General features: G+C 58.9%; 59 protein-coding genes and 2 tRNA genes (1 of these 61 cut by a window edge). 33 read left to right on the forward strand and 28 right to left on the reverse strand.

Translation table 11 applies throughout. The features are described from left to right. The 6 genes from ACTJK5_RS08490 to ACTJK5_RS08515 all read left to right on the forward strand — a co-directional run. Positions 1-238: the 3' portion of a hypothetical protein gene (locus ACTJK5_RS08490; protein WP_440612166.1), read on the forward strand. Its footprint begins 161 nt before the window's first position; only the last 238 of its 399 coding nucleotides appear in the window; its start codon lies off the left edge, out of view; it ends in the stop codon at positions 236-238. Further along, entirely contained in the window at positions 235-1,230 is a 996-nt protein-coding gene (locus ACTJK5_RS08495; RefSeq protein ID WP_440612167.1) for a dihydrodipicolinate synthase family protein, read from the forward strand. Before ACTJK5_RS08490 ends, ACTJK5_RS08495 begins: the two co-directional genes overlap by 4 nt. 7 nt (positions 1,231-1,237) lie before the next feature. Then, complete coding sequence (locus ACTJK5_RS08500) at positions 1,238-1,426, forward strand: hypothetical protein (RefSeq protein ID WP_162741801.1); 189 nt, start codon at positions 1,238-1,240, stop codon at positions 1,424-1,426. Positions 1,427-1,514: 88 nt separating this feature from the next. After that, positions 1,515-1,742, forward strand: a complete 228-nt coding sequence (locus ACTJK5_RS08505) for a hypothetical protein (protein WP_376781989.1) — start codon at positions 1,515-1,517, stop codon at positions 1,740-1,742. Next, entirely contained in the window at positions 1,739-1,894 is a 156-nt protein-coding gene (locus ACTJK5_RS08510; protein WP_162741800.1) for a hypothetical protein, read from the forward strand. Before ACTJK5_RS08505 ends, ACTJK5_RS08510 begins: the two co-directional genes overlap by 4 nt. A gap of 5 nt (positions 1,895-1,899) precedes the next feature. Next, positions 1,900-2,259 (forward strand): hypothetical protein, encoded by a 360-nt coding sequence (locus ACTJK5_RS08515; RefSeq protein WP_062425857.1) that lies wholly within the window; start codon positions 1,900-1,902, stop codon positions 2,257-2,259. A gap of 129 nt (positions 2,260-2,388) precedes the next feature. Here the strand turns inward: ACTJK5_RS08515 and ACTJK5_RS08520 are convergent. Then, positions 2,389-2,465: transfer RNA gene (locus ACTJK5_RS08520), tRNA-Pro, on the reverse strand. Positions 2,466-2,706: 241 nt separating this feature from the next. On the opposite strand from ACTJK5_RS08520, the gene ACTJK5_RS08525 reads away from it, so the two are divergent. Both ACTJK5_RS08525 and mqo read left to right on the forward strand, forming a co-directional pair. Continuing rightward, complete coding sequence (locus ACTJK5_RS08525; RefSeq protein WP_113260169.1) at positions 2,707-3,111, forward strand: hypothetical protein; 405 nt, start codon at positions 2,707-2,709, stop codon at positions 3,109-3,111. 451 nt (positions 3,112-3,562) lie between these two features. After that, on the forward strand, positions 3,563-5,209 hold the full coding sequence (gene mqo, locus ACTJK5_RS08530; protein ID WP_440612585.1) for a malate dehydrogenase (quinone): 1,647 nt from the start codon (positions 3,563-3,565) through the stop codon (positions 5,207-5,209). A gap of 195 nt (positions 5,210-5,404) precedes the next feature. On the opposite strand, the gene ACTJK5_RS08535 is transcribed toward mqo, so the two are convergent. After that, positions 5,405-5,479 (reverse strand) — tRNA-Gln (locus ACTJK5_RS08535). Positions 5,480-5,745: 266 nt separating this feature from the next. Here ACTJK5_RS08535 and ACTJK5_RS08540 point away from each other — a divergent pair. Then, positions 5,746-6,666, forward strand: coding sequence for an MBL fold metallo-hydrolase (locus ACTJK5_RS08540; protein ID WP_113260044.1), 921 nt, complete (start codon positions 5,746-5,748; stop codon positions 6,664-6,666). After that, positions 6,663-7,112: a thiol-disulfide oxidoreductase DCC family protein gene (locus ACTJK5_RS08545; protein ID WP_113260043.1), complete on the forward strand. Its 450-nt coding sequence runs from the start codon at positions 6,663-6,665 to the stop codon at positions 7,110-7,112. Before ACTJK5_RS08540 ends, ACTJK5_RS08545 begins: the two co-directional genes overlap by 4 nt. Positions 7,113-7,125: 13 nt before the next feature. Here ACTJK5_RS08545 and ACTJK5_RS08550 read toward each other — a convergent pair whose 3' ends face one another. Continuing rightward, a complete protein-coding gene (locus ACTJK5_RS08550; RefSeq protein WP_113260042.1) occupies positions 7,126-8,046 on the reverse strand; it encodes a DUF1499 domain-containing protein in 921 nt (306 codons plus the stop codon). A 240-nt stretch (positions 8,047-8,286) separates the two neighbouring features. Between ACTJK5_RS08550 and ACTJK5_RS08555 the strand changes: the two genes are divergently transcribed. Next, positions 8,287-8,556: a hypothetical protein gene (locus ACTJK5_RS08555; protein ID WP_062425861.1), complete on the forward strand. Its 270-nt coding sequence runs from the start codon at positions 8,287-8,289 to the stop codon at positions 8,554-8,556. An 8-nt stretch (positions 8,557-8,564) separates the two neighbouring features. On the opposite strand, the gene ppdK is transcribed toward ACTJK5_RS08555, so the two are convergent. From ppdK to ACTJK5_RS08575, 4 genes are all read right to left on the reverse strand, one after another. After that, entirely contained in the window at positions 8,565-11,270 is a 2,706-nt protein-coding gene (gene ppdK / locus ACTJK5_RS08560; RefSeq protein WP_113260041.1) for a pyruvate, phosphate dikinase, read from the reverse strand. Between the two features lie 176 nt (positions 11,271-11,446). Continuing rightward, positions 11,447-14,911: a chromosome segregation protein SMC gene (gene smc / locus ACTJK5_RS08565; RefSeq protein ID WP_335322783.1), complete on the reverse strand. Its 3,465-nt coding sequence runs from the start codon at positions 14,909-14,911 to the stop codon at positions 11,447-11,449. An 84-nt stretch (positions 14,912-14,995) separates the two neighbouring features. Continuing rightward, entirely contained in the window at positions 14,996-15,670 is a 675-nt protein-coding gene (locus ACTJK5_RS08570; RefSeq protein WP_062425864.1) for a DsbA family protein, read from the reverse strand. 136 nt (positions 15,671-15,806) lie between these two features. Further along, on the reverse strand, positions 15,807-16,316 hold the full coding sequence (locus ACTJK5_RS08575) for a DUF721 domain-containing protein (protein ID WP_062425865.1): 510 nt from the start codon (positions 16,314-16,316) through the stop codon (positions 15,807-15,809). A 112-nt stretch (positions 16,317-16,428) separates the two neighbouring features. Between ACTJK5_RS08575 and mutY the strand changes: the two genes are divergently transcribed. Further along, complete coding sequence (mutY, locus tag ACTJK5_RS08580) at positions 16,429-17,556, forward strand: A/G-specific adenine glycosylase (protein WP_113260039.1); 1,128 nt, start codon at positions 16,429-16,431, stop codon at positions 17,554-17,556. Beyond that, the gene (locus ACTJK5_RS08585) at positions 17,553-18,164 is read left to right on the forward strand and encodes an HAD family hydrolase (protein ID WP_440612168.1); all 612 of its coding nucleotides are present in this window, start codon (positions 17,553-17,555) and stop codon (positions 18,162-18,164) included. Before mutY ends, ACTJK5_RS08585 begins: the two co-directional genes overlap by 4 nt. Positions 18,165-18,516: 352 nt before the next feature. Here the strand turns inward: ACTJK5_RS08585 and ACTJK5_RS08590 are convergent, their stop codons facing one another. Together ACTJK5_RS08590 and ACTJK5_RS08595 are read right to left on the reverse strand one after the other, a co-directional pair. Continuing rightward, positions 18,517-19,662 carry a site-specific DNA-methyltransferase gene (locus tag ACTJK5_RS08590; RefSeq protein WP_440612169.1) on the reverse strand — a complete coding sequence of 382 codons (1,146 nt, stop codon included), beginning with the start codon at positions 19,660-19,662 and terminating at the stop codon, positions 18,517-18,519. Positions 19,663-19,829: 167 nt separating this feature from the next. Continuing rightward, positions 19,830-20,309: a DUF5680 domain-containing protein gene (locus tag ACTJK5_RS08595; RefSeq protein WP_440612586.1), complete on the reverse strand. Its 480-nt coding sequence runs from the start codon at positions 20,307-20,309 to the stop codon at positions 19,830-19,832. Between the two features lie 159 nt (positions 20,310-20,468). Here ACTJK5_RS08595 and ACTJK5_RS08600 point away from each other — a divergent pair, with 159 nt between their 5' ends. Further along, the gene (locus tag ACTJK5_RS08600; RefSeq protein WP_440612170.1) at positions 20,469-21,551 is read left to right on the forward strand and encodes a hypothetical protein; all 1,083 of its coding nucleotides are present in this window, start codon (positions 20,469-20,471) and stop codon (positions 21,549-21,551) included. 20 nt (positions 21,552-21,571) lie between these two features. On the opposite strand, the gene ACTJK5_RS08605 is transcribed toward ACTJK5_RS08600, so the two are convergent. After that, complete coding sequence (locus ACTJK5_RS08605; protein ID WP_062438366.1) at positions 21,572-22,252, reverse strand: GntR family transcriptional regulator; 681 nt, start codon at positions 22,250-22,252, stop codon at positions 21,572-21,574. A gap of 148 nt (positions 22,253-22,400) precedes the next feature. Here ACTJK5_RS08605 and ACTJK5_RS08610 point away from each other — a divergent pair, with 148 nt between their 5' ends. Next, the gene (locus tag ACTJK5_RS08610) at positions 22,401-23,084 is read left to right on the forward strand and encodes an HAD family hydrolase (protein ID WP_062438368.1); all 684 of its coding nucleotides are present in this window, start codon (positions 22,401-22,403) and stop codon (positions 23,082-23,084) included. A gap of 72 nt (positions 23,085-23,156) precedes the next feature. On the opposite strand, the gene ACTJK5_RS08615 is transcribed toward ACTJK5_RS08610, so the two are convergent. Continuing rightward, a complete protein-coding gene (locus ACTJK5_RS08615) occupies positions 23,157-23,687 on the reverse strand; it encodes a PilZ domain-containing protein (protein WP_440612587.1) in 531 nt (176 codons plus the stop codon). Between the two features lie 255 nt (positions 23,688-23,942). On the opposite strand from ACTJK5_RS08615, the gene thrC reads away from it, so the two are divergent. From thrC to ACTJK5_RS08635, 4 genes are read left to right on the forward strand one after another with little or no spacing between them, the layout of a single operon-like run. Continuing rightward, positions 23,943-25,340, forward strand: coding sequence for a threonine synthase (gene thrC / locus ACTJK5_RS08620; protein WP_112359408.1), 1,398 nt, complete (start codon positions 23,943-23,945; stop codon positions 25,338-25,340). A gap of 21 nt (positions 25,341-25,361) precedes the next feature. Further along, positions 25,362-26,660, forward strand: a complete 1,299-nt coding sequence (locus ACTJK5_RS08625; RefSeq protein ID WP_111847579.1) for a M16 family metallopeptidase — start codon at positions 25,362-25,364, stop codon at positions 26,658-26,660. A gap of 39 nt (positions 26,661-26,699) precedes the next feature. Further along, positions 26,700-27,296 carry a GNAT family N-acetyltransferase gene (locus ACTJK5_RS08630; protein WP_440612171.1) on the forward strand — a complete coding sequence of 199 codons (597 nt, stop codon included), beginning with the start codon at positions 26,700-26,702 and terminating at the stop codon, positions 27,294-27,296. Continuing rightward, positions 27,296-30,208: a sensor domain-containing phosphodiesterase gene (locus tag ACTJK5_RS08635; RefSeq protein WP_062599464.1), complete on the forward strand. Its 2,913-nt coding sequence runs from the start codon at positions 27,296-27,298 to the stop codon at positions 30,206-30,208. Before ACTJK5_RS08630 ends, ACTJK5_RS08635 begins: the two co-directional genes overlap by 1 nt. Here ACTJK5_RS08635 and ACTJK5_RS08640 read toward each other — a convergent pair whose 3' ends face one another. From ACTJK5_RS08640 to ACTJK5_RS08650, 3 genes are all read right to left on the reverse strand, one after another. Beyond that, complete coding sequence (locus ACTJK5_RS08640; protein ID WP_111847578.1) at positions 30,209-31,342, reverse strand: zinc-binding metallopeptidase family protein; 1,134 nt, start codon at positions 31,340-31,342, stop codon at positions 30,209-30,211. It abuts the gene before it with no gap. 142 nt (positions 31,343-31,484) lie between these two features. After that, on the reverse strand, positions 31,485-31,676 hold the full coding sequence (locus ACTJK5_RS08645; protein ID WP_440612172.1) for a CsbD family protein: 192 nt from the start codon (positions 31,674-31,676) through the stop codon (positions 31,485-31,487). A gap of 103 nt (positions 31,677-31,779) precedes the next feature. Continuing rightward, positions 31,780-32,385, reverse strand: coding sequence for a YqgE/AlgH family protein (locus ACTJK5_RS08650; protein ID WP_112952189.1), 606 nt, complete (start codon positions 32,383-32,385; stop codon positions 31,780-31,782). 152 nt (positions 32,386-32,537) lie between these two features. On the opposite strand from ACTJK5_RS08650, the gene ACTJK5_RS08655 reads away from it, so the two are divergent. The 5 genes from ACTJK5_RS08655 to ACTJK5_RS08675 all read left to right on the forward strand — a co-directional run bounded on the left by ACTJK5_RS08655 (position 32,538) and on the right by ACTJK5_RS08675 (position 36,760). After that, entirely contained in the window at positions 32,538-33,383 is an 846-nt protein-coding gene (locus tag ACTJK5_RS08655; protein WP_440612173.1) for a protein-disulfide reductase DsbD domain-containing protein, read from the forward strand. An 86-nt stretch (positions 33,384-33,469) separates the two neighbouring features. After that, entirely contained in the window at positions 33,470-33,955 is a 486-nt protein-coding gene (locus ACTJK5_RS08660) for a peroxiredoxin (protein WP_062425879.1), read from the forward strand. 279 nt (positions 33,956-34,234) lie between these two features. Then, positions 34,235-34,978: a metal ABC transporter ATP-binding protein gene (locus tag ACTJK5_RS08665; protein ID WP_440612174.1), complete on the forward strand. Its 744-nt coding sequence runs from the start codon at positions 34,235-34,237 to the stop codon at positions 34,976-34,978. Then, on the forward strand, positions 34,975-35,847 hold the full coding sequence (locus tag ACTJK5_RS08670) for a metal ABC transporter permease (RefSeq protein WP_062425881.1): 873 nt from the start codon (positions 34,975-34,977) through the stop codon (positions 35,845-35,847). Before ACTJK5_RS08665 ends, ACTJK5_RS08670 begins: the two co-directional genes overlap by 4 nt. 16 nt (positions 35,848-35,863) lie before the next feature. Beyond that, complete coding sequence (locus ACTJK5_RS08675) at positions 35,864-36,760, forward strand: metal ABC transporter substrate-binding protein (protein ID WP_440612175.1); 897 nt, start codon at positions 35,864-35,866, stop codon at positions 36,758-36,760. An 83-nt stretch (positions 36,761-36,843) separates the two neighbouring features. Here the strand turns inward: ACTJK5_RS08675 and ACTJK5_RS08680 are convergent, their stop codons facing one another. From ACTJK5_RS08680 to coxB, 12 genes are all read right to left on the reverse strand, one after another. Beyond that, positions 36,844-37,149, reverse strand: a complete 306-nt coding sequence (locus ACTJK5_RS08680) for a Dabb family protein (RefSeq protein ID WP_440612588.1) — start codon at positions 37,147-37,149, stop codon at positions 36,844-36,846. Positions 37,150-37,205: 56 nt separating this feature from the next. Continuing rightward, positions 37,206-37,649 (reverse strand): ribonuclease HI, encoded by a 444-nt coding sequence (rnhA, locus tag ACTJK5_RS08685; RefSeq protein ID WP_062425884.1) that lies wholly within the window; start codon positions 37,647-37,649, stop codon positions 37,206-37,208. Then, complete coding sequence (locus ACTJK5_RS08690) at positions 37,646-38,614, reverse strand: homoserine kinase (RefSeq protein ID WP_440612176.1); 969 nt, start codon at positions 38,612-38,614, stop codon at positions 37,646-37,648. The genes rnhA and ACTJK5_RS08690 overlap by 4 nt, the downstream gene beginning before the upstream one ends. A gap of 31 nt (positions 38,615-38,645) precedes the next feature. After that, positions 38,646-39,692 (reverse strand): 4-hydroxy-3-methylbut-2-enyl diphosphate reductase, encoded by a 1,047-nt coding sequence (gene ispH / locus ACTJK5_RS08695; protein ID WP_440612177.1) that lies wholly within the window; start codon positions 39,690-39,692, stop codon positions 38,646-38,648. 93 nt (positions 39,693-39,785) lie between these two features. Beyond that, positions 39,786-40,562, reverse strand: a complete 777-nt coding sequence (locus ACTJK5_RS08700; protein WP_440612178.1) for an SURF1 family protein — start codon at positions 40,560-40,562, stop codon at positions 39,786-39,788. Beyond that, entirely contained in the window at positions 40,531-40,911 is a 381-nt protein-coding gene (locus ACTJK5_RS08705) for a DUF983 domain-containing protein (protein ID WP_062599454.1), read from the reverse strand. Before ACTJK5_RS08705 ends, ACTJK5_RS08700 begins: the two co-directional genes overlap by 32 nt. A 132-nt stretch (positions 40,912-41,043) precedes the next feature. Then, positions 41,044-41,928 carry a cytochrome c oxidase subunit 3 gene (locus ACTJK5_RS08710; protein ID WP_062425889.1) on the reverse strand — a complete coding sequence of 295 codons (885 nt, stop codon included), beginning with the start codon at positions 41,926-41,928 and terminating at the stop codon, positions 41,044-41,046. Positions 41,929-42,037: 109 nt separating this feature from the next. Beyond that, positions 42,038-42,646, reverse strand: coding sequence for a cytochrome c oxidase assembly protein (locus ACTJK5_RS08715; RefSeq protein ID WP_112359397.1), 609 nt, complete (start codon positions 42,644-42,646; stop codon positions 42,038-42,040). A gap of 28 nt (positions 42,647-42,674) precedes the next feature. After that, on the reverse strand, positions 42,675-42,809 hold the full coding sequence (locus ACTJK5_RS08720) for a hypothetical protein (protein ID WP_153311095.1): 135 nt from the start codon (positions 42,807-42,809) through the stop codon (positions 42,675-42,677). Further along, positions 42,806-43,759, reverse strand: coding sequence for a heme o synthase (locus ACTJK5_RS08725; protein ID WP_440612179.1), 954 nt, complete (start codon positions 43,757-43,759; stop codon positions 42,806-42,808). The genes ACTJK5_RS08720 and ACTJK5_RS08725 overlap by 4 nt, the downstream gene beginning before the upstream one ends. 116 nt (positions 43,760-43,875) lie before the next feature. After that, positions 43,876-45,579 (reverse strand): cytochrome c oxidase subunit I, encoded by a 1,704-nt coding sequence (gene ctaD / locus ACTJK5_RS08730; protein ID WP_113260024.1) that lies wholly within the window; start codon positions 45,577-45,579, stop codon positions 43,876-43,878. 17 nt (positions 45,580-45,596) lie between these two features. Then, on the reverse strand, positions 45,597-46,457 hold the full coding sequence (gene coxB / locus ACTJK5_RS08735; protein WP_440612589.1) for a cytochrome c oxidase subunit II: 861 nt from the start codon (positions 46,455-46,457) through the stop codon (positions 45,597-45,599). A gap of 367 nt (positions 46,458-46,824) precedes the next feature. Between coxB and ACTJK5_RS08740 the strand changes: the two genes are divergently transcribed. From ACTJK5_RS08740 to ACTJK5_RS08760, 5 genes are all read left to right on the forward strand, one after another. Continuing rightward, on the forward strand, positions 46,825-47,343 hold the full coding sequence (locus ACTJK5_RS08740) for an invasion associated locus B family protein (RefSeq protein ID WP_062425894.1): 519 nt from the start codon (positions 46,825-46,827) through the stop codon (positions 47,341-47,343). A 139-nt stretch (positions 47,344-47,482) separates the two neighbouring features. Continuing rightward, a complete protein-coding gene (gene tldD / locus ACTJK5_RS08745; RefSeq protein ID WP_440612180.1) occupies positions 47,483-48,898 on the forward strand; it encodes a metalloprotease TldD in 1,416 nt (471 codons plus the stop codon). A gap of 9 nt (positions 48,899-48,907) precedes the next feature. Continuing rightward, positions 48,908-49,528, forward strand: a complete 621-nt coding sequence (locus ACTJK5_RS08750; RefSeq protein ID WP_440612181.1) for a GrpB family protein — start codon at positions 48,908-48,910, stop codon at positions 49,526-49,528. After that, positions 49,452-49,889: a bleomycin resistance protein gene (locus ACTJK5_RS08755; RefSeq protein ID WP_312809130.1), complete on the forward strand. Its 438-nt coding sequence runs from the start codon at positions 49,452-49,454 to the stop codon at positions 49,887-49,889. Before ACTJK5_RS08750 ends, ACTJK5_RS08755 begins: the two co-directional genes overlap by 77 nt. Positions 49,890-49,913: 24 nt before the next feature. Beyond that, the gene (locus tag ACTJK5_RS08760) at positions 49,914-50,573 is read left to right on the forward strand and encodes an HAD family hydrolase (RefSeq protein ID WP_440612182.1); all 660 of its coding nucleotides are present in this window, start codon (positions 49,914-49,916) and stop codon (positions 50,571-50,573) included. Here ACTJK5_RS08760 and ACTJK5_RS08765 read toward each other — a convergent pair. Beyond that, positions 50,570-50,881: a pyrophosphatase gene (locus ACTJK5_RS08765; protein ID WP_440612183.1), complete on the reverse strand. Its 312-nt coding sequence runs from the start codon at positions 50,879-50,881 to the stop codon at positions 50,570-50,572. The genes ACTJK5_RS08760 and ACTJK5_RS08765 overlap by 4 nt on opposite strands. A gap of 169 nt (positions 50,882-51,050) precedes the next feature. Then, positions 51,051-51,671 carry a pyridoxamine 5'-phosphate oxidase gene (pdxH, locus tag ACTJK5_RS08770; protein ID WP_440612184.1) on the reverse strand — a complete coding sequence of 207 codons (621 nt, stop codon included), beginning with the start codon at positions 51,669-51,671 and terminating at the stop codon, positions 51,051-51,053. A gap of 57 nt (positions 51,672-51,728) precedes the next feature. On the opposite strand from pdxH, the gene ACTJK5_RS08775 reads away from it, so the two are divergent. The 4 genes from ACTJK5_RS08775 (at position 51,729) to ACTJK5_RS08790 (ending at position 55,162) form a co-directional block, all read left to right on the forward strand. Then, positions 51,729-52,178, forward strand: coding sequence for an RT0821/Lpp0805 family surface protein (locus ACTJK5_RS08775; protein ID WP_082479170.1), 450 nt, complete (start codon positions 51,729-51,731; stop codon positions 52,176-52,178). Between the two features lie 212 nt (positions 52,179-52,390). Next, the gene (locus ACTJK5_RS08780; RefSeq protein WP_062439030.1) at positions 52,391-53,509 is read left to right on the forward strand and encodes a DnaJ C-terminal domain-containing protein; all 1,119 of its coding nucleotides are present in this window, start codon (positions 52,391-52,393) and stop codon (positions 53,507-53,509) included. A gap of 131 nt (positions 53,510-53,640) precedes the next feature. Next, positions 53,641-54,459, forward strand: a complete 819-nt coding sequence (fabI, locus tag ACTJK5_RS08785) for an enoyl-ACP reductase FabI (RefSeq protein ID WP_062425901.1) — start codon at positions 53,641-53,643, stop codon at positions 54,457-54,459. A gap of 94 nt (positions 54,460-54,553) precedes the next feature. After that, on the forward strand, positions 54,554-55,162 hold the full coding sequence (locus ACTJK5_RS08790; protein ID WP_313555122.1) for a histidine phosphatase family protein: 609 nt from the start codon (positions 54,554-54,556) through the stop codon (positions 55,160-55,162). The last annotated feature ends 191 nt before the right edge of the window (positions 55,163-55,353 follow it).

A 55,353-nucleotide genomic window follows, 5' to 3' on the forward strand; every position in this document is an offset into this window, starting at 1 on the left:
CGGCGCAATCCTCGAAGCCCTCCTTTTTCTGGCGCAGGACCTGACCTCGCCAGCCGAGCTATGCTCGTTTCAACGGGTCCGCCATGGCTGGATTTGCGCTGCGGCGGCAAAGCCGCCGTCGAAGCCGGTCAAGGCACTGCATCAGACGCTTGAGGGAGCGATCTTTCTCACCTTGTTGAAGCTCTCCAGCGCAACCTCCCGCCCCGGCATTCCTTCCAAACAAGGCGCAATATCGTGAGCACACCACTTCTGAACGGCGTCATGACGCCTCTCATCACTCCGTTTCGGGGAGGCGAGATCGATTATCTCGCCTTCGACCACCTCCTCAAATGGCAGGTGGAACAAGGCATAGCGGGCCTTCTTCTGCATAGCCTGACGGGGGAAGGCCCGACGCTATCGGCCAGCGAACGGCGCGCTCTGATAAGCCGCGCTGTGCAGCTCAATAGAGGCCGCGCGGTCATCATCGCGCAGACCGGCACCTATTCGACGGAAACGACAATACGCCAGACTGAAGAAGCGCATGAACTGGGTGCAGATTTCGCACTCGTCGTACAGCCCTATTACAACCGGCCAACGCAGAAGGGCATCATTCACCACTTCGAGCAGATCGCCCGCGCGACCCGTATCCCACTCATTCTCGACAACGACCCGCAGCATGCAGGCGTCGCGATGAAGGTTGAGACGATCGAAACGCTCCTGCAGATCACGAACATCGTCGGCATTCTCAAGGATACGTCGGATGCGCGCACGGCGCCGTGTCCGTACCAAGCAATATTTGGACGGCCCCTCCATATGACCGGGGGAGAAACAAGTTCCCCCCTCATGCACCGACAGCGCGCCTGCTGCATCTCACCCGTGGCGAATGTCATACCCGATCTTATCGTACGTATGCAGCAGCTGGGTCAGGAAGGCGACGTCACTGGTTTCGGCGTCCAGTTGAAACGGATCATCGAACTCGCCGCCGCTTTGGAAAATGGCGGCGATGTGGCCTCGCTGAAATATGCCGTTTCCTGTCTTCGCGGGATCGATAACGCGGTGCGGTTGCCATTGACGCCGGTCGATCCCGAGGCCGCCAGATCGATTGAACGCTCCCTGCACAGTCTTCGTGTTCTGCGGCGTCAGCGTTTTGCCAGCTCACTGGTTCAGGAAGCGCGCGTTGCAAGAGCCGTCTTGCAGCCTGCCATCTCGGCCGAAGCCCTGATCTCGAAATCATACTCATCGATGCCGTGAGGACAGCATGACCCTACCGCTTGGAATGTACTACCGGCTTCGTGAAGAACGGCAGAAGAAGGATAACGAGGCGCTGCTGAAGCACAGTCGCCCTCGCCCGAGACGCGAATCCGAAGGCATCATGTTTCTTCGGCTCATCGCCGTGACAGGCGGACTGCTGCTTGCGGTCTCGCTCATCATGCAATCGGTTCAATGACAACCCAAACACCAAGACCACCTGGAGCATCAGAAAGAAGATGTCGCAAATGCTGCGCAACGCAACACTCACGCAAAGAGCTCGACCATTGCCGTGTCGTTTCCTTGTCGGCCCAAGTCGCAACGGTCGCTGGATCGTCGCGGACCGTATGGGCCTTGTCGGTGGCCTCTTTACCAATCGCGAAGCCGCCCTGCACTTCGTCAAAGTCGAAAGTGCCGACGTTGCGCCAATCGACATTTCCGTCGCGGAAGTCTCGCGACTGGAATTAGCCGACCTCTTCTCCGCCGCCGAAGAGCTGAGAGGAACACGACAGTGACCATGATTTCCGGCGGAAAAATGCAGCCCGGTCACAAGAGCATTCTCGCGCTGACCCTCCATGCCTTAGCGGAAATCTTCGCGATTGCGGTGATCGCCTCGCTCGCCATCGGCCTCGTCGTCGCGCCGACGATCTATCTGGCGATACGGTAATCCGAATGAGACAAGACCTGATTGGTTATTGCCTTGAGAGTGGTTTCGTCGACTGGACGCTGCTGACAAGCTGCAGCGCCTACCGCAAGATGCTCTCCGAGAGCTTCTGCCGCGCTGAAGAGCGGCAGGAACGTGCCCACCGCCTGACAGCCATCCACGATTTCGAAAGCCTATACTGGGATGCGATCGACATGGCACGGAGCATGGGCTCCGACGGACACTTCCTGAAAGAACCTCATATCGGCGTCCTGCCATCATCGGGCCAACAGAGATACTATCTCATCTGGTCGGATGACGATCACGGCAGCATCTTCGTCATTTCACCGGTGGAGATGCCATGGCTGGGCAAACCGCAAAAGCGCTAGGCCGCAGACGCCTGGATATTGACGTGCGACGACAATGAATGCTTCGTCCAAGACACGATAAGTGTTTGAGGCATTCTGATAATAGTCTGCTTTGATTTGGAAGAGTGTCCAGATCGGACACTGTCAAGCTGGTCGGAGTGAGAGGATTCGAACCTCCGACCCCGTCGTCCCGAACGACGTGCGCTACCAGACTGCGCTACACTCCGTGACCAGCGGCGTTTCTATAGACCAGCATCCGGTTCTCGACAAGCGGCGGTTACGAAAATTTTATGACGTGCGCTTCGGAAAGAAATGAAGGGGTTAGGCGCGGAGGAATCGTTACAAAAAAGCAATTGTGGCAAGAAATTTTGGGCAAAGCTTCACTTGGCGCTGCCCAGTTCCTGTAAATCTGTTAGGGGAACGCATTTCCCGGCGACGATGCCGGACAGGCACAAAGGACCTTTCACCATGCGTTTGCGCATCGCACTGCTCGCGGGCCTCTCCATCGCCCTCTCCGCTTGCACCACCACGCCCTCCATCGCCACGAAGAGCCCGGTCGAGACCCGTTGGGTCGGCCAGTCGGCTGGCATCTTCTTTGCAAAATTCGGCCCGCCGCTGAGCGATGTATCCAATGGCAGCAGCACGACCTACACATGGCGCGGCGGCTACAAGAAGGCTAAGATCCCGGCGAAGTATGAGGAAAAAGACGGCAAGCGTGGCCGGCAGATCTCTCCAGCCCGCAACGCTTCCCTGTCGTGCACCGTTCAGTTGACCGTCGATTCGAACTACAAGATCAGCTCGATCCGCACCGTGTCCGATCGCCCCGGCGTCAACGGTCCAAGCTACTGCGCGGAATTCCTCGCCAGCGAATAAAGACTGGATGCCATCCGAGCATGGAACTGCCCGCCTGATTTCGTCAGGCGGGTTTTCTTTTTCGCGCTGAAAACTTAGCTCATATACGCTTAAGATGCCCTGCATGTCAGTCATGCAAAAATGCATACCTTCCGACTAAACCGATTAAATTTAGTCATAGCTTTAACATCGCCGTATCAATCAGCGCAAAACGGCACCGCCTATGTCCCCGGAAACGCTGGCAAAATGCCTCAGCAGCAATTTGTCGCACCGTGTCTGGCATGAGGCGCTAACATCTCCCTGACATCAAAATGAACGATTTCGGCCACGGCTTGACCATGTTGTGACATGGCGGTCGATAGTCTATTGCGGCGCACAAAATCTGATGAAGCGCAATAATTAAGGTAGAGACGTGATCAAAAACGATAAGGGCAGCACACTGCCAACCGAATTTTCCCACGACACCTTCACTATGAACCGCCGTCAGGTGCTTGGGACCGCCCTCGCGGGCCTTGCTGCCGCCGCTTTCCCCAGCGTTCCGGCTTTGGCGCAGTCGGCCGACAAGAAAGTCGATGTGCTTCTGATTGGTGGCGGCATCATGAGCGCGACGCTCGGCATCTGGCTGCGCGAACTCGAGCCGAACTGGTCGATCCAGATGCTCGAGCGCCTGGATGCGGTGGCTCTGGAAAGCTCCAACGGTTGGAACAATGCCGGTACCGGTCACTCTGCACTTGCGGAACTGAACTACACGCCCGAAACCGCCAATGGCGGCATCGATATTTCCAAGGCGATCGACATCAACGAGTCCTTCCAGATCTCGCGTCAGTTCTGGGCCTGGCAGGTGCGCAACGGCGTTCTGAAGAACCCGCGCTCCTTCATCAACCACACGCCGCATATGAGCTTCGTCTGGGGCGATGAGAACGTCGCCTATCTCGAAAAGCGCTACGAGGCGCTGAAGGCAAGCCCGCTCTTTGCCGGCATGCAATATTCCACCGATCCGGAGCAGATCAAGAAGTGGGTGCCGCTGATGATGGAGGGACGCGATCCTTCCCAGAAGATCGGCGCAACATGGTCGCCGCTCGGCACCGATATGGAGTTTGGCGAAGTCACCCGCCAGTTCGTCTCCCACCTGAAGAGCACGCCGAATTTCGACCTGCAGGTTTCGAGCGAAGTCGATGCCATCGAGCGCAACTCCGATGGTTCGTGGCGTGTCAGCTACACCAACTCGGCCAATGGCTCCGAGCATACGATCGACGCGAAATTCGTCTTCATCGGTGCAGGCGGCGGCGCGCTTCATCTGCTGCAGATGTCCGGCATTCCGGAAGCTGAAGACTACGGCGGTTTCCCCGTCGGCGGCTCGTTCCTGGTGAACGAGAACCCAGATGTCAGCATGCTGCATCTGGCCAAAGCATACGGCAAGGCGTCAGTCGGCTCTCCGCCCATGTCCGTGCCGCATCTCGACACCCGCGTCATCGGCGGCAAGCGCATCGTGCTGTTCGGGCCGTTCGCAACCTTCTCCACCAAGTTCCTGAAGGAAGGCTCCTATTTCGACCTTCTGACATCTACGACCATGAGCAACATCTGGCCGATGATGCAGGTCGGCGTCGAGGAATATCCTCTGGTCGAATATCTGGCAGGTCAGTTGATGCTGTCCGATGAGGATCGCATCGCGGCACTGCGCGAATACTTCCCTAAGGCCAAGGCGGATGAGTGGCGCCTGTGGCAGGCGGGCCAGCGCGTACAGATCATCAAGCGCGACCCGGAAAAGGGCGGCGTTCTGAAGCTCGGCACGGAAGTGGTTGCCGCCAAGGATGGCAGCATTGCCGGCCTGCTCGGCGCTTCGCCGGGCGCCTCCACAGCCGCACCGATCATGCTCGGCGTGCTGCAGAAGGTCTTCAAGGACAAGGTGGCCTCTCCGGAATGGCAAGCGAAACTCCGCGAGATCGTTCCAAGCTACGGTACGAAGCTGAATGCGGATCCGGAAAAAGTTCAGCAGGAGTGGGACTATACCGCCGAACACCTGCAACTGCCCACACCGCCACGCATCGATGTCAGCGCGCTGAGCACATCGGCTCCGGCCGACGCGCCGGTTAAGAAGACGCCGGACATGGCGCTCTGACCGAAGCGACGCATCGCTTTTCAAAAGCCGCGTACCTTATGGGCGCGGCTTTTTCTTTTGCCCGGAAAAAAGAGACTGGCGATAAGAAAACCAGAAAGCCAAAGCTGTTTCATCCTCAGAAATCTGAGTAATCCTTAGCATCAGGTCAGCACCTGAATGCGATCCGCGGTCCATCGTCAAAAATGAAAGAAAAAATGGCTGGGGCGCCAGGATTCGAACCTGGGAATGCCGGTACCAAAAACCGGTGCCTTACCGCTTGGCGACGCCCCAACGAAGCAGGTGGGCGAAACGCCACTGCCTGAACGGCGCCTGATTAGCAAAGCATGGCGGCAGCGGCAATCATTAAGTTTGGGCTGGTCCAGATTTCTTGTGGGTGCTGATCGATCTTCGTGTTAGGTCGTGAACCATCAGCATGACACGCATTGGACCCCAAGCGGTTTCGCGATGAGCCGATGCGCGACAAAACAGCGTGAGGTGTGTCGCGACCTTGACGGATCGCGTTTCGCTTTCCAGGCATTGTGAAGAGCTTTCGAACCATGGCAGACCCTGCATTCGATCTTGAATTTCAACCGGCCTATGGCACGCCGGTGAAGGTGGCGGAGAATGTTCAGCGGCTGACCGTCAACAATCCGTCGGCCTTCACCTTCCACGGCACCAACAGCTATATCGTCGGCGGTCATTCGGTGGCGGTCATCGACCCGGGGCCGGAGGATGAGGTTCATTTCCAGGCGCTGATGCGGGCGCTGGAAGGCCGTGAGGTGACGCATATTTTCGTCAGCCATACGCATCGGGATCACTCGCCGTTGGCGAAACGGCTTAAAGCAGCGACCGGCGCAGTAACCGTGGCCGAAGGACCGCATCGCGCGGCCCGACCGTTGCATGAAGGCGAGCGCAATCCTTTCGCGGAAAGCGCCGATAGCGATTTCGTCCCGGATCTGGCGCTTGGCGACAATGAAACGGTGACGGGCGATGGCTGGACGCTGACGGCGCTTCACACGCCGGGCCACACGGCCAATCATGCTGCCTTCGCGCTGGATCGCGATGGCATCGTCTTTTCCGCCGACCACGTGATGGCGTGGGCAACCACGATCGTCGCGCCACCGGATGGCGCGATGAGCGATTATATGGCGTCGCTCGACAGGTTGCTCGAACGGGATGACAGGCTCTTCCTGCCCGGCCATGGCGGCCCGGTCAACGATCCGGCAGCCTTCATGCGCGGGCTTCGCACCCATCGCCGCATGCGGGAAAAGGCCGTGCTGACAAGGATCAAGGCGGGCGACCGGACGATTGCAGAGATGGTCAAGGTGATCTACCGCAGCACCGATCCGCGCCTGCATGGCGCAGCGGCGCTTTCCGTTCTCGCCCATATCGAAGATCTGATTGAAAAAGGTCTGGTTGAGACCGATGGTCCGCCGTCGCTGACCGGTATCTACCTGCCGAGACAGGGGAATGTATGAGCGCCGCCTATAGCTATCGCAACGACCCTGCCGTTCCCGACTTCCCCGACGACAAGCCGCTGATCATTTTCGATGGTGACTGCGGGTTCTGCTCTCGGGATGTCGATTTCGTACTTCGTCATGACAAGCAGGGGCTGTTTCGCTTCACGCCGGCGCAATCTCCGCTGGGCACCGCGCTGATGCGCCATTACGGTTTCCGCACGGATGACTACGAGACGAGCCTGCTCATCGAAGCCGGCGTCGCTCACATCTATTCCGACAGCGTGCTGCGCGTGGTCGAACTGCTTGGCGGCGTGATGGGGATGACAGCAACGGCGATGCGCCTTGTGCCACGCTTCATTCGCGATGGCGTCTACCGTGTGGTTGCTCGAAACCGCATGAAGATTGCCGGACGACGGCAGACTTGCCGGGCACCGACGCCTGACGAGCGCGAGCGCTTTCTATAAGCGCGGCCCGCTTTTAGTTATCATTGAGACCCTGCATCTCAGCGTCCAGCGCATCGAGATAGCTGTCGGCGATCTTCTTGCCCATGCCGAGATCATGCGGGCCGAAGCGGGAGGCGACGCGCACGTCGACCAGCGTTGTCTCGGTATCTTCGCGCAGGCGGATCAGCACATCGAAACGCGCGCCCCAGATCAGCGTGCGCATATCTCCCTGCATCATGACCGTGCCGCTGCCATTGAAGAAGGTCGGCGCCGGTGCTTCCGCCGGGCGCGCCAGTGGTACAGGCACGATGGCGGGCAAGTCTTCGACGGGCGTGTCTGCCGCACCGTCATGGACGTCCTGCTTCGGAGCACCCGGCTGCGCGTCCGGCAAGGCGCCGATCAGACCGTCGGTGTGCAAGATGCGGATGTGCTGGGCTTTCGCCACCTTCCTGGCGGCGGTGTAGACGCGGTCGATCGCGCCTTCGTAGCGGTGGCCGAGGAAGCCAGGATAGGCCTCCAGCTGCGCATCGCGATCGGCCTTCGAGACGGCCGCCGGGCGCGGCAGCCATTGCTGGTTGGCCGAGGGGATCGACAGCCAGTTTGGAACATCGGCCGTGTCGGTCGTCACATCATAGATTTTCGGGTTCTGCCAATAGAGGAAGCCGCCATAGGCGACCACGCCAAGCGGAATGGCAGAGAGCAGCAAGGCGTATAGCGACCACACCCCGCCCCTTGCGCCGACAGACCAGAGACGCTGAAGACCAATGAGGGCAAGCACGACGGACACTGCGGCAATGCCAGCGGAAATCAGGGTCAGCGCAATGAAGTCGGGCGTCGTCAGTGGCCCGAAACGGTGCAAGGGTGCCGCAATCAGAAAGAGCAGCAGCGCCGCAAGGCCGAGATAGCGGGAGAGATAAGCCGCATGGGAAACGGGTCTAACGAAACGCACTGTCATGAAGCAGCACCCGCATACACATGCATTGCCAAAAAGCGCCCCAGAGAGATTTGTCTGCCTGAATCACCGATACCGGGTTGTCATAGAGCGTTTTCGAGGGAAATGGAATCGCTCCACCCGCTTTGCTTAACCGGGTACCGCAACCTTTCCCGAAAGCGGGACTTTTACACATCACCAATTGGGCGTATCAGAGCAAGAAAACGCCAAGCTGGGATCAGGGCTTCCAGAGGAGTGATGACTATGCGTGTTTCGATCGTTCTCGGTTCACTTGCCGCCATGCTGGCGCTGACCGCCTGCCAGACGCTGACACCGGAAGAGCGCCGCGCGCGCGACGAAGCGACCTGCCGCGGCTATGGCTTCCGCCCGAACACCGACCAGATGGCGCGTTGCCTTCTAGACCTTGATCTCGACCGCCGCGCCGATAATCGTGCGTGGCAGGCGCAGGTCAACCGCGACATGTTCTGGTCGCCGGTTGTCGTCGAGCGGCGCGTCATCGTCGAAAACCGCTAACTCCGAGCTTAAAGCGCGACCACCTTCTTTGGAGAGGTATTCGGCTGCTTTTCCGCCTGGGATAGTGTCGCCTGAGCAGCCGCCAGCCGTGCGATCGGCACGCGGAAGGGCGAGCAGGATACGTAGTCCAGCCCGACATTTTCGCAGAAATCGATGGAGGTCGGATCGCCGCCATGCTCACCGCAAATGCCGAGCTTGAGCTCCGAGCGCGTTTGCCTGCCACGCTCCGCCGCAATGCGGATCAGCTCCCCCACCCCGTCGAAATCCAGTGAGACGAAGGGGTCACGCTCGATGATGCCCTTGCGCTGATAGGTGTTCATGAAGCGCGCGGCATCGTCACGGGAAATGCCGAAGGTGGTCTGCGTCAAGTCGTTGGTGCCGAAGGAAAAGAATTCCGCAGCCTCGGCGATGACGTGGGCGCGAAGAGCGGCGCGCGGCAGCTCGATCATCGTGCCCGTCAGATATTCCAGCGTCATGCCGGTTTCGGCCGCAACTTCCGCTGCAACACGGTCGATCACACCACGAACATAATCCAATTCCGAGCGGAGGCTGACAAGCGGCACCATGATTTCGGGCACCACGGGGGCGCCGGTTCGGCGAGCTGCTTCCACTGCTGCCTCGAATATGGCGCGGGCCTGCATCTCGGCAATTTCCGGATAGGAGATCGCCAGGCGGCAACCGCGATGGCCAAGCATGGGGTTGAATTCGTGCAGCGCATCGAGCCTCTGGCGGAACAGAGTCTGCGGCATGCCCATGGCGGCAGCCACTTCGACGATCTCGCCGTCGGTCTTCGGTAGAAACTCATGCAGCGGTGGATCCAGCAGGCGGATCGTCACCGGCATCCCATGCATGATTGAGAAAAGTTCGGTGAAATCCTCGCGCTGCATGGGGAGCAACTGGTCGAGTGCGGAGCGTCTGCCCGCCTCATCCTCGGCGAGGATCATTTCGCGCATCACATGAATGCGCTCCCCTTCGAAGAACATGTGCTCGGTGCGGCAAAGGCCAATGCCTTCGGCACCGAAGGCGCGGGCAGCACGTGCGTCGGCTGGCGTATCGGCATTGGTGCGCACCGTCATGCGGCGCGCGCCGTCGGCCCATTCCATCAGCTTGCCGAAATCGCCGGAAAGCTCCGGCTGCGTCATCGGCACTTCGCCCCTCAGCGCGCGGCCGGACGAACCATCGATGGTGATGACGTCGCCCTTGCGCAGCATGCAGCCGATGCCGATCAGCACGCCATTTCGCAAATCCACGCGCATGGAGCCGGCACCGGTGACGCAAGGGATACCCATGCCGCGTGCAACCACCGCCGCATGGCTCGTCATACCGCCGCGGGTGGTGAGAATACCCTCGGCTGCATGCATGCCATGAATATCTTCGGGGCTGGTTTCCATGCGCACCAGTATGACACGGCGACCTTCCGCCTTGGCGGCAACGGCTTCTTCGGCGCTGAAAACAATCTCTCCGGATGCGGCGCCAGGGGACGCCGGAAGGCCGGAGCCGATAATGGGTCTTTCGATGGAGGAATCGATCGTCGGGTGCAGCAATTGATCGAGCGATGAGGGATCGATCCTGCAGACCGCTTCATCGGCGGTGATCAGGCCTTCCTCAACCATATCGACGGCGATCTTCATGGCAGCGCGCGTCGTGCGCTTGCCGCAACGGGTCTGAAGCATCCAAAGCTGCCCGCGCTCGATGGTGAACTCCATATCCTGCATGTCGCGGTAATGGGTTTCCAACTGCTTGCAGATCGCGAGGAATTCCTGAAATGCCTCCGGCATCAGCTTTTCCATCGACGGCTTGTCGGAGCCGGATGCGAGACGTGCCGCTTCGGTGATGGATTGCGGCGTACGGATACCGGCGACGACATCCTCGCCTTGCGCGTTTACGAGGAACTCGCCGTAGAGTTCCTGTTCCCCTGTCGAGGGGTTGCGGGTGAAGGCAACGCCTGTCGCGGAGGTGGAGCCGAGATTGCCGAACACCATGGCCTGGACGTTGACTGCCGTTCCCCAGTCGCCGGGGATATTGTGCAGATGGCGGTAGGTAACCGCGCGTGTGTTCATCCAGCTAGAAAAGACAGCGCCGATCGCGCCCCAGAGCTGAACTTCGGTATCCTGCGGAAAGGGTTCATCCAGCTCGTCTTCGACCAGTTGCTTGTAGCGCGATACCACATGCTGCCACTCGTCGGCGGACAGTTCCGTATCGTATTCGTGGCCGAGGCGACCCTTCTCGTCCTCAAGGATTTCCTCGAAGACTTCATGGTCAAGACCCATGACGACGTCGGCATACATCTGGATGAAGCGGCGATAGCTATCCCACGCGAAACGGGCGTCGCCGGAATCCTCGCAGAGCGCCTGCACCGTCTCGTCATTGAGACCTAGATTGAGGACGGTATCCATCATGCCGGGCATGGAGGCACGCGCACCGGAGCGAATGGAGATCAGGAGTGGGCGCGGACCTGCACCGAATTTGCGACCGGTCATCACTTCCATGCCGGCAATGCCGCTGGAAACCTGGAGCTTCAGATCATTGGGGAGTTGGCGTCCACCCTGGTGGTAGCGACCGCAGACTTCGCTGATAATGGTGAAGCCGGGCGGAACAGGCAGGCCAAGACTTGCCATTTCGGCAAGATGCGCACCCTTGCCTCCCAATATGGCAACGTCACCAGCACGGCCTTCGGCAGCACCATTGCCGAAGGTATAAACCCATTTCTTCATTATACGCTCTCCACCCAGAAGCGTTCTTGTTTTTCAACCCATTATAGCATTGTCACACTGTTGGGAACGCCAGAGAACACAAGATGACAGTGCAGTGCAGCATAATTGCGGCGTTTGGAGAGCGATATCGGGCGTTGGGGCTGTAAAAATGCGAACGACGCAGCGGTCGGATTTTTTTAGACGGCTTCCGCCAGCCTTTCCGCCATCTGCAGATCGACCGAAACCAGCTGCGAGACGCCCTGCTCTGCCATGGTGACGCCGAAGAGGCGGTCCATCCGGGCCATGGTGATGGGGTTGTGAGTGATGATGACGAAACGGGTTTCGGTGGAGGCCACCATTTCATCCATCAGGTTGCAATAGCGCTCGACATTATGGTCATCAAGCGGCGCATCCACCTCGTCCAGCACGCAGATGGGTGCCGGGTTTGTGAGGAAGACGGCGAAGATCAGCGCCATCGCGGTCAAGGCCTGCTCGCCGCCGGATAAGAGCGTCATGGTCTGCGGCTTCTTGCCCGGTGGGCGGGCCAGAATCTCCAGCCCCGCTTCGAGCGGATCGTCGGACTCGATCAGTTGCAGCTCCGCCGTGCCACCGCCAAAGAGATGGGTGAAGAGCCGCTGGAACTGGGTGTTGACCACATCGAATGCAGCGACCAGACGCTCACGACCCTCGCGGTTGAGATTTTGAATACCAGCGCGCAGCTTCCTGACGGCATCGATAATGTCGTCGCGCTCCTTGATGAGGGCGGCAAGCTTGGCGGAGAGTTCCGCCTGCTCCTCATCAGCGCGCAGATTGACCGCGCCCAGACGTTCACGCTCGATCTTCAACCGGTCGAGATCGCGCTCAACGTCACGCACTTCAGGCAGCGGCGCTCCCGGTGGCAGTCCGGTGAGACGCAGCGCCATATGGGGTTCGACGTTCAAAGCCTCGCGAATGCGGTGCTCGCTTTCCTGCCGCTTCTCGCGGGCGGACACCAGTCGCTCTTCAGCGCGGCCACGCTTTTCGCGCGCTTCCGCCAGTTCGGAGAGCGCCGTCGCGGCAGCCCGGTCCGCATCCCGCTGGAGATTTTCGGCCTCGACCAGACGGTCTGCCGCGGCACGGCGCGCCTCCTCCATCTTCTGCAATTCGCTCAGCAGGTTGCGGCGCTTCTCGTCGAATTCCTCAGGCGCGATATCGAGTTCCGCCAATTCGTCGCGCGCTTCCTCCTCGCGCTCGCGCAGCGTGGCGATGTGGTCCGCAGCACTTGCGGCGCGGGCGGCCCAGGTGGCGCGCTCCTGCGCAATGGCGTTGATGCGGCGCTGGCGGGCATCCGCCTCCCGGCTCAAGCCTTCATGGCGCGCGCGTGCCTCTGCCAGAAGGCTGCGATCGGTTGCGACCTCAAGCTGGCTGTCGCGCAAGCGTTCATCGAGGCTGGAGAGATCTGCGCTGTCTTCGAGCTCGATCCGGGCATTCTCTTCCTGAACCACGATCTCCTCGATCTGGCCGCCGATCTGGTTGAGAGCCTCGGAGACGACATCGCGACGGCGAAGGAGATCGCCGGAGGCGCGCTCCGCCATGGAGAGCACATCACGCGCTTCGGTCAGTTGGCGGGCGGCAAGACGACTGCGCTCGCGCGCTTCATTCAAGCTCGCCTCCGCCATGCGGATCGCATCCGTCGAGACAGAAAGCCGCTCCTGCGCCTCTTCCAGCGCAAACCGGGCTTCATCGATTTCGCTCTCTATCTCCGCAAGCCGGTTCTTCTGTGCCAGCCGAAGGGCCGCACTTCCCGGTGCGTCGGCGCTCGCAACATGACCGTCCCAGCGAAAAAGCGCGCCCTCTTTCGTGACCAGGCGCTGGCCGGGCCTCAGGAGCGGCATCAGTCGCTGCCCTTCTTCGACGCTCGCAACGATGCCGATCTGGCGAAGACTACGCTTCAAGGCGTCGGGGCCGGAGACGTGCGATATCAACGAGGAGAGGCCCTGTGGCAGGGTTGGATCGTCCGCGCCTTCTCCATTGGCTGTCCAATAGGCGGGAGCGGTTCGATCCAGAGGGCTTTCCAGATCGTCGCCGAGGGCTGCACCGAGGGCTGCCTCGAAACCGCGATCCACCTTGAGTTCGTCCGCCACTGGCGTGAAGGAGCCGGAAGCAGCACCGGCGGCCAGCATTTTGGCGATGGTGCGTGCTTCGGTTTCCAGCGCGTTAAGACGATTGCGGGCCAGATCGACTGGTCCGCGTGCCAAAGCCTCGACTGAACGGGACTCAGCCACCGCTGTCTCCGCATCCTCGGCTGCAATCAGCGCGTCTTCCGCCGCTATTTCCGCCGCTTCCACGCTTTCGCGTTTTTCGGCGGGATCAGGTAGTTCGGCGAGCTTGTCATCGATCGTTTCGATTTCGGAAGCAGCCTCGGAAGACTGGCGTTCCAGACGCATCTTGCGGTCGGCAAGGTCGCGAATGGAGCGTTCGAGCTGAGCGCGAGACGCCGCAGCCTCCGCACGTTCTGCCGTCAGCGCGGCAAACACCTGCTCGCTTTCGGAAAGCTTGGCCGCGGCCTCCTCAAAAGCCTCGCGCGTTTCTTCGGCATAGCGACCCGAATCGGCCAGGATGTCGAGAAGCTCGGCTTCTTCCGTATCGAGGCGAGAGAGAATGTAGGCATTGTCCGAAACGAGCCGCTCTTCGCGCTGAATATCCTCGCCAAGTTGCGAAAGGCGGCGCGCCAGTTCATCGCGGCGGCGCAGCAGACGGTTGGCCTCGTCATCCAACTGGGTGCGGGCGATCTGCAATCTTTGCAAAGCGGCAGCGACCTTCGCTTCATTCTCGCGCAGTTCGGGAAGCTTGAAGCTGGCGACGCCCTGCTCTTTTGCCGCTTCCATCTGTCGCTGCGCCTTTTCGGCAACCAGATTGGTGGCGATGTTCAGCGCATTGTCCGCTTCGCGCTCTGCCTCGCTGGCATCCACCCAGCGGATATGCAGAAGGGTGGCTTCTCGCGCGCGGATATCGGCAGAGAGCATCTTGAAGCGGTTGGCCTGACGGGCCTGGCGCTTGAGGCTCTCAATCTGGCTTTCCAGCTGTGCGGTCACATCCTCGAGCCGTTCCAGATTGGTTTCGGCGGCACGCAGGCGCAGTTCCGCCTCGTGGCGGCGCGAATGCAGGCCGGAGATGCCCGCCGCCTCTTCCAGCAATTGCCGGCGCGCCTGCGGCTTGGCATTGATCAACTCGCCGATGCGTCCCTGCCCCACCATGGAGGGCGAGCGTGCGCCGGTGGAGGCATCGGCAAACAGAAGCTGAACATCCTTGGCGCGGGCTTCCTTTCCGTTGATCCGATAGACCGAGCCGTTCTCGCGCTCGATGCGGCGCGTCACCTGGATTTCGTCTGCATCGTTGAAGGCTGCGGGCGCGGTGCGATCGGAGTTATCGAGATAAAGGCCGACTTCCGCGGTGTTGCGCGCAGGGCGATTGCCGGAGCCGGAGAAGATTACGTCATCCATGCCGGATGCACGCATGTTCTTGTAGGAGTTTTCGCCCATCACCCAGCGAAGCGCTTCGACCAGATTGGACTTGCCGCAGCCGTTTGGTCCGACAACACCGGTCAGTCCTGGCTCGATGATGAATTCCGAAGGTTCCACGAAGGACTTGAAACCGAGCAGGCGCAGCTTGTTGAACTTCATGCCGCTGCCTCGGCCTGCCGGTGGGAAGACATCAAAACGGGCGCGCGGAAATCTCCGGCGCCCGTCAGAATGCGGTGGCGTCGATTAGAGAAGTTTGTCGATAAGGGCCGACATGGTTTCAACCGACATGTCTCCAGAGTACTTCTTGCCGTTGATGATGAAGGTCGGCGTGGAGTTTACGCCGAATTCCGTCGCGCCGCGCTGCATCGTTGCGTTCACATCATCCAGAAGTTTCTGGTTCGTCAAGCAGGCCTCGAAGCTCTCCTGTGAAAAACCGGCCATTTTCGACATTTGCAGCAGTGCTGCGCGGGCATCCTGCGCGGTCGCCCAGCTCTGCTGCTGCTTGAACAGCATGGAGACGAAGGGGAAATACTGCTGTTCAGGCGCGCAACGGGCCAGCATGAAGGCCGCGGCAGCGCGCGGATCGAACGGGAACTCGCGGATGATGAAGTAAACCTTGCCGGTGTCGATGTACTTCTTCTTGATCTCGTCAAACACCGTGTTGTGGAAATGCGCGCAGTGCGGGCAGGTCATCGACATATATTCGACGATCTTCACAGGCGCGTTCGCATCGCCAAGAGCACGATCCGGCAATGCACCTGGCTTCAGCACCGCGGCCATGTCGACATCACCGGAGGACTCCGGGACATCCTGTGCAAAGGCGCTGCCTGCAAGCATCGGCAATGCGGCCACGACGGAGGCCATGGCAACAGTGCCGAGAAGAGCGCGGCGGGTGAGGTTCAGTTCTGGGAAATGCATGGAAGCACCTGTTTGTGAAAGACGCAAATGTCTATGATTCCGATATAGCCACACATCGTTTCCAACAAGCGGCGCGTTCACCTGTTCTTGTCAAAGAATTGTGACCAGTCAAGGACTGTTCTTTCCAGTTCCTGCTTCACAGTGTCCGACCCTTGGTCCGCTTTTGCATAACAGCCGTCCCAAGCCGCTCTACCGCTTTGCGCAGCGCTTCGCTTTCTATCCCCTGCATCATGTCGTCGAGCCGCTTTGCCGCCTCACCTCGCAATGGTTGCGGCTTTCGCCGACGGGTGGACGCCGTCGACACCGGCTTTTGCACGATGCGGATTTGACGGACTGCAGGAAAACCGAAGAATCCATTGATCCTTGCAATCAACTCGCCCTGCGCATGGGTCAGAAAAAGCGCGCGTGCGCCCTCACAGGCAATCGTCAGAACACCCGCCTGATAACCGCCGCGGTCCGGCCCCTCGTCGCGACGCGGCCAGGTGATCTTTTCGGGACGGGTGCAATCGGCAAAATCATCGCCGGCGATCTCGTCCCAGGAACCGAGAAGTGCCGTGCTGATCCCGGCTCTCTTTGCTAAAACGGGATCGATGATGCCGTTTGCAACTTCGGCAATCTGAAGGACACCTTTACGGGGCTGTCGCATGGTCACACAACTCTGAACTCGCGGCTTGATCGGGCGAAGCGTATGGACCAAGTATAGGACGTTTCCATGTCAATTGGAAACGCCATCAGCCAAATCGGAACAGACTGCACATATGCTTCATAAAATCGAAGGGCCGGCTTACGCTGAGCTATTGCTGGCGTGGTATGATCGCCATCATCGCGACCTGCCGTGGCGCACCTCCCCGTCCATGGCGGCAAAAGGCCTGCGGGCCAATCCCTATCATGTCTGGCTGTCCGAAGTGATGCTGCAGCAGACGACGGTGCAGGCGGTGAAGCCTTACTTCGCCAAGTTTCTGGCGGCATGGCCGACGGTCAACGATCTGGCGGCGGCGCCCACCGAGGACGTCATGGCTGCATGGGCGGGACTTGGTTATTATGCCCGAGCACGAAACTTGAAGAAATGCGCCGAAGCGGTCGCTGATCAGCATGGCGGTATTTTCCCCGATACGGAGGACGGATTGAGAGCGCTTCCGGGTATCGGCGATTATACCGCAGCGGCGGTGGCTGCCATCGCCTTCAACCGACAGGCCGCGGTTATGGATGGCAATGTGGAGCGGGTGATCTCGCGCCTGTTCCTGATCGATTCGCCCCTGCCCGGCTCGAAGCCTTCGATGAAAGCCCGCGTCGCGGAGATTACGCCAAACGACCGTCCGGGCGATTTTGCCCAGGCGATGATGGATCTTGGCGCCACGATCTGTACGCCGAAGCGCCCCGCCTGCGTACTCTGTCCGTTCAACGGCCACTGTCTGGCACTGGCGCAGGATGAACCTGAGCGGCTTCCGGTCAAAGCCAAGAAGAAGGACAAGCCGGTGCGGGTAGGCGCGGCCTTCGTTGCGGTCAACGACGAGGGTGAAATCTTGCTGCGGCGGCGCATCGATAGCGGCCTGCTCGGCGGCATGACGGAGGTGCCGACGACGGCCTGGACCGCGCGTCTGGATGGGGGAACGGAAAAAGCGCATGCGCCTTTTGACGCGGACTGGGAGCCGGCCGGCACCATCGTGCATGTTTTCACCCATTTTGAACTCAGACTATCGATCTACCGGGCGAAAGTCGGAAACGACGTCAAAGCCGATGACGGATGGTGGGAGCCGGTCATAAATCTTGATGCCCAGGCACTGCCGACGGTGATGAAAAAGGCGATCTCTCAGGCTATTCCATTGGCGTTTGCGGCAAAGGCCGAAAAAACGCAGCAGTCTTCGAGAAGCAGGAAAGTTTCATGAGCAAGATCAATCATATTGTTTTCGATATCGGCAAGGTTCTCATTCATTACGATCCGCATATCCCCTATAGCCGACTGATCCCTGACGATGCCGAACGCGCCTGGTTCTTCGAGAATGTCTGCACCCATGACTGGAACCTGGAGCAGGATCGCGGTCGCAAATGGGCGGATGCCGAAGCCCTGCTGCTGGAAAACCATCCGGACCGGGAGGAGCATATCCGCGCCTTCCGCAAACATTGGCACGAGATGGTCTCCCACTGCTATGACGATTCCGTCGCCATCCTCAAAGGTCTGATCGACAGCGGCCATGACGTGACGATGCTGACAAACTTTGCCTCCGACACCTTCCGCGAGGCGCAGAAGATGTATCCGTTCCTGACGCTTTCCCGTGGCGTGACGGTCTCGGGCGATGTCGGTCTGATCAAGCCGGATGTTGTAATCTACAAGCTGCATGCCGAGACCTTCGGCCTCGATCCTGAGACCAGCATCTTCATCGACGATTCGATCGCCAATGTGGACGGCGCGAAGGAAGCCGGCTGGCAGGCGGTGCATTTCACCGGTGCGGAAAAGCTGAAGGCAGATCTTGAAGGCTACGGCATCAAGGTTTGAGAATTCCTGGCGCAGGCGGGAATGGCGGTCCCCATCCTGCGCCAGTCCAGCCGCGAACGGCCAGATCTGAATAATCGTCAAACAGGGAAGCATCCGTCTTCTTGGCTTTGCGCATCTTTTCGATGCGCCAGCGGCTCGCCCTCGTCCCTTGGCGAGATTGATTAAGGCGGCTTACTTGCTCCAGGCTTGCCAGGCAATTGAAATATTTTGGGAAAATTCTTTATCCAAAAGAACTCACAACAAGGCCCGGCGTCCAGTGGACGCCGGGCCTTGCTTGTTCTTCATCCGGGACTGAAGGTACTAAACCAGATGAAGCCTGTGGCGAAAGCAACATAAGGCGGTGGATCGCAGATTAGCCGGCTTTAGCCAATTCCATACGGATAACGCTTCTCAGATCATCGATCGGCTTCAGAGCATCGCCATCCTGATAGTGCCAGAAGGTCCAACCATTGCACGCATCGAGACCCTGTACCTTGGCACCCAGGCGATGGATAGAACCTGCGTCGCCGCCGGACGACACGGTGCCGTCGGCACGAATGATCGCGGTATAACGGCGCTTGGCATCCGTCAGGACCTGACCGGGGCGCACGAGGCCGCTTTCGAGCAGAACGTTGAAGGCGACCCGCGGCTCGGCCTTCTTACCGGTCATCACCGTCAGTTCCGCCTTGCCGAGCGGCTCGACCGCAGCGATTCGCGCGGATGCCGCATCGATGTAATCCTGCTCGCGCTCGATGCCGACGAAATGGCGGCCAAGACGCTTTGCCACCGCACCGGTCGTGCCGGAGCCGAAGAACGGATCGAGCACCACATCACCGGGCTTGGTCGAAGCCATGATGATACGCGCCAGCAGAGCTTCCGGCTTCTGGGTCGGGTGGATCTTCTTGCCGTCATCGCCCTTCAGCCGCTCGGAGCCGCTGCAGATCGGAAACAGCCAGTCGGAGCGCATCTGCACGTCGTCATTCGACGCTTTCAGCGCTTCGTAATTGAAGGTGTAGCTTTTCGCTTTCGCATCGCGGCTGGCCCAGATCATCGTCTCATGGGCGTTCTGGAAACGTCGACCCTTGAAGTTCGGCATGGGGTTGGTCTTGCGCCAGACGATATCGTTCAGGATCCAGAAGTTCATGTCCTGAAGGATGGAGCCGACGCGGAAGATGTTGTGATAGGAGCCGATGACCCAGATGGTGCCGTTCGGCTTCAAGACGCGGCGGCAGGCCAGCAACCAGGCGCGGGTAAAGGCATCATAGGCCTCGAAAGAGGCGAACTGGTCCCACTCATCATCCACCGCATCTACCAGCGACTGGTCCGGACGATGCAGCGTGCCGCCAAGCTGGAGGTTATAGGGCGGATCGGCGAAGATCGCATCGACGGACCGGCTCGGCAGCGCTTCGAGAGCTGCGACGCAGTCACCCTTGATGATGCTGTCCTTCCAGGCATCACTCTCGCCTGCAAGATCAAAACCGGCGCGCCGAAAATCGGCCAGTGGAAACACTGATGCCATGGGTACTCGCTCCATACGCTTACTCAACTGAACTGGCCTTATGGTTACCGAAGATGGTTATCAAAGGCTGAACGAGTGAAAGAAAGTTCTGGGTTAAGTGCATAAAAATGCGAGAAAATAGATTATCGAGGTCCAGGTGCGAGATCGGCAGGCGGAAGCGGCCGCAGCTAGGGGATGATGAGGCCCCCACAATAGTGAAGCACATAGGATTCCTCGCCGCCCACCGTGATCACCTCATGCCCGTGGAAATGGCGGGCGTCCCCCTCGCTCCTGCCGATGTAGGTCCCGTATTCACCCGTCCATTCGAAACCACCGAGGAACCGACCGGCTCGATACATCCTGGACAGAGCGGCCTTGATCGTGGATCCGGCTCGCTCTCCATCGATCAAATCCGGACGGATGATGAAGCCGTAATAGTTCATCGCCCAATAGGGTGTGCGCCTGAGCCAGAGAACCTCCTGCCCAATGAAGTTCGTACCGCCGAAATAGCTGTCGCGGTACTCCCACTCAGCATCAGACCAGATGAGGTCTTGGGAGCCTCGCCTGCTCGGCTCTCCCTTCGCTCCACCTCCGACGTAACAGGCCGCTTTTGCACGCACGATGACATCATTGAGCTTGTTCACGGCAGTCTCCCCTAAAAAGAACATATAGTGAACAAAGCGCATTTTTCGTCGAGAAGAAAACCCATCTTCACGTTGCAGAAACGGCTAATGGAACCGGATTTTATTTTTAACGTTTTGATTTAGGAATTTTCCACGCTGGCGGTATTATGGTGCCAGTGACGGGTGCAGGGGTTAAGTTACAAAATGCGCATAGCTTTGATGATCGCCGCGACGCTTTATGCCAGCGCCGCCTTCTCGCAGCAGCCTGCACCGCAGGCTCCAAAGCCACAAGTGAATGTGCGCACGGACGCCGTCATGTTCAAAGGCGGCCCCTCGCTTGGCGATAGCGACAAGGTTCGATGGGATTTCTACAAAGCGGACAGCACGGGCGGCCGCAGCGACGACAATGTCGGCGGTGCCTATGATGCGACCTTCGAGGAGAAAATTCCGCCGGGCAAATATGTCGCGGTCGCCGCACTCGGCAATATCACCCGTGAGATCACTTTCGAGGTCAAGGACGGCGCCGTCACCGAGCTTGCGGTCGATTTCGAAGCAGCCCAACTCACCCTCGTCCCGAAACGGAGCCCCGATAGCAAAGAGGCAGAGCCGCTTGCGCGCGTCACGGTAACGCAGGACGCGTTCAGCGACAGTGTCTATGGATCGAAAGAACTCTTCGTGCCGGCCGGCGAGTTGAAGCTCGAGGGCCGCATCGGTCCGGCGGTTGCAGAGGAAACGATCACTGTGAAAGCCGGCGACACCGTAAGCCACGACGTCATCATTCCAAGCGGCGTGGTCGTGACGAATGCCGTTTACAAAGAAGGCGGTCGCCAGGTCGAGACCGATAGCATTCGCTTCGAGGCGCTGGCAGACACGCAAACACTGGACGGCACGCGCACGACGATCACCGGCACCTATGGCCCCGGCAAGATCATGCAGATGCCGGCTGGAAACTTCATCATGAGAGCGAAGCTCGGCAAGGTCACCGTCGAGAAGCCCTTCAGCGTGACGGCGGGTCAGCGCACCGATCTCAGCATCGATCTGGACGCAGGCGTGCTGGTTGTCTCCGCGCCTCAGGCGGAGCGGATCGACATTGTCGAAACCACCAAGGACTTGCAGGGCACGCAGAAGGAAATTTCCGGTCGCTACGGCACGACGCACCAGGAGACGCTTCACCCCGGCACCTATGCGGTGAAAATAACCTACGACAAGAAGGCCAATCGCGATCCGAAGGAAGTCAGCGCTACCGTGACGGCATCGGAGCGCACCGAGATCAACATCACCGATTGATTTTTGAAAGCCGCCTGACCCTAGCCGACTATGGCGAAAGCGTCGCGCGTGGATCCCGTTGGCGTGCGCACGGCCGTCCGGCCAATCCACTGCACATGGCCGTGGAGAATGCGGATGGCCTCTTCTGCCCGCTCGCCGCGAAGTGCGTCGATGATGGCGCGATGATCAGTGTCGGTGCGGCGCTCCCAGCCCGCACGCCAGGCGGAGAACAGGAAGCGGGCGCTGGCTGCGTGCAGGCCGTCGATCGCTTCCATTAATCGAGGCATGTTGCAGGGCGCGGTGATCAGCCGGTGAAAGCGTCGGTTTGCCTCTTCCCATCGGCGAACGTCCTGCGCATCGTCACCTTCATGGGTCGCGGCTTCCGCCTCATCGAGAATAGCCGTAGTCAGGTTGGGGATGGCGTTGCGGAGCGCCAGCACTTCAAGCGCCGCACGCATTTCCGCGACCTCTCGCACATCTGCAAGGCCGAAATCGGCCACGCGAACGCCTCGGCGCGGAATGCTGACGGCAAGGCCTTGCGCTTCCAGCCGACGAAAGGCTTCCCGCACCGGCACATGCGAGGCACCGAATTCCTCCGCAATATGATCCTGCCGCAGCCTTTCGCCAGGCGCAAACTCGCCGCGCACAATACGCTCGGCGAGCGTGCGGCTGATCTTTGCGGCAATCGTATCATCCGGCTTGGCTTTTGGAATCTTGACCATGACCTGACATAGGGCGAGGTTGGAGAATTGTCGAGCGATGCGATAAGCCGCAAGCTCCCCTGCATTCCAACCGGTTGAGCTGGTGCCTCAATTGGTCTAAAAGCCGCCAACCCCATCCCATTCCTTCATCGACATCAAGGGAGCGCATATGAGCGGCTTCGACCTTATCATTTTCGACTGCGACGGCGTTCTGGTCGATTCGGAAATCATCGCTGCACAGGTCGAATCCCGCCTGTTGACGGAGGCCGGCTACCCGATCTCCGTTGAGGAAATGGGCGAGCGCTTTTCCGGCATGACCTGGAAGAACATCCTGCTTGAGGTTGAGCGCGAGGCAAGCATTCCGATTTCGGCCACGCTGCTCGACAAATCCGAAAAGCTTCTGGATGCGCGCCTGGCACGCGACGTCAAAGTCATCGAAGGCGTGAAGTTTGCGCTGTCGCGGCTGACGACACAACGTTGCATCTGCTCGAATTCGTCCAGCGCTCGGCTCGACATGATGCTGACGAAGGTCGGCCTCAAGCCCTATTTCGAAAGCCATGTCTATTCTGCAAAAGATCTCGGCGCAGATCGCGTCAAGCCGAAGCCGGACATCTTCCTTCACGGCGCCAAGCAGTTCGCCGTCTCGCCTGACAGGGTGGTGGTGATCGAAGATTCCGTCCACGGCATCACAGGTGCGCGGGCGGCGGGCATGCGCGTCATCGGCTTTACCGGCGCATCGCATAGCTATCCAAGCCATGCGGACAAGTTGACCGATGCGGGCGCCGAAACCGTCATTTCGCGCATGCAGGATCTGCCGGCAACGATTGCTGCATTGTCCGAGTGGGCGATCTGAACCCATCAAAAAAGCCGGACCGCACAAGGCGATCCGGCTTCGATAAAAATTTTCCGGCAGTCGGGTCTGATCTCAGCCCCTGCGACCGCTCTTCTTGCCACTGGCCTTGGCACCACCTTCATCAAACGAAATGAAGACATTGGTCTGCTTCGACGCGCCGCCCGGGCCATTCGGAATGGCAACGTTCGGGTTGTTGAAGATGAACTGGGTGCCTGCCGTACCTGCCGGAACATCGACGCCAAGGCTGGTGACCTGCGAGAAAATTTCGCCATCGCCATCCTTGACCGTCACGCGGATTGGGAGATTAACCCGACCTGGCTTGGAGAGAGGTCCTGGAACCACACGGCCTTGCGCGAAGACGTTTACGGTCAGCGTGGAGTCATTCATGCTGCAGGAGCGCGTGGTGTCCGACAAGGACGCCTGATAGACGAGCTTGCTTGGATCACCCTTGGCTCCGGCATAGACCTGATGGACGGCGTTGGTATCGAGCACAGTAATGGGTGGGCAGTTCGCCTGTACGACGGGGGCGGTTGCGGCCTGCGCAGCCGGGCGATTGACCGCCAGCGAGTCCGACGGATTGGAAGAATTGCAACCCGCAAGCATGGCAAGCAGCGATGCTGCGGCGGATAAACGCAAAATAGTCCCTGTCACTGTGTTCCACCCTCTAAAACAATTCCGCAACAGGCCGGAGATGCTATTTATTGGCCTTCCTTGCCTGTCGGCGATGGTCTATAGCAGCGGCGCCGGAAAAAATCGATGGTTGCATTCGGATTTGCGCCATTTTTGCAAAATGGACGAAATTCCTGCACGAAGCGGTTCCTGCGGCTTGACTGGTGACGACGACGAAGGACGATTTCCGTGAAATATGTTTCGACCAGGGGCAGCGCCCCTTCGCTTGGTTTCTCCGATGCGCTGCTGGCTGGCCTGGCGCGCGATGGCGGCCTCTATGTTCCAAGCGAATGGCCGACGATGAAGAAGAAGGAAATTCGCGCCCTTAGAGGCAAGACCTACCAGGAGGTCGCTTTCGAAGTTCTATATCGCTTCACCGGCGGCGAAATTCCGGAGAAGGATTTCCGCTCGATGATCGATGAGGCCTATGCGACCTTCCGTCATCCGGCGGTCGCCCCGCTCGTCCAGACTGGACCGAACAGCTTCATCCTCGAGCTTTTCCACGGCACGACGCTAGCGTTCAAGGACGTCGCGATGCAGCTCCTCGCCCGCCTGATGGATTACACGCTCGCCGAACGCGGGCAACGTGCAACGATTGTCGGCGCGACATCGGGTGATACGGGCGGCGCGGCGATCGATGCCTTTGCCGGTCGAGACCGCACCGACATCTTCATCCTGTTCCCGCATGGCAAGGTGTCGCCAGTGCAGCAGCGGCAGATGACCAGTTCCACCGCTTCGAACGTGCATGCGCTTGCGATCAACGGCAACTTCGACGACTGCCAGAACCTCGTCAAGGACATGTTCAACGACACGAAATTCCGAGACAGCGTCAAGCTTTCCGGCGTCAACTCGATCAACTGGGCGCGCATCATGGCGCAGGTGGTCTATTACTTTACCGCTGCGATTTCGCTCGGTGCGCCGGATCGCAAGGTCTCCTTCACCGTGCCGACCGGCAACTTCGGGGATATTTTTGCCGGCTATGTGGCCAAGCAAATGGGCCTGCCGATCGACAAGCTGGTGATTGCCACCAATGACAACGATATCTTGGCCCGCACGCTGAAGACGGGTCGTTACGAGATGCGCGGCGTTCAGGCCACCACCTCGCCCTCCATGGATATCCAGATTTCGTCGAACTTCGAACGCCTGCTGTTCGAAGCCTACGATCGCGAACCAAACGAGATCAAGCGCTCGATGGATGGTTTGAAGCAATCCGGCGCTTTCCAGATTTCCGAAGCGGCCATGAAGATGATCAAGCGCGACTTCCGCGCAGGTCGCGCGACCGAAAAGCAGGTCGCGGCGACCATTCGCGACACGCTGAGCGAGACCGGCTATCTGCTCGATCCGCACACGGCAACGGCCGTTCACGTGGCGAAAAAGTACGAAAAAACAAACAGTCCGATGGTCGTTCTTTCGACCGCGCATCCGGCGAAATTCCCTGACGCCGTAAAATCCGCTTGCGCAATCGATCCTGCCCTACCAGTATGGCTTGCTGATCTTATGAACCGGGAGGAGCGTTTCGACGTCCTGGAAGCAGAGCTTGACGCCGTGGAAACTTTCATCGGCAAGCATGCTCGCGCCAAGGACTGACCAACGCGGAAAGACGTGGAAATGAATGTGAACGTAACCCGGCTTTCGTCCGGGTTGACAGTCGTCACCGAAAGAATGCCTCACCTCGAAAGCGTTGCTCTCGGCGTGTGGATAAAATCAGGTTCGCGCAACGAGACGGATGACGAGCACGGCATCGCGCATCTGCTCGAGCACATGGCCTTCAAGGGTACGGCGCGCCGTACCGCCCGGCAGATCGCTGAGGAGATCGAGAATGTCGGGGGCGAAGTCAACGCCGCGACATCCACCGAGACAACATCCTATTATGCCCGCGTGCTGAAGGATCACGTACCGCTGGCGGTCGATATCCTTGCCGATATCCTGACCGAGTCCGCTTTCGACGAGGCGGAACTGGAACGCGAAAAGAACGTCATCCTGCAGGAAATCGGTGCTGCGACCGATACACCCGACGACGTCGTTTTCGACAATTTTTCCGGCGTCGCCTATCGCGACCAGATGATCGGCCGTCCGATCCTCGGCACACCCGAGACGGTGCAGTCCTTCACCACCGCGCAGATCCGTCATTACCTTGGCCGCAATTACACGACGGACCGGATTTTCGTCGTCGCGGCCGGCGCTGTCGATCACGAAACCTTCGTCAAGCAGGTCGAGCAGCGCTTTTCCAGCCTGCCGCAAAAGCCGGAAGCCACGCCGATCATCGAGAAAGCCATCTATACCGGTGGCGAAATCCGCGAGACGCGCGATCTGATGGATGCGCAAATCCTGCTGGGCTTCGAGGGCAAGGCTTACCACGCCCGTGACTTCTACTGCTCGCAGATTCTGGCAAACATTCTCGGCGGCGGCATGTCGTCTCGCCTCTTCCAGGAAGTGCGCGAATATCGCGGTCTCTGCTATTCGGTCTATGCCTTCCATTGGGGCTTCTCCGATACCGGCATTTTCGGCATTCATGCAGCAACCGGCAGCAGCGATCTGGCGGAACTGGTTCCGGTTATCACCGAGGAACTGCGCAAGTCCTCCGAGGTCATTCATCAGGAAGAAATCGACCGCGCTCGCGCGCAGATCCGCGCGCAGTTGCTGATGGGCCAGGAAAGCCCGGCAGCGCGTGCCGGTCAGATCGCTCGCCAGATGATGCTCTACGGTCGTCCGATCCCCAATGACGAGATGATGACGCGTCTTGGAGACATCACCCGTGAGCGCTTGACCGATCTTGCAGGGCGTCTGTTTTTCGATAAAGTTCCGACCCTGTCGGCGATCGGCCCCCTGGAAAATCTCGCGCCGCTGTCTGACATCACGGCGGGGCTTTCTGCGGCGCCATCCATGAAGATAACGGCAAACGGCTGACGGCAGAGACTGATCCGCAGCATGGTGTTGGATGACTAGATGCTGCGTTTTCTCTCCCGCAACAGCGATACGCCGGAACTTCGCAACGCACATTATCTGCTGAGACTGCCGCGATATTCCGATTACCGGCAGTGGCACAGGCTGCGCTCGGACAGCCGCAGCTTTCTTCAGCCATGGGAGCCGACCTGGCGCAGCGACGAGCTGACCGAAAGTTCGTTTCGGGTGCGCGTGACCCGCAACAATCAGGAATTTTCCTCCGGCACCGCCGTGTCGCTTCTGCTCTTCCTTGCGGATAGAACGCTGATCGGCGGCATCACCATCGGGTACATCCGCAGGGGTGCGGCGCAGAGCTGTATGATCGGATATTGGATGGGTGAAGCCCACGCGCGTCATGGCCATATGTCTGCCGCATTAAAACTGGTAATACCCTATATCTTCAACGGACTTCAGTTGCACCGTATTGAGGCAGCCTGTATTCCAGACAACTTCAAAAGCATCCGGCTGCTCGAAAATGCCGGCTTTCAGCGGGAAGGCCTCTTGCGCGAATATCTGAAAATAAACGGCGAGTGGCGGGACCACGTCATGTTTTCGCTGATTGCCGATAAACACGGTTCCGGCAGGACTGAGCGAGATTGATGACATATATGAGCCTCGTGTCGCGCCTGTTGAAACACCTGCCGGCGAAAGCATGTGCCACGGCGCTGTTGTTCTTCTGCGCCATCTTCTCCAGCCAGGCGCTCGCCTTCGAGCCGGTCAAGATTTCCCGCGACGACAATGCGCTCGATCTGACCGCCACCACCGACATCTACGCCAACCAGGGCGAGGCCTTCCAGGTTTCGACCGCGCCCGGACCTGACGGCATTCGCCGGCGCATCGAAGTGCGCGCAAGCTCTCCCGCGCACCAGGGCGATTGGGCGGTCTTTGCGCTCGCCAATGTCTCGGAAGAACAGCTTGAGCGCGTCATCGTCGCGCCGCACTTTCGTCTCGTCAATTCCAAGCTCTTCTGGCCCGATCTCGGCTCGCAGCGCATCATCGCCATCACCCCGAGTGAAGGCTTCGCGCTGGATCGCCAACCAAGCCCCGATGCCGACGTCTTCCGCATCACGCTGAATCCGGGTGCTGTCATTACCTTCGTGGCCGAGTTGTCCACGCCGCAACTGCCGCAGCTCTATCTTTGGGAGCCGGAAGCCTACAAGGACACGATCAACGCCTTTACGCTGTACCGCGGCATCGTGCTCGGGATTGCCGGTCTTCTCGCCGTTCTTCTCACCATCCTTTTCGTCGTCAAGGGCACCTCGGTTCTGCCGGCTTCGGCGGCACTCGCCTGGGCGGTTCTTGCCTATATCTGCGTGGATTTCGGCTTCCTCGAAAAGCTGATCACCGTGACCTCAAGCGACGAGCGAATGTGGAGGGCGGGCGCCGAAGTGGCGCTCGCCTCCAGCTTCGTGGTCTTCCTGTTCACTTATCTGAATTTGAACCGATGGCACGCGCATCTGGGTTACGCGACATTCGCCTGGATCATCGGGCTGGGCGCGCTCTTCGGCGTGGCAATCTACGATCCGTCCATTGCATCCGGTATCGCGCGTGTCTCCTTCGCGTTGACGGCCACTGTCGGGATCGTGCTGATCATCTATCTCGGCTTCAACCGCTACGACCGCGCCATTCTGCTTGTGCCGTCCTGGGCGTTGATCCTGGTCTGGCTCTTCGGCGGCTGGCTGACGGTCACCGGACAGCTGGACAATGACATCATTCAGCCGGCACTTGGCGGCGGTCTCGTTCTGATCGTGCTCTTGATCGGCTTTACCGTCATTCAGCACGCCTTTGCGGGAAGTGCGTACCAACAAGGTCTGTTCTCCGATCTCGAGCGGCAGTCGCTGGCGCTCACCGGTAGCGGCGATACGGTGTGGGACTGGGACGTGACGCGTGACCGCATCGTCACCACGCCGGACGTTTCGATCAAGCTCGGGCTGCATCCCGGCACCATGCATGGTGCTGCGCGCAACTGGCTGCCGCGCCTGCACCCAGACGACCGCGACCGGTTCAAGGCAACGCTCGACGTGTTGCTGGATCATCGCAAGGGGCGGCTCAATCATGAGTTCCGCATTCGCGCCGAAGACGGCCACTTCCACTGGCTACAGATCCGCGCGCGTCCGGTTCTCGGTTCCAACGGCGAAATCATCCGCTGCGTTGGCACCATCACTGACATCACGGAACAGAAGAATTCCGTCGAGCGGCTGTTGCAGGACGCGCTGAACGACAATCTGACCGGCCTTCCGAACCGTCAGGTCTTCCTCGACCGTCTGCAATCCATGTTGAACCTGGCGCCAGATGGCGACACGGTTCGCCCCACGGTGATGGCGATCGACATCGACCGCTACAAGCTGGTGAACGATACGCTTGGGATTGCTGCTGGCGACAATATTCTGATCGCGTTGACACGTCGACTTCGCCGCCTTCTGAAACCGCAGGATACGCTTGCCCGTCTAGGCGGCGATGAATTTGGCCTGATCCTCGTCTCGGAGCGCGACCCACAGCGCGTGGCCGACTTCGCCGATGCGGTGAACAAGGCCATCATGGTGCCGATCAATTTCGCCAATCGCGAGATCATTCTGACGGCTTCGATCGGCCTCGTCTCCTGGATCGACCAGCAGGAAAGTGCTGCCGGTCTGTTGAGCGACGCAGAACTTGCCATGTATCGCGCCAAGCGCGCCGGGGGCAACCGCGTCGAGCCGTTCCGGCCTGCCTTCCGCACCTCCGGCACAGACCGTCTGCAGATGGAAAGCGACCTGCGCCGCGCACTTGAACGCAAGGAGCTCACGCTCGCCTATCAGCCGATCGTCAAGCTGGACAATGGCGATCTTGCCGGATTTGAAGCGCTGATGCGGTGGGAACATCCCAAGCGCGGCAACATCCCGCCAAGCGAGTTCATTCCGATTGCCGAGGCCTCCGGCCTTATCGAGCCGCTTGGCATGTTTGCACTGGAGCGGGCTGCGAACGATCTGATGGATTGGCAACATGCCATCGACAAGCTGCCGATCTTCATATCCGTCAACATCTCCAGCGCGCAGCTGCTGAACAACGAACTCTACAATGATGTTCGAAGCATGCTGCAGCGGACACGCTGCAATCCCCAGCAGCTGAAGCTGGAACTGACGGAATCGATCGTCATGGAAAATCCTGAGCAGGCACGGCTTGTGCTGGCGAAGCTCAAGGAGACAGGCCTCAGTCTTGCGCTCGACGATTTCGGCACGGGTTACTCGTCGCTCGCCTATCTCACCCGCTTCCCCTTCGACACCATCAAGCTCGACAAGGCACTGATCGCCAATACCAGCGACAAGCGGAATGTGCTGCTCCGCTCGATCATCGCCATGGCGCGTGCACTTGAGATGCAAGTGGTGGCCGAAGGCATCGAAACGCCTGAGGATGCGGCAGAGCTTGCCCGCATGAATTGTCACTACGGGCAAAGCTTCCTTTTCGGGACGCCGGATACTCCGGAAGCCGCTCTTCGCCTTTTACGCGAGCGCTTTCAGGTCTTCAAACGCGCCTGATTACTCTGCAGCCTGCGGCTGAAAAGCTTGGTTGTTTGAGACTGGCGCCGGTGCGTTGAGGTCAGAGTTCGCCGGAATTTTACCATGAACGAGGTCATGGATGAATTGCAGCTTCTCGACAACGGCGGGCGTCAGCACGAAGGGGTAGAGATCGGCTTCACCCATGCTGCGTTGCATGGAGTTCAGCGCGACGCTGAGAGGCACCCAGGCGTTGACGAGACGCTGTGCGCTGCGAGCACGGTAGGGGTCGAACGCCACTTCGGTAGCCATGTCTTCATGGCCTTCCGGCTCGATGGCAATGCCGAAGGCATGGGCCGTTTCAAGCGTATCGACGATATGAAGATAGTGGGCGAAGCACTCTGCAAAGTCTTCCCACGGATGAACCGAGGCATAGGAGCTGATATAGATTTCCTGCCAACCCGGTTTCGGTCCCTCTTCGTAATTTCGTTTCAGCGCTTCGCCATAATCTTCACGTTCATCACCGAAAGCGGCGCGGAACGCTTCGAGACGGCCGGCATCACGAACCAGCTTGTTCCAGATGAAGTGCCCGACCTCGTGGCGGAAGTGGCCAAGCATGGTGCGGTAGGGCTCGTTCATATTGGCACGAACCTGCTCACGCGTCACATCATCCGCTTCGGCCGCACGGATGGCAATGAGGCCCTCGTCATGGCCCGTCATGGCGGGGATCACGGATCCATCTGCAGCGATCTCGTCCACCAGGAAGTCAAACACCAGACCGCCCTGCGGATCGGCATCGCGGTTCGGGTGGGGCAGGTTAAAGCGCAACATCGAGTAGAAGAGATGCCGCTGCGCCTGACTAAGGCGTCGCCATTGTTCAATGCCGTCCTGGGTGGAGGTATCCGGAACAAGACGGTTATGGTTACAGGCGGGGCAGAAAGGCGTTTCGCTATCGGCTGGGACTGCCCAGTTGCAGATGTCGTTGACTTCATTGGCGCAGAAGCGGACCTGATGATCCGGCTTCGATACCAGCGTCCAAAGCGGGTCGCCGGCTGGATCCAACGCTTCCATTGAAAGCGTCTCCGGTACGAAAGCTAACCTATGGCCGCACCGAACACAGGAGCGGTTGTCGAAGTGAACGGGCTGTCCGCAGGCAGCACACGAGAAAAGTTGCATCCCTATCTCCTGGGCATCACGATTGATTGGGAAATTGACTGTGCAAGCGAAGAGCGCATGTGTCGGATTTCAACACATGCGCTCTTTGACCTTTGAGGTCATTCAGGTGCGGCGTCCTCACTGAGAGGAAGCGCGTCTCCTGTTACATTCTGTCGACGGTGTCCTTGACGACATCCTTGGCCTTGCCAGCAGCGGTCTGGACCTTGCCCTTGGTTTCCTGCGCAGCACCTTCGGCGCGCATACGGTCGTTGCCGGTAGCCGAGCCAACGCCCTGCTTTACCTTGCCAGCAACTTCATTTGCCTTACCAGCGATCTTATCGGATGTGCTACCCATGACTATTCTCCCTAGTTTATGCCAGGCTCGGTGCTGGCTACCGGGGAGAAAACGTCATGAATATAATTTTGTTCCTCGTCATCTTACCCTTTCAAAGCGAAGATCAGGCATGCCCTGCTTCGGCCGAAAGCATGCGGGGGTCGACCCCCATCAAAGCAAGCGCGCGCTCATACTTGTCATCCAGAGACCGGTCGAAGATCAGCTCTTCCGAGGCCGGGCAATTCAGCCAGCCATTATTGGCGATCTCGTTTTCAAGCTGACCCGCTGCCCAGCCGGCATAACCCAGCAACATGGTGGCGCGCTGCGGCATTCGGCCGTTCGAAATGGCGCGCACGATGTCGAGTGTGGCCGTCAACGAGATGTCGTCGCTGACAGGAATACTGGATTCGCTGGAGTAATCATCGGAATGAAGCACGAAGCCCCTGCCCGTCTCCACCGGTCCACCAAACTGGATGGGAAAGTCGCGCGTGCGGTTTGGCAGCATGATCGCATCGTTGCTGTCCATGATCTTCAGATGCAGGAGAACATCGGTGAAGGTGATCTGCTGGCCGCGGTTGATGATGAACCCCATGGCACCGGCCTGGGAATGCGCACATATATAAATGACAGAGCGCTCAAAGGCGCTGTTGGCGAGCCCCGGCATGGCGATCAGAAACTGACCATCCAGAAAGCCCCGTTCCTTCTTGTCCATGAGGGTCGAAAAAACCAAGAGCGCCTCCCCTTTCAGCGCCCCATAGCGACGCCGGTGTGGTTTCACCTTTTGGTAAGGATGAGGCATAGCGACCTATCAATCAACCGAAAATGATGAATGAGACAAAATCGTAACTGGTCGCTTCACCCCGGTTGCGCTAGACGAAGAGTATGACCCGTTCGATCTCCTCCCCCCTTCGCACCTTTCTGATCGCCTTCATCGCGGTTGTTTCAACGATCGTCTTTGCAGAGGCTGCCAAGGCCGACACGACCGAATGGGCGACGAGCGAAGGCGGGCGCATGCGCGTCGTAAGCCTGCCGCCTGATAGCAGCGGAAAAATCGAGGCGGTGCTTCAGATCGATCTCAAGCCTGGCTGGATCACCTATTGGCGCGAGCCGGGGGAAGCAGGCATACCGCCGCAGTTGAAGCCCGACCCGGCAAGCGGCGTGACACTGTCTTCCATGTCGTTCCCCGTGCCGAAGCTGATCAAGAATGACGACATCACCGATATTGGCTACGACCAGCCGGTGAACTTTCCGATCACCTTGCAGTCCGGCGCAGGCCATGACACCGACGCGGCAAAGCTGACGGCTTTCATCGGCGTCTGCCTCAATATCTGCATCCCGTTCGAAGCAAGCTTCGACATCGACCGTAAGGCAGAGGCCACGCAAGACGAGGTCGCCTCCATCCAGTCGAGCAAGGCAAATCTTCCAGAGGCGTCATCGGACGATTTCAAGGTGGTCAATTTCCACATCACGCCGGATAAGACCCTGCTCGGTGTGGAGTTGTATTTGCCCGAGGGAGCGCCGAAGGAGGCCGACATCTATGTCGCCGGGCCATCTGGTTATGCCTATTTCGAGCCGCAGAACCTGGTGCGCGACAAGCGCAAGCTTTCCTTCTACATGAACATCAAGGGTCTGCCGAAGAGCTACAATCCAAAGGGGCAGAGCTGGCACATTCTGGTCAAATCCGGCACGCGCGCCATGGAAGCGCCGCTGAATTTCCCTGCTCAGTGAGGGATCTCGGATATCCGAGAAAACGGCTTCACAGTTTTCTCGATCATGCTCTATAGTCGCGCCGTCATTGCCACAGGAGCGATATTATGACCATCAAGATCGGCGACAAGCTGCCCTCCGCGACCTTCAAGGAAAAGACCACGGATGGCCCTGTCGAAACCACGACCGACGAGCTTTTCAGCGGCAAGAAGGTTGTCGTCTTTGCCGTTCCAGGCGCATTCACACCAACCTGCTCTTTGAACCACCTGCCCGGCTATCTGGAAAATCGTGACGCCATCCTCGCACGTGGCGTGGACGATATTGCCGTCGTTGCTGTCAATGACTGGCACGTCATGGGCGCGTGGGCGCAATCGAGCGGCGGCCAGGGCAAGATCCACTTCCTCGCAGACTGGGACGCGTCCTTCACCAAGGCGCTTGGCCTTGATGCAGATCTTTCGGGCGGCGGTCTTGGCGTGCGCTCCAAGCGCTATTCCATGCTGGTCGATGACGGCGTGGTCAAGTCTCTGAACATCGAAGAAAATCCCGGCCAGGCAACGGTATCCTCCGCTGCCACGATGATCGAACAGCTCTGATCTTACGGTCATCACGTCATCGAAATTGGCCCGACATCGCGTCGGGCCTTTTGCATTCAAGGGGCGTCGTAAGGCTGAAAGAGACTGGTAAAGTGCGCCTTTCTTCCGCCTCAATTGTTACACCATAACAGTAACGGTATAACATTTTTGTGAGCGCGCCATGTTGCGTTTGTTTTTCCCGTCTCCCCTGCTGCGCCAATCCGCAGCATACCGAATTCTTCTGGTTTCCCTGCTCCTCCTGCCTCTTTGGGCTGCGATCTATTGGGCTGTGGTTTTGCCATGATCGACACGCCCGTTCTTCAGATCGAAAACCTCACAGTGGCCTATGAACGGCATCCGGCGGTTCATCATATCTCCGGTGCGTTTCATGCCGGAAGCCTGACGGCCATCGCCGGACCAAACGGTGCGGGCAAATCCACACTGCTTAAATCCATCATCGGCGAGTTGCGGCCATCGGAAGGGCGGATCATTCACTCCTTGAAGCGCACTGATTTTGGCTACCTTCCGCAAGCCGCTGATATCAATCGGCGCTTTCCGATTTCCGTTCTCGATACCGTACTGCTCGGAGCGTGGAAGGCGGCGGGCGCATTTGGGCGCGTCACGGCTGAGCAGTTGAACGCAGGTCGCCACGCATTGTCGGCGGTCGGTCTTGAGGGCTTCGAGAGACGGCCGATTGGCTCGCTGTCGGCCGGGCAGTTTCAGCGTGTACTTTTCGCGCGGCTTCTGGTGCAAGATGCCAAGGTCATTCTGCTCGATGAACCCTTCACCGCTATCGATGCCAGAACGACCCGCGATCTGCTCGACATCGTCGCACGCTGGCATGGGGAAGGCCGCACCGTGATTGCTGTCCTGCATGATTTCGATCAGGTGCGGGCGCATTTTCCTCAGACGCTGCTGATCGCCCGCGACCTCGTTGGCTGGGGTGCGACTGCCGATGTCATGTCGCCTGCCAATCTCCTGCGTGCCCGCGCCATGGCCGAACGCTGGGACGAGAATAGCGACATCTGCGAGCCTGCCGCATGACAGCATACGATCTCTTCATAGCGCCGTTTCAGGATTACGGCTTCATGCGCCGGGCACTCGTCGCCTGCCTTTGCCTCTCGGTTGGCGCAAGCCCCATTGGTGTCCTGCTTGCCCTGCGGCGGATGAGCCTGATGGGGGATGCGCTGAGCCACGCCATTCTCCCGGGTGCGGCAATCGGCTATCTGGTGGCCGGCTCGCTGTCTCTGACCGCGATGGGGCTTGGAGGTCTCGTTGCGGGGCTTTCGGTCGCACTTCTTTCCGGTATCGTCAGCCGCGTAACGCCGCTTCAGGAAGATGCGAGCTTTGCAAGTTTCTATCTGGCGTCGCTCGCCCTTGGTGTTCTGATCGTCTCCCTGCACGGCTCAAATGTCGATCTGCTGCATGTGCTCTTCGGCACGATCCTCGCGATCGATGCGCCAGCGCTCTATCAGATCGGTGCGATTACCTCGCTGACGCTGGTGGTAATGGCAATTATCTACCGACCGTTGGTGACCGAGTGCTTCGACCCCGGCTTCCTGCGCGCCGTCGGCGGCCGCGGCCCGATCTATCACGTGGCATTCCTGCTCCTCGTCGTCATCAATCTGGTCGCCAGTTTCCAGGCGCTTGGAACGCTGATGGCTGTCGGCCTGATGATGCTGCCAGCAGCGATCGCTCAACTTTGGGCACGCAGCCTGCCCGCCATGCTGGCGATTGCCAGCGGCAGTGCCGCTGCCTCCGGCTATCTTGGCCTCGTTGCTTCCTACCATTTCGAGACGGCGTCCGGACCGACCATCATCATCGCGGCCACCTGTCTCTACGGGCTCTCCATTCTGGTTGCGCCAGCGGGCCTTGGTTCCCGCATTTTCACCCGCCCTCATCTGAAGGGCTAATTTTAGGAGAATGCCAATGTCACCACGCCTCTTCCTTCTTTCGACCGCACTTCCCATCGCCATGGCCTTTTCCACCGCCGCTTTGGCGGGAGAGGTGAAAGCCGTCGCCTCCTTCACCGTGCTTGCCGATGTGGTCAAGCAGGTGGGCGGCAAGCATGTGACCGTTACCAGCCTGGTCAAGCCGGATGGCGACCCTCATGAGTTCGAACCGTCGCCTGTGAATGCAAAAAGCCTTAATGCCGCAGATGTCGTCTTTGTCAGCGGGCTTGGTCTGGAAGGATGGATGGACCGGCTGATTTCCGCGTCGGGCTACAAGGGAACACCTGTCGATGTGTCCCAGGGCATCAAGACGCGCGAGATGGATGAGGATGGCAAGACTGTGACCGATCCGCATGTCTGGAACAGCCCGGTCAACGTCAAGGTATGGGTGAAGAATATCGAGACGACGCTTGCCACCGCCGACCCGGCCGACAAGGATGATTTCAAGGCAAATGCTGCCGCCTATCTTCAGAAGCTTGATGAATTGGATCGTTACGCGCACCAGAAGTTCGATCCCATCCCGCAGGATCGCCGTAAGATCCTCACAAGCCATGACGCCTTCGGATATTTCGGCCGTGAGTACAACGTCACGTTCCTCTCGCCGCTCGGCGTTTCGACGGAAACGGAAGCCTCTGCCGGCGACCTGGCAAAGCTGATCGAGCAGATCAAGGCAGAGCACGTCAAAACCTATTTCTTCGAAAACTCGAATGACCCGAGACTGGTCAAGCAGGTGGCCAAGGCAACGGGCGCTGCCCCAGGCGGTGAACTCTATGTCGAGTCCCTCTCCAAGGCGAATGGCCCTGCACCAACATATGAGAAGATGTTCCGCTACAACGTCGACAAGATCGCCGACGCCATCAACAAGTCCAGTTGATTTGAAACTGAATGGCCCTCGTTACCCCAAGCCGGGTGACGAGGGCCATTAATCTTCGATGCCGGAAACTCGGCTACGTGTGGTCAGACAGCCATGTCGAAAACGAGGATACCGGCCAGGCCGCCATCGGTCAGGCCAGCCAGGCGTTCGCCAACCTCGACGTGTTCCGGATGCACGAGATAGTCGTCGCGCGCTTCGGTGCTGTCAAAGGTGACGATGAAGCCATCCAAAAACCCACCATTCAAGCCTTCCGACGATACGTTCTGGCCGCACTTGATGTCGGAAATGCCGGGAATGACGTCCTTGAGCGCCATGATTGCCTCATAGATCGCATGTTTGTCGGACGTGGTGGTAGCGGATTTAAACCGCAGGAATACGCAGTGAAGTATCGTCAAGTGTCTCTCCTCTTCGACTGTGCAGCTCGGTCCGAGACTACACCATCGCTTCATGACCGCCGTTTGAACGGTTCCATGCCTTTTCGCGCCAGTTCATCGGCGCGTTCGTTTTCCGGATGTCCGGCATGACCCTTGACCCAGTGCAGCGTGACCTTGTGTCGCTCGCGCGCCGTCTCCAGCGCCTGCCAGAGTTCGACGTTTTTGACCGGTTTATTGTCGGCCGTCTTCCAGCCCTTTTTCTTCCAGCCGAAAATCCACTTGGTGATGCCATCCTTGACGTAAGCGCTATCGGTGTAAAGATCGACCTCGCACGGGGCCTTCAGCGCATTGAGCGCCTCGATGGCCGCCATCAGTTCCATGCGATTGTTGGTGGTGTCTGCCTCGCCGCCGTTCAGTTCCTTTTCCACCTCGCCATAGCGAAGTACGGCACCCCAGCCGCCCGGTCCGGGATTGCCCGAACAGGCGCCATCGGTGAAGATATCGACATGCTTCATTCTTCCACCAGACCATATTCGGCCACATGGCCAATGGAGCGGTGAAAGCGCAGCTTGCGCAGATATTCAAGCGGATCCTTTTTGACCACCAGAGCGCCAGCGGGCGTCGTCAACCAGTCATAGAGGCGGGTCAGGAAGAAGCGCAGTGCGGAGCCACGCGCCAGAATCGGCATGGCCTCCAGCTCGGCTTCACTCATCGGGCGCACCGATTGATAGCCTTCAAGCAGCGCCTTGCCCTTGGTGACGTTATAGGAACCATCCTTCTCGAAGCACCAGGCGTTGAGGCAGATCGAGACGTCATAGGCGAGAAGATCGTTGCAGGCAAAATAGAAGTCGATCAGGCCGGAAAGCTCATCGCCCAGGAAGAAGACATTGTCCTGAAAGAGATCGGCATGGATGACGCCCGACGGCAAATCCTTCGGCCAATGGGCGGCAAGGAAGGCGATTTCCGGATCGATCTCGTCCTTCAGACCGCTTTCGACTTCGTCGGCGCGGGCTTCGGACTTCTCCCACAACACCTTCCAACCCTCGAGTGAAAGAGCGTTTGGCCGCTTGATGTCGAATCCTTCGCCCGCCACGTGCATGGCCGCCAGCGCCTTGCCGACTTCCCGGCAATGCTTGGCTTCAGGTTTTCTAAGCCACATGCCTTCCAAAAACGAAATCAGCGCTGCCGGACGGCCGGACAACTCACCCAGTAGCGCACCGTCTTTTCGCGGCAGGGGTAGCGGGCAGGACAGACCTTTGTCTGCCAGATGCTGCATCAGTCCCAAAAAGAATGGCAGATCAGACTTCTCCACGCGCTTCTCGTAGAGCGTCAGGATCAGCGGGTCTCTCGTCGTGTGCAGCAGGAAATTGGAGTTTTCGACACCCTCGGCGATCCCTTTATAGGAGGTCAATTCGCCGACGTCATATTGGCCAAGAAACTGTCTCAGCTCGTCTTCGGTGATGTCCGTGTAAACTGCCAATGGAATTCTCTTGAAAAGGAATGAAAAAGGATCAACCGTTCAGCGCGGCTTTCGCAGGAAGTGCGTCGCTCGCGCTGCCATTGACGAATGCCATGTCATCGATGGTGAGTTCAATATTGCGAAGCTCGCGATTCACCAGAAAATGCTCGGTCTCTTCTACCGTTACGGCAAGATCAAGCGTCGTGTCGAAGCGTTCCTTAAAGGCCTGGATGATCTCATCGACGATGACTTCCGGCGCGGATGCACCTGCCGATAGGCCGACGGTGCGAACGTCGCCGATTTCGCTCCAGTCGATTTCTGCGGCACGCTGCACCAGCACGGAGCGCTGAGCACCGGCACGCAAGGCCACTTCCACCAGACGCTTCGAATTGGACGAATTCGGCGCGCCGACGACAATGAAGAGGTCGCAGCCGGGGGCTGCCTGCTTCACCGCATCCTGGCGGTTGGTGGTGGCGTAGCAGATGCTGTCGGCCGCTGGCGCCTGCATGGCCGGGAACCGTTCCTGCAGCTTGGCGATGACGCCCGCCGTATCATCGACGGAGAGCGTCGTCTGCGTCACGAATCCGAGGTTTTCGGCATCGAGCGGCTGATAAAGTGCTGCGTCTTCCACCGTCTCGATCAGCGATACGGTGCCCTCGGGCAACTGCCCCATGGTGCCGATGACTTCCGGATGGCCGGCGTGGCCGATGAGGATGACATGGCGACCAAGTCGCTGGTGGCGCATGGCCTGCTTGTGGACCTTGGAGACAAGCGGACATGTGGCATCAAGATAGAAAAGGTTACGCGCCTGCGCGTCTTCCGGCACGGATTTCGGCACGCCATGGGCGGAGAACACCACAGGCTGCTGGCGATGTTCGGCAGGAATCTCGTTGAGTTCCTCGACGAAGATCGCACCCTTCGCTTCCAGCCCCTCGACCACGTAGCGGTTATGGACGATCTCGTGGCGCACATAGACAGGAGCGCCATAGGCTTTCAGCGCCAGGACCACGATCTGGATCGCACGATCCACACCGGCGCAGAAACCGCGCGGGCCACAGAGCCTGATGGTGAGAGGCGGCTTGGACACGGCCATGTTCATTCCTGCTCCTTTGCCTCCCGCATTTCATAGACACCGCAAGCGTTGCCCGATGATTGTCGCCCGCCAGCAGCAAGCCGTGCAAGCGAGGCTGCCCTACTCCTTCGGGCCCTTCATGCTCCGCACATAGGCAAAACCGGCCACGAAGACAAGGGCGGCTGCGAGACCGTACCATGTAATCGCATATTGCAGGTGATTATTGGGCAGGTCGATTAGCGTCACGCCGCCCTTTGGCCAGCCGCCCGGATTGGGTGCGTTATTGGCATCAATGAAAAACGGCACGAGCTTTTCGGCAGGAACGCCGGCACTCTTGGCCATGGCGTGAATATCTTTCCAGTAGAAGATATTCTTGGCAAGGTCGTTGTCGGGCAGCATCATGGATGGCTTGGCCGCAAGCTGCGCGCGCGCCAGCCCCTCGATCGTGACACGACCAGCGATCTGCCCCTGCTCACGCTTGGCTGGATCTTTCATGTCGTAAGGCACAAAGCCACGGTTGATGAAGATTTCCCGACCGTCATCCAACGTCAGCGGTGTATAGACATAATAGCCCGTCTGCCCCTGATGCGTGGCGAAGAAGTGCCGCTCCTTGGCGTGATCGAAAACGCCAGAAAGCCGAACGGTGCGATATTCGATGTTACCACCCGACGAGGCGATCGTCTCGATTTCGCTCAGTTCAACAGGAGCGGAATGGACCCGGAGGTCGATTTCGCTCAGCAGGGCTTCCTTCCAGTAAAGGCGCTTCGTCTGCCATGTACCGAGCGACAGGAGAATAATCAGCAACAGAAGCACCAGCGGACCGGCAAACCATAAGCGCCGGTGAGATGGCTTGAGACCGGCGGGGTCAGCCATGGTCGATTTTACCTTCACTGGCATTGTTGCGATATTGCAGTGCCACCATGATACCCTTGAACTTGCGCAGCAGAAGTAGCGAAACGATCACCGTCAAGGGAAGCCAGATCAAGGCATGAAGCCAGACTGGCGGCGCGAAAACGGAATCGAACCAGAGTGCAAGGCCGATGATGAGAAAACCGACGATCAGCATGACGAAGACGGCCGGACCATCGCCAGCGTCGGCAAAAGCATAATCCAGCCCGCACGCGCTGCAACGTGGTTTTAGCTTGATAAATCCATCGAACAGTTTGCCGCGCCCACAGCGGGGGCAGCAGCCTTGCAGTCCGACCTTGATAGGATCGACGGGAGGGAACTCTCCAGTATCGTGCATCCTAGCTCCTCCATCCCTGGATACAAGAAGCGCGGCAACCTGCCGCGCTCAATTCGCCGCTAGATGAAGCGACACTTGCCCTTCGCCATCAAGCGTAGGGCGGCAGCAATGCACCGCCCTCTACAAGTCTCGTCAGTGGCCAGTCTCCGCCAGTGGCGCGCCCCAACCGCCCCAGATGTAGATGGCGAAGAAGAGGAAAAGCCAGACAACGTCGACGAAGTGCCAGTACCAGGCCGCTGCTTCGAAGCCGAAGTGATGCTTTGGCGTGAACCCGCCGGCGATGGCACGGAACAGGCAGACCAGCAGAAAGATGGTTCCAACGAAGACGTGGAAGCCGTGGAAGCCCGTGGACATGAAGAATGTCGCGCCGTAGATCGAATTCTTGAAATCGAACGGAGCGTGGACGTATTCGTAAAACTGTACCGCTGAGAAAAGCACGCCAAGCGCAACGGTCAGAGCCAGGCCGGTAATCATGCCCTTGCGGTCATTGTGCAGCAGAGCATGGTGCGCCCAGGTAACACAAGTTCCCGACAACAGCAGGATGATGGTGTTGTAAAGCGGCAGATGCCACGGATCGATCACCTCGATGCCCTTCGGCGGCCACTGACCGCCCGTATAGGCAAGACGCGCTGCCTGGATGGCTTCATGCGGATATAGGCTTGCATCGAAGTACGCCCAGAACCATGCCACGAAGAACATGACTTCCGAGGCGATAAACATGATCATGCCGTAGCGCAGATGCAGCGAGACGACCGGCGTATGGTGTCCCTCATCGCCTTCCTTGATCGTATCCGCCCACCACGCATACATGGTGTAAAGAACGATCACGAGGCCGATATAGAACATCCAGGGATTGGCAAGTTCGAAGCCGAACAGCTTGAAGGAACTGCCATTCAGGTAGCGCATGTAACAGATGCCGCCAAAGGTCAGCACGAAAGCGCCGATCGATGCCAGAAGCGGCCATGGGCTCGGGCTTATGATATGATAGTCGTGGTTCTTCTGATGCGTATCGGCCATGTGATCAATCCCCGAAGGCTCTTCCCAATTTCGCGAACCCGTCTCGCTGACCTGATATCAGGCGACCGGCTCATTCCCTGGCGCGGTCTTGCAACCACGCCTCCCTCTCTCAAAGTCTCGTTTCGTCACGTTCCGTCTTTGCCGGCAAGGACGCAACCGGTTTTTCCGTTTTCGACGGGTAAAATGTATAGGACAAGGTCAGTGTATGAATGTTCTTCGTTTCCCGAGCCTTGACGATTTCAGGATCGATAAAGAAAACCACCGGCATTTCCAGCGTCTCACCCGGCTGAAGCGTCGTCTCGGTGAAGCAGAAGCACTGCACCTTGTTGAAATAGGCGCCGGCTTCCATCGGCGTCACGTTGAAGACGGCTGTCCCCGTCGTTGCCACGGGAGAACGGTTGGTTGCCTTGAAGGTCACCTGGATCGTCTCGCCAATCCGAGGCTCGACCATCTTGTTCACCGGTCGGAAGTCCCAGTTCAGACCGTTGGAGGTATTGGAATCGAACGTCACCTTCATCGTCTTGTCGAGGATGACATCGGAATATTGCTCGACGCGCTGTGTGGTGCCGTTATAGCCGGTAACCTGGCAGAACAGCCGGTAAAGAGGCACAGAGGCATAGGCCATGCCGACCATGCCGCAGACGAAGACAAGACACAGCACAAGGATCGAGCCGTTGCTCGTCTTTCTGCTTCCCGTCGTCTTTTGAGCTGTTGCCATGTCTCCCTCCTCCCGAGCGTCGTCCGGTCTAGTGACCGCCGATCTTGATGATGGTGATGATGTAGAAGAGCACCACCAGGGCCGCGAGCGTGAGGCCTAGCGCGATATTTCTCCCGCGCCTCGACCTCTTCTGCGCTTCGTTGAGCTTTACAGTCTCGATCATGCCGCACCCCCAAACATCGTGACAAAGGACGGCACGAGATGATCGGCCAGAAGCGCGGAGAAAATCGCAAACAAGTAGAATACCGAGTAAGCGAACATCTTCTTTGCCGGCATCATCTTTTCATCGCCATCCGGCATGCGCCGAACGGTGATAGAACAGTAGACGAAGATGACGCTCAGCACTGCGGCGAAAATTCCATAGCCCAATCCGGCGAGACCGGAGAAATAAGGTGCCACGGCGACCGCCATGGTCAGGACGGAATAGGCAATCATCTGGTTCTTGGTCGAGCGTTCCCCGGCGACATTCGGCATCATCGGGATGCCGACAGAGCCATAATCGCGCATCTTGAAGAGCGCCAAGGCCCAGAAATGCGCAGGCGTCCACAAAAAGATGATCAGAAACAGGATGGTGCTGTCGAGGGACACGTTGCCCGTGACGCAAGCCCAGCCGAGCATGGGCGGGAAAGCACCTGCAGCACCACCGATCACGATGTTCTGCGGCGTCGAGCGCTTGAGCCATATCGTATAGACGACAGCATAGAAGAAGATGGTAAAGGCCAGAAGACCGGCAGCAAACCAGTTGACCGCGAGACCCAGAATAGCAACCGAGAAGACCGAGAGCGTCAGTCCGAAGGCAAGCGCCTCACCCGGCGCAATCCGGCCGGATGGAATGGGGCGCTTGGCCGTGCGGGACATGACCGCATCGATATCGGCATCGTACCACATATTCAACGCGCCCGACGCCCCTGCGCCGACCGCGATGCAAAGGATCGCAATCACGCCGAGGATCGGATTGATTTCGCCCGGGGCGAGAATAAGTCCGGCAACGGCCGTGAAAACCACGAGCGACATGACTCGGGGTTTCAAAAGCTCGAAGTAATCGCGCGCGCCGGCTTCCGAAAGCGAGGCGGAGTCGATTGCCAGCGTGTCGCGATTGTCAATAACGGTCATTATTTCCTGCTTTCCCGAAAGGCGCCCCATCGCAATGCGGCGCCACTTCTCATTTCGCCCGGCGTAAAACTGACATCTATCATGTTACGCCGGACAAAACGCTCGGACAAAATGCCTCAGCGGATGCGCGGAAGCTGCTCCCACTGGTGGTAAGGCGGAGGAGACGACAGCTGCCATTCCAGCGTGGTGGCACCTGGACCCCAGGGATTGTCGCCAGCGATCCGCTTCTTGGCGAAGGCTTCCCAGACGCCGAAGAGGAAGATCAGGACGGCAACCGCCGAGATGTAGGAGCCGTAGGACGATACCAGGTTCCAGCCCGCATAGGCATCCGGATAGTCGATATAGCGGCGCGGCATGCCGGCCAGACCCAAGAAGTGCTGCGGGAAGAAGATCAGGTTGACGCCGACGAACATGACCCAGAAGTGCAGATTGCCGATTTTCTGGTTGTACATGTAGCCGGTGATTTTCGGGAACCAGTAGTACCAGCCAGCAAAGATGGCGAAGACGGCACCGAGCGACAACACGTAGTGGAAGTGCGCCACGACGTAGTAGGTGTCGTGCAGCGAACGGTCGAGACCGGCATTGGCGAGCTGAACGCCGGTAACACCACCCACCGTGAAGAGGAAGATGAAGCCGATTGCCCAGATCATCGGTGTCGTAAAGGTCAGCGAGCCGCCCCACATCGTTGCGATCCAGGAGAAGATCTTGATGCCGGTCGGCACCGCGATCACCATGGTTGCAAAGACGAAGTAGCGCTGCGCTTCAAGCGAGAGGCCCACGGTGTACATGTGGTGTGCCCACACGATGAAGCCGACGGCACCGATCGCGACCATGGCGTAGGCCATGCCAAGGTAACCGAAGATCGGCTTCAGCGAGAAGGTCGACACGATGTGGCTGATGATGCCGAAGCCGGGCAGGATCAGAATGTAGACTTCCGGGTGACCGAAGAACCAGAACAGGTGCTGGTAGAGGATCGGGTCGCCGCCGCCGTCAGGAGAGAAGAAGGTGGTGCCGAAATTGCGGTCCGTCAGAAGCATGGTGATGCCACCTGCCAGAACCGGAAGCGACAGAAGCAGAAGGAAGGCGGTGACAAGCACGGACCAGGCAAACAGCGGCATCTTGTGCAGCGTCATGCCGGGCGCGCGCATGTTGAGGATCGTGGTGATGAAGTTGATCGCACCAAGGATCGAGGATGCACCGGCAACGTGAAGCGCGAAGATCGCAAGATCGACCGCCGGCCCCGGCATACCGCTCGTTGACAGCGGTGGATACATGGTCCAGCCACCACCCACACCATAGGCACCTGCCGGACCTTCGACGAAGAGCGAAAGAAGAAGCAGAATGAAGGCGGGCACGAGCAGCCAGAAAGAGATGTTGTTCAAGCGCGGGAAAGCCATGTCCGGCGCGCCGATCATGATCGGCACCATCCAGTTGGCGAAACCGCCGATCATGGCGGGCATGACCATGAAGAAGATCATGATGAGCGCATGCGCGGTGGTGAACACATTGTACATGTGCTTGCCGCCGTCGATGGCTGCGTCACCTTCGAAGCCATAGACCATTGTTGCCAGACCGTGGAAGATCTGGATGCCAGGTTCCTGAAGCTCCATACGCATGACGACCGAAAGGCCGCCGCCGATGATGCCGGCAATGATTGCGAAGATCAGATAGAGCGTGCCGATATCTTTGTGGTTGGTCGAAAAGAACCAGCGCTGCGCAAAGCTCGGCATATGATCGTGGTGCGCATGATCGTCGCCATGCGCACCATGGGCGACACGATCATGAGAGTGATGGTCGTCGTGTGCGGAATGTCCAGCCATTGTCCTCACCCCTTGCCTTAGTTGGTTTCATTTGCAACGACGCGAAGGGCGCTTGCGCCATCCACAGAAGCCATCAGCGCCCGGTTGGCACCGCTCAAATCAGAAGCAGCGGCAGCAGCCCAGGTTTTATATTGCTCTTCGGAAACCACCCGTATGGCAATCGGCATGAAGGCGTGATCCTTGCCGCAAAGCTCGGAACACTGACCGTAGTAAAGTCCTTCTTTTTCCGTCTTGAACCAGGTTTCGTTCAGACGGCCAGGAACGGCGTCGATCTTGACGCCGAAGGCCGGCATCGCAAACGCGTGAATGACATCCGTCGGCGCAGCGGTGACGAGAAGACGAACCGTCTTGTTCACCGGAACGACCATTTCATTATCAACGGCGAGAAGGCGCGGATAGATCGCGCGGTTTTCCTTGCCGGCAGCAGCGCGGTCGGCATCCTTCAACAAGTAGCTGTCGAAGGCCAGAGGCTCGGAGCCTTCCGCCGCCTGGTATTCGTAGTTCCACTGCCATTGGGTGGCGGTTGCCTTCAATGTCAGGTCAGGATTTTCCGGCTGCGTCAGCTGCGCGTTGAGCAGGTTGAAGGACGGGAATGCCAGGAAAAGAAGAATGAGAACTGGAGCCAGGGTCCAGATGATTTCGATCGCCGTATTGTGGCTGGTCTTGGACGGTACCGGATTCTTGGATGCCCTGAACTTCGCAACAACGAGAATGAGCAGGACGAGAACGAAAAGCGTGACGGGAACGATAAACCACAGGGTATATTGTTCAAACCAACGAATTTCGTGCATGATTGGCGTTGCGGCCTCCTGCAATCCCATCTGCCAATCCTTCGGCTGGTCAGCGCGGGCGCCGACAGCCGAGAGCAGACAGATCATGCCCGCAAACGCTGCGTTAATCCTAGTAATCACGGTACCTCTCCCTCACGCACCCGGTCATGATCAATCCCAGGCACAGAATCCATGCTTATAGTATTAGACTCAAATCATAGTTTGCCCGCCGCCGCAATATCGCCCAGCTTTTGCAGAGTGGCATTTTTCTTCCCCCTAATTTTTCCCACACACGCATCGTTGAAACCGTATCGATAAACCGAAAGCGGCACTCATCATTCCTGAAGCCCTATTGGATTTAAGCCTCCGCAGGTCCTATTTTGGCCGTACTCACTTGGAAATGAGAGACCCGGCTCTTTCATTTCCAGCACCGGACGTCAAAATAGCCGCACTGATTCGAATTCCAGAGGTATCCATGCGTCTGCCCCCGATTGCGCGCGCCGCTCTTGTCGCCGCCGGTTTCTCTCTTCTCGCGTCCGGCGCGAGCGTCGCCCAGCAGCCGCCTGGTACGCCGAAGTCCACCCACGGCTCATGGTCGGTCATCTGCGACAAGCCCGCGGGCGCGTCCGAAGAGCAATGCGCATTGATGCAGAACGTCATTGCCGACGACCGCCCGGAAGTCGGCCTTTCCGTCGTCGTGCTGAAGACCGCCGACCGCAAATCCCGCATTCTTCGCATCCTCGCACCGCTTGGCGTGCTGCTGAAGGATGGAATGGAACTCTACATCGACAATAACAATATCGGCCGCGCCTATTTCACCCGCTGCTTTTCCGAGGGCTGCTATGTGGAAGTCGACATCGACGACGAGCTGATGAAGGTTCTGCGTGCGGGAAAGCACGCGGTTTTCGCATTGCGTGAATCGGTCGACCAGGATCGCGTCGGTATTCCGATCGAACTCAGCGGCTTTGCTGAAGGATATGACGCGCTTCCTTGACGTATGCTGTGGCTGGCGGACAGAAGCGCTCGCCCGATCGACAATTCCCAAACAGACCCGTGAGGCGGCTTGCGCCGCCACATTCCAGCACCTAAATCTCACATGAATAGATGATGGATGCTGACGCCTGGAGTACGCGATGACCCAAGACCTTCTGACGCTTTTCGATTGCGATGAGGGGACGTTGCGGAGCCGCGTCGCGGACGCGCTTGCAGGCGCCGATGATGGCGAACTCTTCGTGGAACATGCCCAGGCGGAGTCGCTCACCTTCGACAATGGCCGCCTGAAAGGCGGCAGCTTCACTACCGATCAGGGTTTTGGCCTCCGCGCCGTTGTCGGCGAGACGGTCGGTTACGCCCATGCGGGCGAACTTTCGACCGCAGCACTGCAACGCGCAGCCGATGCGGTTGGTGCGGTGACCAAGGGCTACTCCGGCTCTTATGCGGCAGCACCCCAGCGCACCAACAAGAAGCTCTATGGCGACGAAAACCCGATCGGCTCGCCCTCCTTCGAGGAAAAGGTCAAGCTTCTGACCGAGATCGACACCTATCTGCGCGACAAAGACCCCAAGGTTCGCCAGGTCACGGCATCGATTGCAGCAAGCTGGCAGATCGTCGACATTCTGCGCGCCGATGGGCACCGCGTCAGTGACGTTCGCCCCATGACACGCATCAATATCTCCGTGGTCACCGGTGAAGGCGATCGCCAGGAGACCGGTTCCTACGGTATTGGCGGACGTGTCGGCTTCGGTGATTTCATTACCACCGAGAACTGGCAGCGGGGCGCTGACGAGGCGCTGCGCCAGGCGCTGGTCAATCTGACGGCAATCGACGCGCCTGCCGGCACAATGGATGTCGTGCTCGGCTCCGGCTGGCCCGGCGTCATGCTGCACGAGGCGGTCGGGCATGGTCTCGAAGGCGATTTCAACCGCAAGAAGACATCGGCCTTCGCAGGCCTGCTTGGTGAGATGGTCGCAGCACCTGGCGTCACAGTGGTGGATGATGGAACCATCGACAACCGTCGCGGCTCGCTGACGGTGGACGACGAGGGCACGCCGTCCGGCTACAATGTGCTGATCGAAAACGGCAAGCTTGTCGGCTATATGCAGGATCGTCAAAACGCCCGGCTGATGGGCATGACGGCGACGGGCAACGGACGCCGGCAGGGTTATTCCCACGTTCCCATGCCGCGCATGACCAACACCTACATGCTTGGCGGAGACAAGACTCCGGAAGAGATCATCGCGTCGGTCAAGAAGGGCATCTACGCCGTCTCCTTCGGCGGTGGCCAGGTGGACATCACGTCGGGCAAATTCGTCTTCGGATGCACCGAGGCCTATCTTATCGAGAATGGCAAGATCGGCGCACCGGTCAAGGGCGCCATGCTGATCGGCAACGGACCGGATGCGATGAAGCGTGTGACCATGATCGGCAACGACATGAAGCTCGACACCGGCATCGGCAATTGCGGCAAGGCCGGCCAGTGGGTGCCTGTCGGTGTTGGTCAGCCGCATCTACGCATGGACCAGATCACGGTCGGCGGCACCAAGGCCTGAGGTCTGCAGATGGGGACGCTCGTCAAGATCGTTCCCTATAATGCTGACTGGCCGCGTCTCTATCGCGAGACCCAAGACCGTCTTGAGGCCTTGTTGGGCGACATTGCCGAAGGCATCAAGCATGTCGGCAGCACGGCCGTTCCCGGCCTCGCCGCCAAGCCCTATATTGATATCGACGTTGTTCTGAAACATTCCACGCAGATGGACGATAGCAGGGCGCGCATGCAAGCCGCTGGCCTCGAGCCGCGCGGGTCTCGCCATGGTGACGGAGTGTTTGCCTTTACGCTTCGGGATCCGTTGCCGGGTCTGCGCGTTTATCTTTGCCCGCCCAATAGACTCACCCGTCAGAACAGATTGCGTTTCCGTGATATCCTCCGCCAGAACCCCTCTCTTGCCAATCACTATGCGACGCTTAAGATGGCTCTCGCCGAGAAATATATGGACGATAGCGATGCCTATACCCGCGCCAAGTCCGACTTCATTCGCGAGACGCTGAATACCGACACGTCCCCGCATCCGCGCCCTAAGCGCCCTCTCCCCCGATCAGGAAAAGATGACCTTCGTTTCCAATGCACTCGTTCCCGAACTGGCCGTCACGGACTGGCACAAGAGCCGGACATTCTATTGTGACCTGATCGGCTTTCATGTCGTCTATGAGCGACCGGAAGAAGGTTTCACCTATCTTGCGCTTGGCGACGCCCAGTTGATGATCGACCAGATCGGTGCCGGACGCACCTTCGAGCAGGAGAATGCGCCAATCCACTTCCCCTTCGGACGGGGCATGAACCTGCAACTCGCTGTCCCGTCCCTTCAACCCATCCTCGACAGGCTGGAGCTTGCGCGCGTGCCACTTTTTCTTCCGCTTGAAGAGAAATGGTACCGCAAAGGGGAGACTGAGGTCGGTAACCGGCAGTTCGTCGTCGCCGATCCGGATGGCTATCTCATTCGCCCATTCGAGAGCCTCGGCGAACGCGTCTTTCGGTTCGGGTAAGGCATGGACATGACACTACCTCGCATGCCCAAAGCAGTCGTCTTCGATATGGACGGCGTTCTGATCGACACCGAGACGCTTTATCGCGATTCCTTCCTGGCGGCTTCGCAGGATGGTGGGCACGATTTGCCTGTGGAACTGTACCAGCGTGTCTGCGGAAGTCCCTGGGATGTCATCAGCGGCACGATCATTGCCGAACATGGCGCTGATTTTCCAATGGATGCGTTTCGTGACGCATGGCTGCGTCATCTGGCCGTCAGCATGGCCGGCGGCGTCGAACTCAAGGCGGGCGTCGTGAAGATGCTCGACCTCCTGGACGATCTTAAGCTTCCGCGCGCCATCGCCACCTCATCCCGGCACGAATCCGTCAATCGACATCTTGGGCCCCATAATCTCCTTGACCGCTTCGATCACATCGTGGCGCGCGAGGATTATACCGAGCCGAAGCCCTCCCCCATGCCCTATCTAACCGCTGCCCAACGTCTTGGCGTCGATCCTGCGGAATGCTTGGCGCTGGAAGATTCCTATCACGGCGTTCAATCCGCCTCCTCCGCCGGGATGATAACGGTGATGGTGCCGGATGTCGCGCCTGCGACCGAGCGTATGCGGGAGACGTGCATTGCGATCTGCTCCGGCCTGTCGGAGGTCGCTGCCCTGCTTCGTGATGAAAGGACGCTCGGCTAGTCGATAGCAGCAGGATCGAAGCGCCATTTGCGTTCGATCGAACCGATGAGATCCAGCTGGTTGTGATAGGCAAGCAGAAGGACGTGGCCGAGCAGGTCTGCGACCTCATCGGAAAGGTCTTGCCTCATTTCCTCTGGCGTTTTGCCCTTCGCCCGACCACGCGCCGTCAAGCGGTTCCACGCTTGCGTCACCTCGCCGACCTCTTCCTGCAGCTTCAGCATGAACCAGTCAGGATCACGCTCGATACTGTTTGATAGAGCGTAGCTTGCCGAGGCCTTTTCGAATTTTTGCATCAGGTCAGCCAGCATCACGTTCCCCCTTCGTTCACGCGAACACTGACCACGATTCGCCCGCTACTGTCGACGGCCATTCCGCTTACGGCATCGGCCCGAAATCGGACCCGATTTTCGGAAAGCACGATGCGTCGGTTCAGAACGGTGAAGCGTCCATTGTGCGTCCAATAGGACGCACGGCGCTTTAGGGGTACATGCGGACCTTCGCCCATGGGGCGTCGGTGGATTCACGCCGGAATTCCACCCGGTCGTGGAGGCGGAATTTCCGGTCGTGCCAGAATTCGATGGTCAGCGGGTTGATGCGAAAGCCAGACCAGTATGGCGGACGCGGGATGTCACCCAGCGCATATTTGGCGGTGTATTCCGCCACCGCCTTTTCAAGTGCAAATCGGCTTTCCAGCGGTCGGGACTGCTTGGAAGCCCAGGCACCGATGCGGCTACCGCGCGGTCGCGAGGCATAATATTCATCCGCCTCTTCGTCCGACACCACCTCTACAAGACCACGAACACGCACCTGTCGGCGCAGGCTTTTCCAGTGGAAGCACAAGCCGGCTTTCTGTTGCCCAAGAAGTTCGCGCCCCTTGCGGCTCTCGAAATTCGTGTAGATCACGAAGCCGCGCTCGTCCGCCGCCTTCAGCAGCACCATACGCACGCTCGGCATTCCGTCCTCATCCACAGAAGCAAGCGCCACCGCATTTGGATCGTTTACCTCCGACGCGGTTGCATCACGCAACCATTCGGCGAAAAGCGCAAATGGTTCATTTTCTTCCGTGAAGTCACTAGATGTTAACCCCGATTCCGACATATTGAATAAAATGCTCCAAAGCTGATTTGCGTACCAGAGATGAGTTCTGGGTAAGAGATGGTGATCGTCATAGCAAAGTCGAACAGTCGCACAAAGAGCTTCCTGTCATCGGTCGTCAATGTTTTTGCCGCCGGCTTTCTGGCCGTTGCACTGACTGGCTGTGTCAGCCTTGATCTTTTCGGCGGCGAAAAAGTCGACCGCTCGCTCTCCACGGCCTCCGTGCCAAACCAGCCGACCCAGCCGGCGCTCTCCGATGATGCCACCATTCGCAATGCCGTGACATCTGCCGATCTGGTGAAGGTTGCCGAATCCCCCGTTCCCTGGGCAAATGCAGCGACCGGCAGCGCCGGTGTTGTCACCGCCATCCGCGAAGACAGAACGACGGGCTTCGTCTGCCGCAACTTCAATACCACGCGCCATTCCTTTGAAGGCGTGGCGAGCTATACCGGGCAAGCCTGCCTTTCTGAGACAGGCGAATGGCTGATGACCCGCTTCGATCAGAAGTAAAGCATTTACCTTATTCTGCGAGATGAGACCCGCGACACGCTCAGTCATGCGTGTGTAAAGGTCTGGTTAGCAACTTCTTGCCACAGTCCCATCCAGTTCAAGACACTGATCGTGCAACATTTTCAAAGGTTGGCACGTTCAGGTCTCGAGTTTCCTCTGTTTCAGGTCGCTTCAACAGGCGGCTGCAGTCTCGGGCGTAACTGGTGGTTCGGATGCGTGATCCCTATTCTATTCTCGGCGTCAAGCGCGATGCCGATTCGGACGAGATAAAGGCCGCCTGGCGTTCCAAGGCGAAGACCGTTCATCCCGATCACAATCGCGATGACCCGGATGCCAACGCGCGCTTCACCGAGATCGGTCAGGCCTATGATCTGTTGAAGGACCCGAAGAAGCGCGGTCTCTATGACCAGGCGCGCCGGGCCTCGGACGGCAAGCAGCGAGAACAAACCATCATGCAGAAGCGGGAAGCCGCACGTGAGGCCGCCCGCCAGGCTGCCGAACGTGCAAAGGCCGCCGAGAAGCTGATGGAAGAATTGGCTCGGGCGCAGGCGCGCAACGAGAAAGCCACCGCCGAAAGCGAAGAAGGTCCTTCGGCCACCACCACGAGCGGAAGCACCAAGCCGGAAACGCCCGAGGATATGCTGGAGCGTATTTTCGGCGCGGAAGCCAAGGTGAAGGGCGGCGTGGACTCGGGCAAGAGCGGTGTGGCTGGATCTGCCGAAGACGCATCCGCTCAGGAGACGGCGGAAGCCGGAAACTCTGTTGCGCTCGGCTTTTTCAATGCACTTATCCGGCGCTTCAAACCGGCTCCACCGGTCGTGGAGAAAGCACCCGACATGACGGCGGAAGCGATCGTAACCGTGAGCGATATTATCGCTCAGAAGCAGGTGACGCTTCGCATGCCAGACGAGCGCGATGTGCGCTTTCAATTGCCGGTCGGAGCTACGGATGGACATGTGGTTCGGCTGAAGGGTCAGGGCCTCAAGCTGCCGGACGCACCACGTGGCGATCTCGTCGTCACCGTTTTGACCGCACGCGACGACGCGTTCACCGTGAAGGGCTACGATATCCACACGAGCCTACCGATTGCACTGGCCGATGCAGTACTCGGTTGCGAGGCCAAGGTTCAATCGCCTCGCGGAGAACAGCAGCTCTCGGTACCGGCCTGGTCTGGTTCGGATAAGGCTATTCATGTGCCTGGAAAAGGCTTGCAAAAGGACGATGGCACCTTCGGCGATCTTGTCGTCGAGCTGCGGATCGTGCTGCTTGAAACACCGGATGCTAAAGTAACAGACCTGATGCGCCACATGCGCGAAGGCCTTTACCTGTGACCACTCCGCGAAAGCGGTGAACAACGCACCCTTTGTTACGATCCCTTACATGAGATGATCTGAGGCCTTCTTGAACAGTGGTTCTGCCTATGCCATAGGCAGGATCATTTTGGAATATGAGGGAGCATTACATGGCTCAGACATCCGGCCTGATGGCTGGCAAGCGCGGTCTCATCATGGGCGTCGCAAACAATCGTTCGATTGCCTGGGGCATTGCCAAGGCCTGCGCCGATGCGGGTGCCGAACTTGCCTTCACCTGGCAGGGTGATGCATTGAAGAAGCGCGTCGAGCCTCTCGCCCAGGAACTTGGCGCCTTCATGGCTGGCCATTGCGATGTGACCGATCTCGAAACGTTGGATACCGTTTTCTCGAATCTCGAAGCGCATTGGGGCAAGATCGACTTCGTCGTGCACGCCATCGCCTTTTCCGACAAGGACGAATTGACGGGTCGCTACCTCGACACGAGTCGCGACAACTTCAACCGCACCATGGACATCTCCGTCTATTCTTTGGCCGCCGTTGCAAAGCGCGCCGAGCCGATCATGAATGACGGTGGCTCGATGGTGACGCTGACCTATTATGGCGCCGAGAAAGTCATGCCGAACTACAACGTCATGGGCGTTGCCAAGGCGGCGCTCGAGGCCAGCGTGCGCTATCTGGCGGTCGATCTCGGCAACCGCGGTATTCGCGTCAACGCCGTCTCCGCCGGCCCGATCAAGACACTTGCCGCCGCCGGTATCGGCGATTTCCGCTATATCTTGAAGTGGAACGAGTATAACGCGCCGCTGAAGCGCACTGTTTCCATCGAGGAAGTCGGCAAGTCCGCGCTTTACCTGCTGTCTGATCTCTCCACCGGCGTGACCGGCGAAGTGCATCACGTGGATTCAGGCTATCACGCGATCGGCATGAAGGCTGTAGACGCGCCCGATATCTCCGTCGTAAAAGACTAACATTGTTCAGCAATAACGATTGGCGCCGCCTCATTTTTGACGTGCGGCGCCGTCACGTCTTTAAAGGACAGAGTTAAAAAAGCAGGGGTGTGCAGTGCTGGTCTATGTTATCCGCCACGGACAGACAGACTGGAACGCGATCAGGAGGCTTCAGGGCCAAAAGGACATTCCGCTCAACGACTTCGGCCGCTCCCAGGCCGTCGGCAACGGCAAAACTCTCTCCGCCATCCTAGGCCCGACAGCCCCAGACTTCGATTACGTGGCAAGTCCCTTGGGCCGCACGCGTGAAACGATGGAGCTTCTGCGCGGTGCCATGGGCCTCGACCCCACCGATTACCGCACCGACGAACGCCTCGTTGAAGTGTCATTCGGTGATTGGGAAGGGTACACGCTGCCCGAGCTCAAGCTTTCCTTTCCCGACCGCGTCAGGGCCCGGAAAGCCGCAAAGTGGGACTTTATTCCGCCGGGCCAGAACGCCGAAAGCTACGAAATCCTGTCCTGGCGCATCGGCGCCTGGCTTTCGTCCGTCGAGCGCAAGACCGTCTGTGTTTGCCACGGCGGCGTGATCCGCAGCATGTTCCGGCTGGTCTCCGGCATGGACAAGGACGAAGCGGCCGAGATTCCCATTCCGCAAGACAAGATTTTGAAGGTCGAGACCGACAAGAATCTGGCCGAATGGGTGGATGTCAGGGAGACCGTCTAAAGCGTATCGCGATCTTTCAGATTCGCTCCTTATGCTTCAGGTCCTTCTTCTGTCGCATTCGTTATCGCAAAGCGCTGCACAGTTTTGCTTGCGCCATGCAATGTTGCCAGCAACCGAAGCTCCTTGTCGCGCTCACGCCAGGCGCCGATTGGGCAAGCCTCCCCGCATCCGAAGCGCGAGTGGAATACAGG

Source organism: Agrobacterium sp. 22094 (genome assembly GCF_052046015.1).
Classification (GTDB): Bacteria; Pseudomonadota; Alphaproteobacteria; order Rhizobiales; family Rhizobiaceae; genus Agrobacterium; species Agrobacterium cavarae.

Coding starts and splice junctions, on each gene's coding strand:
- ACTJK5_RS08700 (WP_440612178.1), bottom strand. CDS start 40,562: ATGCCAGTGAAGGTAAAATCGACCATGGCTGACCCCGCCGGTCTCAAG.
- ACTJK5_RS08570 (WP_062425864.1), bottom strand. CDS start 15,670: ATGCATTTCCCAGAACTGAACCTCACCCGCCGCGCTCTTCTCGGCACT.
- pdxH (WP_440612184.1), bottom strand. CDS start 51,671: ATGTCGGAATCGGGGTTAACATCTAGTGACTTCACGGAAGAAAATGAA.
- ACTJK5_RS08670 (WP_062425881.1), top strand. CDS start 34,975: ATGACAGCATACGATCTCTTCATAGCGCCGTTTCAGGATTACGGCTTC.
- ACTJK5_RS08740 (WP_062425894.1), top strand. CDS start 46,825: ATGCGTCTGCCCCCGATTGCGCGCGCCGCTCTTGTCGCCGCCGGTTTC.
- ACTJK5_RS08655 (WP_440612173.1), top strand. CDS start 32,538: ATGACCCGTTCGATCTCCTCCCCCCTTCGCACCTTTCTGATCGCCTTC.
- ACTJK5_RS08660 (WP_062425879.1), top strand. CDS start 33,470: ATGACCATCAAGATCGGCGACAAGCTGCCCTCCGCGACCTTCAAGGAA.
- ppdK (WP_113260041.1), bottom strand. CDS start 11,270: ATGAAGAAATGGGTTTATACCTTCGGCAATGGTGCTGCCGAAGGCCGT.
- ACTJK5_RS08600 (WP_440612170.1), top strand. CDS start 20,469: ATGCGCATAGCTTTGATGATCGCCGCGACGCTTTATGCCAGCGCCGCC.
- tldD (WP_440612180.1), top strand. CDS start 47,483: ATGACCCAAGACCTTCTGACGCTTTTCGATTGCGATGAGGGGACGTTG.
- ACTJK5_RS08750 (WP_440612181.1), top strand. CDS start 48,908: ATGGGGACGCTCGTCAAGATCGTTCCCTATAATGCTGACTGGCCGCGT.
- ACTJK5_RS08720 (WP_153311095.1), bottom strand. CDS start 42,809: ATGATCGAGACTGTAAAGCTCAACGAAGCGCAGAAGAGGTCGAGGCGC.
- smc (WP_335322783.1), bottom strand. CDS start 14,911: ATGAAGTTCAACAAGCTGCGCCTGCTCGGTTTCAAGTCCTTCGTGGAA.
- ACTJK5_RS08675 (WP_440612175.1), top strand. CDS start 35,864: ATGTCACCACGCCTCTTCCTTCTTTCGACCGCACTTCCCATCGCCATG.
- ACTJK5_RS08525 (WP_113260169.1), top strand. CDS start 2,707: ATGCGTTTGCGCATCGCACTGCTCGCGGGCCTCTCCATCGCCCTCTCC.
- mqo (WP_440612585.1), top strand. CDS start 3,563: ATGAACCGCCGTCAGGTGCTTGGGACCGCCCTCGCGGGCCTTGCTGCC.
- ACTJK5_RS08775 (WP_082479170.1), top strand. CDS start 51,729: ATGGTGATCGTCATAGCAAAGTCGAACAGTCGCACAAAGAGCTTCCTG.
- ACTJK5_RS08595 (WP_440612586.1), bottom strand. CDS start 20,309: ATGTTCTTTTTAGGGGAGACTGCCGTGAACAAGCTCAATGATGTCATC.
- ACTJK5_RS08755 (WP_312809130.1), top strand. CDS start 49,452: ATGACCTTCGTTTCCAATGCACTCGTTCCCGAACTGGCCGTCACGGAC.
- ACTJK5_RS08630 (WP_440612171.1), top strand. CDS start 26,700: ATGCTGCGTTTTCTCTCCCGCAACAGCGATACGCCGGAACTTCGCAAC.
- ACTJK5_RS08575 (WP_062425865.1), bottom strand. CDS start 16,316: ATGCGACAGCCCCGTAAAGGTGTCCTTCAGATTGCCGAAGTTGCAAAC.
- ACTJK5_RS08585 (WP_440612168.1), top strand. CDS start 17,553: ATGAGCAAGATCAATCATATTGTTTTCGATATCGGCAAGGTTCTCATT.
- ACTJK5_RS08615 (WP_440612587.1), bottom strand. CDS start 23,687: ATGCTTGCGGGTTGCAATTCTTCCAATCCGTCGGACTCGCTGGCGGTC.
- ACTJK5_RS08725 (WP_440612179.1), bottom strand. CDS start 43,759: ATGACCGTTATTGACAATCGCGACACGCTGGCAATCGACTCCGCCTCG.
- ispH (WP_440612177.1), bottom strand. CDS start 39,692: ATGAACATGGCCGTGTCCAAGCCGCCTCTCACCATCAGGCTCTGTGGC.
- ACTJK5_RS08515 (WP_062425857.1), top strand. CDS start 1,900: ATGAGACAAGACCTGATTGGTTATTGCCTTGAGAGTGGTTTCGTCGAC.
- ACTJK5_RS08625 (WP_111847579.1), top strand. CDS start 25,362: ATGAATGTGAACGTAACCCGGCTTTCGTCCGGGTTGACAGTCGTCACC.
- ACTJK5_RS08555 (WP_062425861.1), top strand. CDS start 8,287: ATGCGTGTTTCGATCGTTCTCGGTTCACTTGCCGCCATGCTGGCGCTG.
- coxB (WP_440612589.1), bottom strand. CDS start 46,457: ATGATCTGTCTGCTCTCGGCTGTCGGCGCCCGCGCTGACCAGCCGAAG.
- ACTJK5_RS08590 (WP_440612169.1), bottom strand. CDS start 19,662: ATGGCATCAGTGTTTCCACTGGCCGATTTTCGGCGCGCCGGTTTTGAT.
- ACTJK5_RS08715 (WP_112359397.1), bottom strand. CDS start 42,646: ATGGCAACAGCTCAAAAGACGACGGGAAGCAGAAAGACGAGCAACGGC.
- ACTJK5_RS08780 (WP_062439030.1), top strand. CDS start 52,391: ATGCGTGATCCCTATTCTATTCTCGGCGTCAAGCGCGATGCCGATTCG.
- ACTJK5_RS08635 (WP_062599464.1), top strand. CDS start 27,296: ATGACATATATGAGCCTCGTGTCGCGCCTGTTGAAACACCTGCCGGCG.
- ACTJK5_RS08765 (WP_440612183.1), bottom strand. CDS start 50,881: ATGCTGGCTGACCTGATGCAAAAATTCGAAAAGGCCTCGGCAAGCTAC.
- ACTJK5_RS08665 (WP_440612174.1), top strand. CDS start 34,235: ATGATCGACACGCCCGTTCTTCAGATCGAAAACCTCACAGTGGCCTAT.
- ACTJK5_RS08550 (WP_113260042.1), bottom strand. CDS start 8,046: ATGACAGTGCGTTTCGTTAGACCCGTTTCCCATGCGGCTTATCTCTCC.
- ACTJK5_RS08645 (WP_440612172.1), bottom strand. CDS start 31,676: ATGGGTAGCACATCCGATAAGATCGCTGGTAAGGCAAATGAAGTTGCT.
- ACTJK5_RS08610 (WP_062438368.1), top strand. CDS start 22,401: ATGAGCGGCTTCGACCTTATCATTTTCGACTGCGACGGCGTTCTGGTC.
- ctaD (WP_113260024.1), bottom strand. CDS start 45,579: ATGGCTGGACATTCCGCACACGACGACCATCACTCTCATGATCGTGTC.
- ACTJK5_RS08760 (WP_440612182.1), top strand. CDS start 49,914: ATGCCCAAAGCAGTCGTCTTCGATATGGACGGCGTTCTGATCGACACC.
- ACTJK5_RS08640 (WP_111847578.1), bottom strand. CDS start 31,342: ATGCAACTTTTCTCGTGTGCTGCCTGCGGACAGCCCGTTCACTTCGAC.
- rnhA (WP_062425884.1), bottom strand. CDS start 37,649: ATGAAGCATGTCGATATCTTCACCGATGGCGCCTGTTCGGGCAATCCC.
- mutY (WP_113260039.1), top strand. CDS start 16,429: ATGCTTCATAAAATCGAAGGGCCGGCTTACGCTGAGCTATTGCTGGCG.
- ACTJK5_RS08605 (WP_062438366.1), bottom strand. CDS start 22,252: ATGGTCAAGATTCCAAAAGCCAAGCCGGATGATACGATTGCCGCAAAG.
- ACTJK5_RS08710 (WP_062425889.1), bottom strand. CDS start 41,928: ATGGCCGATACGCATCAGAAGAACCACGACTATCATATCATAAGCCCG.
- ACTJK5_RS08705 (WP_062599454.1), bottom strand. CDS start 40,911: ATGCACGATACTGGAGAGTTCCCTCCCGTCGATCCTATCAAGGTCGGA.
- ACTJK5_RS08500 (WP_162741801.1), top strand. CDS start 1,238: ATGACCCTACCGCTTGGAATGTACTACCGGCTTCGTGAAGAACGGCAG.
- ACTJK5_RS08545 (WP_113260043.1), top strand. CDS start 6,663: ATGAGCGCCGCCTATAGCTATCGCAACGACCCTGCCGTTCCCGACTTC.
- fabI (WP_062425901.1), top strand. CDS start 53,641: ATGGCTCAGACATCCGGCCTGATGGCTGGCAAGCGCGGTCTCATCATG.
- ACTJK5_RS08540 (WP_113260044.1), top strand. CDS start 5,746: ATGGCAGACCCTGCATTCGATCTTGAATTTCAACCGGCCTATGGCACG.